The organism is Legionella nautarum, assembly GCF_001467895.1.
In the GTDB taxonomy this organism is placed as follows: domain Bacteria; phylum Pseudomonadota; class Gammaproteobacteria; order Legionellales; family Legionellaceae; genus Tatlockia; species Tatlockia nautarum.
In genome coordinates this window covers 27,200-84,870 of record NZ_LNYO01000022.1, presented here as the reverse complement: position 1 = coordinate 84,870, position 57,671 = coordinate 27,200, and the positions used below count along the sequence as shown (strand labels likewise).

Below are 57,671 nucleotides of genomic sequence, written 5' to 3'. Positions count from 1 at the left end.
GCGTTATAACAAGGTTCCCTTAGGCGACGTTTGGATTCATCCTGGGCTTAAAACGGAGCAAGAGGGGTCTGAATTTGTTCCTTTTCATAAGTTATCTCAGTGGTTAACCTATTCTTTGATTGAGCCTTTAGAGCAATTGGGTATAAAAGTAATGGATCTAGACGATTTAACCGGATTACCAGAATATCGCAACGGTGGCCTACTGATTGATTTGGGCGTCCTCCAGGCGAAAGATGAACAAATTTTTCACCAGTTACAAGCACCGGATTCGGAAATGATTGTCGAATGGCGTGCACTAACTGTAGCTCTGCTTGATGAGTTGGCTGAGGCGATTCGTCGGCGCTTGCAAATGACCGCTGTTGATCTACCTCTTGCTAAAATTTTGCAAGGCGGAACCTGGGAGGCAGGGCGTCGGATTGCCAAACAAAAACGCAAAGATGGCAGTCCACCAATTCAAATCATTAGCGATGGTACTGTTTTTTAAAAATGGGATTGAAAGTGTTGGTTCTTGGCCTAACACTAATTCAAGACTAAACTCTAAGCTTTATCAAGGAATCAAGATGAATGAGAAGCAAGTTATTGAAATTAAACACCCGCTTGTTCAACATAAGCTAACCATATTAAGGAAAAAAGAAACAAGCACCGTAAAATTCCGTACTCTTGTTCATGAAATAAGCATGTTATTGGCTTATGAGATTACGCGTGATCTTGAAATCAAATATGAAGAAATCGAGACCCCTTTAATTAGCATGCAAGCACCTGTTTTAAAAGGAAAAAAACTGGTTTTTGTCTCTATTCTGAGAGCTGGCAACGGTATTTTAGATGGTATGTTGCAACTAATCCCCTCAGCGCGAGTAGGGCATATTGGTTTATACCGTGATCCTAAAACCTTAGGGTCTATCGAATACTATTCAAAATTACCTGAAAATATGGAAGATCGCGATGTGATCGTTGTCGACCCCATGTTAGCAACGGGTAACAGTGCCATTGCTGCAGTAAAAGAAGTGAAAGAGACTAATCCAAAATCAATCAAATTTCTCTGTCTTTTGGCAGCTCCCGAAGGCTTGATAGCTTTTCATGAGGAACATCCGGACGTGATTGTCTATACTGCGGCTGTCGATGAGAAGATCAATGATAAAGGTTACATCATACCTGGTTTGGGGGATGCGGGTGATCGTCTTTATGGCACAAAATTACATAATTGAATGGTGATGAGGGGGATGGCTCAGAAAAGGCTTCGAGACGGTGCTTCGCACCTCCTCAGCCCGAACGGGTTAAACATCTATCTCCGGGGTTAAATTCAATCCATCTACGGGTTAAACATCTATCTCTGGGGTTAAATTCAATCCATCTACGGGTTAAACATCTATCTCCGGGGTTAACCTCAATCCATTTACGGGTTGGACTCATCTATCTCCGGGATAAGCTCAATCCATTTACGAACTGTAGGTTGGGCCGTGGTCTAACAAAAAAACCAGAGAATGCATCAGAGCGCGAACGGGGCAGCATTATTCCGTTCGGCCTGAGGAAGCGCGCAGCGCTGTCTCGAAGGCTTTCCCCCCTAAACTAAGAAATATAAGTCATATTAAACATAATGCCATTGGTATAAAGATGACGAAGCGATGGCCCTCGACTACCTATCGATTGTCCAACGGCAGTTCCTAACTGGCTTTGACCCCAATCAGCAAATTGATAGCCGATGCCGATTTGCCAGTTGTTCATCACATGACGTTGTATACCTATCCCAAGAGAATAGGTAAATGAATTTTTTGAATAAGCGTAAAAATTATTATTAGGCAAGGCTTCAGTGATAAGTGGAGAATTTGCAAATTCATTCGCATTGTTGAAACCAATACCGGCTGATCCACTAATCCAAGGTGTTACCCATAAATGCATGTCTGCCAGTATTTTGGCTTTTAAAGTGACTTGTGAGTGTCTTAATTGATAATGATAAAAATGGTTAGCAAATTCAGGATCAGCATCATCCCAAATGAGTCCTTCGAGTCTAGTGTAGCTTGCCAAAGCTGCAGCGATACCAAATTGGGCTTGCAAGATATTATAGAGGGGGCGCTGTATTCCAAGGAAAATTTCACCTTCTACTATGGAATGGTTTCCTCGACGTGCAGTGTAGGTTTTTTCGATTTCAGGAGCAAGTAAGAGGGTTTGAGTTTCGCCATTATGGGTCCAGTGGGGACCAACACTTAAATCGACAATTGGGGACCACGAGCGTGCTGGCTTAGCCTCTCCGACTGTACCTCCGAATGCGATTGAAGAGAAGAGGCTTAAAGCCATTACAAAACCCTTTTTATTCATGTTATCCCTCTGTGCAAAATATGTCGTTTGTGTCCAGCAAACCCTATATACTAATACAAATTTTGCTAGTAATCATGAGGGAAGCGATGAACAGAATTATCGGCTATTTTAAGCAATTTCGCTTTCATATTGCTAGTAGAAAGTAGGGCACAGAAGGATAAAGTCTACCGCAGAAATTTGCAGTCTAAATTTACTACAATGGCATCGAGTAAATTATTTATTTAAAAATCGAATCTGATTTTTTGCCTAAACTTAGCTAAGCTATAAAAATAGAACCCCTTAATCATTAAATAAGATGAAAAAGAAAATAAACACGATTAGGAAAGAAACTGTTTATAAAGGTTATTTACAACTTTATAAATTCGAATTAGAAATCCCAAGTTTTAGTACTAAGAGAGCTTCCCTCCCTTCCAAGAAACGTGAGGTGGTCCAATCTCGTGATTCTATTTTAGTCCTTATTTATGCGCCTATGGTGGATAGCCTTGTGATGTGCCAGGAGTTTCGGCCAGGTGTTTTTTTTAATGCCGGTCAGGATGATCCTTTTATTCTCGAATGTGTATCAGGAACAATCGATGAAGGTAAAAAACCTGAAGAAACGGCCAAAAAAGAGGTTTTTGAAGAAGCTGGCCTTACCATTGATGCTGTCAAACTGATTGCTTGTATCTATAAAAGTCCTGGATTGATGACTGAAAAAACTTATATTTATTATGCAGAGGTCGACGGGGTTCCAGAAAGTGGCTTACATGGTGTAGACGATGAGGAAATCATGACTCACATTATTCCTCGCAAAAAAGTATTTCAATTATTGGACGGGCTAAAAATCATGGATGGGGCAACGTTAGTTGCTTTAAATTGGTTTAGGGCGGTGAGAGGGGAATGAGAGAGGGGATTTTCGATTCCCAATTCTCCGCAAAAATCATAGCAACTGTCCTTTCAAGACAGTTGCTATGATTTTATAGCTATTTTTCAAGCGGATAACCCGCATCTATCCATCCTTGAGATCCTGTACTTAGAGAATAAACATGCGTATATCCCATTTTTTGTAAGCTATCTGCTACTAATGCACAGCGGAAACCGCCACTGCAGTACACTACAATGGGTGTGTGAAACTCGGGGACTTCTTTTTCGATATCCCGTTCGATGACGCCTTTTCCTAGATGAATTGCTGTAGGAATGTGTCCGGCAGGCCACTCATTGTCTTCACGTACATCAATGAGACGAAAAACCTCATGATGCTTTATTTTTTCGTTGAGCATGTCGGGCGTTATTTCTTTAATACGTTTTTTAGCATCAGTAACTAGCGCTAAAAATTGGGGTGAATGTTGTTTCATAAGCTGTACTCCGGGTTAGATATACCCAAGATACTGCAAATTGCTATTTATAGTCCATCGTTTAGCTTCAAAAAATTAATGCTGATCAAAATATTCTGAAGGAACCCCATAAATCGAACAGGCTAAGCGCTTGTTGGATTTTTTCTCCCATTCAGGCTTATCAAGTACCTCGATCGCATTTTTATAGCCTGTTTCGAGACGATAATTAATTGCCGAACGAATAAAATTAAAATCTTTAAAGGAATGCGAAAAAGGAGTGCCGTGATAAATAATATGCACCACGCTGAATCGTTTTTCATGACCCAATGCAAGCAATTTTTGAATTTCTGGATCCGCTTTGGCTTTGGGTGTGAGATGTTGCCCTAAAAAATTAATCGCAGCTTGTAAATTTTGTCGGCTCGTATACACATTGGTTAGGCGACGGGAATGACTTCCATAGCGAATGTCCTTTTGCCGTTCTTCTAGTTCATCCATGGTTTCTGGTAAACGTCCTTGTAAACTAAAGCAGTCGACAACGAAACAAAGTGTATCCTCTTCTGGCAAAGCATCAAGAACAGTCACTAAAGGAGTATTGGCGTAAATACCGCCATCCCAGAAATAATCTTCACCAATTTTGACGGCTGGAAGTCCGGGTGGCAGTGCGCCACTGGCCATTACATGCTCAGGAGTTATTTCCATATTTTGGTTGTTAAAAAATACCATCTCGCCGTTGACGACATTCACAGCGCCCAAGCAGAGAGTCACTTTTTTAGCATTAATCCGATCAAAATCAATTAATTGCTCCAGTGTCCTTCGGAGTTCTGAAGTATCGTAATAGCTTAATTGATCCGGCGTATTTTTCGAAAAAATGCTGGGTGGAAAAGGACGTGGTTTAAAAAAGCCTTCAAGTCCAAAGAATAATGAATACAAAGCACCCATGCGATTATGGAGGTGATGAATAGGGGCAAAAATATCATGATCGACGAAATCGCACCAGATTTTAGGCGCAATGGTATCCCAAAAATCAGCCAACTTCTCCAGTTGTTTGTTACGCGAATTTCCAGCGATGATAGCGCTATTGATTGACCCGATTGAAACACCGGCAAGGAAGTTAGGATTATAACCTCGCTCATGAATAGCGCGAAAAGCACCCACTTGGTAGGCTCCTAGTGCTCCTCCTCCCTGAAACACGCAGGCAATTCGTTGGTAGGTTTGCTTTCCTGAGGTAGCTTTATCGGGTTTGTTAATGAGGCCAAGTGCTTTTTTTTGATGCTTATGTGTCTTGGCCGTTTTGGTATCTTTTGCCATGGTAACTTTCCCTTCATCATCAATACCCTATTTTACAAGTATATACCTACTAATAAATTTTAGTAAAAATTTACCCATCTCTTTGGCTAATAAAGAGATTATTGCCGCAGAATTAGGAATGATGCTAAGGAAGGCTAATCGCCTTTAAATCAATGAGTGCTTGAGTAAGCGGAAGTAAAGGAAGACCTAGGATGGTACTTTCAGAGCCTTGAATTTCTTTAAACAACCATTTTGCCGGGCCTTCATAATTATAAGCGCCACAACTTTGGTAGGGTTGTGCAAGCTGTAAATAAGCTTCAATGGTTTCATCGCTGAGTTCATGCATCGTTAACCTAGCGATATCATGATGCTGCCACAGGATGACATTATTTTTAGCAATACAGCTTGCGGCGATTTGCTGATGAGTTTTACCACTGAGTAAGCGCAGATGTTTAACTGCGTTCTCATGGCTTAAAGGCTTATCTAAATAGTGATCACCAATCACACAGAGTTGATCGGCAGCAATCACAAAATGCTCAGGATAATGTTTACTCAGGGTTAGGGCTTTAGCAGCGGCCAGTAAAGCGGCCATGTCAATTAACGAACCGGAGGTTTTAAAATTCTGTTTAATGCTGTCCTCATCACAATGGGAGGGAATGACTTCAAAATGAAGGCCCAGAGAACTTAAGAGCTTAGAGCGGGCCAGTGATGCCGAAGCTAAAATAAGAGGTCGTTGATTGATAAAATTAGACATAAGCAGCGACCGTAGCCATTAAACCAAAACCAATAATAACAAAACTAAAGTCACCCAAGTTACAGCAGCGCTCAACCATCACGCAGCGCTCTAGGCCATGTAAAGTACCTAAATAAAGGAAAGTTCCGGCCGAAGCAGCAATCAGGATGGGATCAAAAAGAGAGTGGGTTTCTACGCCATGACCAAAATACCAACCGATGAAAATGCCAAGTGGCGTCATTAGGCTAAAACTAAAGAAAAACCACATCGAGTTTGAGAGTGATAAGGCGCTTTTATTTAATTGTACAGCGATAGCAAAACTTTCAGCCCATTTATGGGTGATAATCGCTAAAAATAACATAATAATCATGGAGTTGCTGTGGTTTAAACCTAGCGCTGCTCCTAACATAATAGAATGAATGGATAACATCGCCCAAGCAAGAATCGCAAAGCTAGGGTGTGCGGCATGGTGATGGTGATAAAGCTCTTTTCCTAAATGCTCAAACCATAAAAAGAATAAAAATACCGCACCAGTAATAATAAAGGCTAGGGGATAGCGGTAACCCATTTCCATAAATAAAGCGTTCGATTCAGGAAGCATATGCAACAGTGCTGCACCCAAAAAGACGCCAGTTGCCAGGGTTTCACCAACGGGAAAATCAATGTGTTTATCATCTTTAACTCGTTTTCTGAAGGGATACCAGCCAGCGAGTAAGATAACCAAAAAAGTCACAATGGCAAAAATTAATTTTAAACAGCCCGCGGTCATATGCGTTATCCTCTATGAAGCTTGCACGACATTGATAGGTTGTCGATTAAGAAAACGAATAATATTTTCACAAACTGTATTTAGCAAGCGTTTTCTTGCAGTCAGAGACGCCCAAGCCATATGCGGGGTGATGGTACAATTTTTTAACTGGAGTAGTGAATTGTCTGCTGCAGGTGGTTCTAGGCAGAGCACGTCAAGATAAGCCGCTGCAATTTTTTGCTGTTGCAAGGCTTCTGCTAGCGCAATTTCATCAACCAAACCACCGCGACTTGTATTAATTAAAATACTGGTCGGTTTCATTTGTTGCAGTGTGGTACTATTAATTATTCTCTGTGTTGCCTGATTGAGAGGGCAGTGTAAACTTAGAACATCTGCTTGTTGCAACAATTCGGTTAAGGAAACGGAGCGAACCTGCGAATCCTGAATGCCACCGGGTTTATGGGCAATCACTTGCATTCCTAAAGCGGCGGCAATCAAGGCTACTTTTTGGGCGACGCGTCCAAAGCCAAGTAAGCCCAGAGTTAAGTCAGTTAATTCCGTAATTGAATTAAGCCAATAGGAAAAATAAGGCTGTGCTTGCCATTCGTTTCGTTTAACTGATTGATTATGCAGTTCAACCTGGTTGGTATGGTTAAGCAACAGGGCAATGACATGCTGCGCGACACTGTTAGTGCCATAGCAGGGTACATTCGTGACAATAAGGTCTCGTTTGGCAGCGGCAAGGAGATCAATATTATCTGTACCTGTTGCGGTGACGCCAATGTATCTCAGATCAGGTAATTGAGCAAAATGGCTGTCATTTAATTTGACTTTATTCACCAAAATAATCTCGGCTGCCTGTGCTCGTTCAATAATTTCTTCGTCAGAAACGGTTTGCTCAAAAAGAGCAACCTCTCCTAATTGGTATAAATTATCTAGGTTAAGGTGATCATTAATCAAGGGCTTAGCATCGAGAACAGCGATCTTAGGTGGTTTCATGAACAATGATCTCTTGCGGGCATATTAAACGCACTTGTTGAATATCATTATACGACTGTAGATCATGGGTGACCCGCTCACGTAGAGCCTGCCATTGTTTAAAGCCCTTGGCACATTCAAGGTCGATAATCATTTTGCCATCGAGATAATGGAGTGTCCAAGTTTGCAGTTCAGGGAAATCGTTTTTCCAGGCTGATAATAGTCCTTCTTGCAGGGTTGTCCGATTTTGCAAATGCAGAGAAGGGCAGTTGAGTTCGTCATCTTCTGGATCAACATGTACGGTGACATCTTTCACTGCATCCAGTTGTTCCACCAAGGCTTTATCAACATGTTGTGCAATATAATGGCCTTCTGATACAGAAATGTAGGGGTTAACTAAGATATGCACATCAATATAAATATCACCACCCATCAAGCGGCTACGTAATTGGTGGATTTTTTCTACGCCATCAACAGATTGAATGATTTGCATGATTTTTTCCAACATCTGCAACTCAACCCCGCTATCGACTAATTCCTTTACGCTATTCCATCCATAGCTCATACCCATTTTAATGATCATAAATCCGACAATCACTGCAGCAATGGCATCCAGGTAGGAAAACCCCAAAATACTTCCTAATAAACCGATTGCCACGACAATAGAGGAGGCAGCGTCAGAACGATGATGCCAAGCGTTAGCGATAATTAAAGACGATTGAATGCGTTTACCAATCTGATGGGTATAATGAAATAAGCCTTCATTGGCAACAATTGAAACTAAGGCGATAGGGAAGGCAAACCAGCCTGGTTTTTCGACCGCGTTATGGATGAGTTCATCGAGCGAATCCCATGCAATGCCAGCACCTGCAAGAATAAGCAATACGGCTAAAAGCAGGGTAGCGGCTGTTTCGATACGTTGATGGCCATAGGGGTGAGATTCATCTGCATCTTGGCTACCATATTTGGAAGCAAAAACGACCATGAGGTCGGTGAGTAAATCAGAAAAAGAATGTACGCCATCGGCAAGCAAAGCATGCGAGTGAAAGAAAACCCCACCCACTGCCTTGATAATGCCTAAAGAGGCAGTAATGGCCGCTCCGATAAGAGTGGTTTTTTTTGCCTGTTGGTAACGCTCCTTTTGTGTCATTCTCCTTCCTTTGCTAATTGCAGAGTAATGTGGAATTCGCCATTCATCTCTTTTGATTCGATGACCTGATGGCCGTTGATACGGCACCAACAGGGTAAATCATGTTGGGCGCCGGGATCCGTTGCAATAACCGTTAGAGTATCACCAGGTTGCAAAGTTTTGCTCATGTTTTGTGTTTTAATGACCGGCATGGGGCATAGTAAGCGCCGAGCATTTATTTCGTAATGTGCCATCCTAATCTCACAAATACCAATCAGCTTGAATCTCGTCAGCACGCATTGGCTGTATGTTTAAGGTTTTCGATTCACCATTTGGGTAATGTAAATCGACTTTAATTTCTGCTTCTTCGCGTCCGGAGCAAAATCGTCCAGCAATTCGCGCGCAAGTCAGCAAATCCTCGTCATCGGGTTGGCCTTCAATTAATATCATTGGCCCACGATGCTCAATGACTTGCATGTGAATAAATTGCTTGCGATAACCAGTTAAAAAATTACTTTCCGCCTCGTCACGGGCAATAATCATTTTGTAATGGGGCATAAGCCGTAAATGTCTTCCCGCTTTTAAAAGAATAATATCTTCCATTTCATAATCGCGCGAACCGCGATGAGCCCACATATCGCTCAGGCGACGAGTATAATTTTCATCGGTCAATACGCAGCAACCCCCTGCAGGCTGTGCATATTCTTCAATATCCATGGAGGCTGCAAGCTGCAATTGAGGCTTACGATTTCGCCCTTTGAAGTCATGCAAGGCTTCACGATTCACCCAACCCTCGCGCTCAGGCAAAGTAGGGGGTAAGAGTTTGGCACATAAAGGACGCAATAGGCGATCTTCAGCGCCAGATTCATGAGCGATAACTGGCATGGTCGCAGATCGTTGTGATTTAGCTCGCTGACCAATCACTTCACCGGTAATTATAAAATCAAATTCATGCTCCAGCATCCATTGATAGGCTTGCTGAACCATAAAAATTTTACAATCTAAACAAGGGTTTGCATTTTTTCCATAACCATATTTGGGATTCAGCAATACCTCTTTGTAAGGTTCAACAATATCAATGATATGAAGCTTCACGCCCAGTTGTTCTGCAACCCACAGCGCATCATTGCGTAGAGGTTTTGCATTTTTGCGATTGCGAATAGCCGAAGTATGACCAGAATGGCAAAAACCAGTATAAAAGTTGATTCCCTCAACATGGATCCCTTGTTCTTGAATTACTTTTACAGCAAGCATAGAGTCGAGTCCGCCAGAAATTAGCGCCACGGCCTTAGGTTTGAATGACATGGAATGACCTGATAACAAAATGACCAGTATTCTACCCTAATGAGGGGGAGGGATCTATAGTTCTTATCTGGTTAAAAATAGAACTGGCAACTTCTCGGGCAAATCGGCTCAGGGCTTTATTTTCAAGGTCTCTTACACCCTGTGCACAGGATTATCCACAGATTTTGTGGATAAATGAATTTTAAATTAAGGTGCGCAAAAATGAGAAAATCTATAGCCAGTATGGCTTAGATAAATAGTCAAGGGGGTGGGCTGTTATTTTTACAAGTTTGGGAAAAAAACTTATCCACAGGTTGGTCGTTGAATAGCATGGAGAATTAGCACAGCTATATTAGCTAAAGAAAAAATGAAAAAACAGTCTTGACTGGAGTTTTTTAATATATTTATTTCGTTAATGGCACTTGACTTGAAAAAACTAGGGTGTGTTGATAATTCATTCCTGGGGCCCCTCAGCCCAAACGGATTCTATGCCGGACAAGTCGCAGACGTGGTTGGATTGGAGATTGTCACACCCTAACCTTGAAGGAATTGTTCAAATTCACCAAGCCAGCGTTTAGCGATAGTGTGAGCTAAATCGGGATCTCGTAAGACCAAATCTTTAGCAAGAGTGGCTACTGCAGGAAGAAGCTGCTGGTCGCGTTGTAGATTGGCAATTTTAAATTGACGATAGCCAGTTTGTTTTGTGCCTAAGATTTCACCCGAGCCTCTTAATTGGAGATCCTTTTCGGCAATGACGAAGCCATCGGTGGTCGCGCGCATGGCTCGCAAACGTTCTGCGCCCAATTGTGAGAGGGGAGCTTGATAGAGTAAAAGGCAATGGGATTGTGCGCTACCTCGTCCTACTCTGCCGCGTAATTGGTGGAGTTGTGATAAGCCCAAACGCTCAGCGTTCTCGATGATCATCAAACTTGCATTGGGGACATCGACTCCCACCTCAATCACGGTGGTGGCGACAAGTAAATCAATTTCACCTTGTTTAAACGCAGCCATCGTGGCTTCTTTTTCGGAGGTTTTCATGCGTCCATGAACCAAACCCACACGTACTTCAGGCAATTGTTCTTGTAAACTGCTGGCGGTGGCTGTGGCTGCCATGCATTGTAATTTTTCTGATTCTTCAATCAAGGTGCAGACCCAATAGGCTTGACGTCCACCCGCTATTGCTGCTTGCAGTCGGCCAATAATCGGCTCTCTTTTGGCTTGATTCACCACCGCAGTAGTGACTGCTGTGCGACCCGGCGGTAATTCATCGATAATCGATAAATCCAGATGGGCAAATTGAGTCATGGCCAAGGTTCGCGGGATGGGCGTTGCTGTCATGAGCAATTGATGAGGGGTTAGTTCATCTTGCTGACCCTTTTGTTGCAGAAGCAAACGTTGTTCAACGCCAAAACGATGTTGCTCATCGATAATCACCAACCCAAGTTTGGCAAAAGACACTTCTTCTTGAAAGAGCGCATGAGTACCGATAAGTAACTGGCATTCATGATTTGCAAGTTGCGCTAAAGTTTCTCTTCGTTCACTGACCTTCATTTTGCCAGTGAGCCTTCGACAATTTAGGCCGAGTGGAGTTAGCCATTTTTGTAGATTGGTTGCATGCTGTTCACTGAGTAATTCAGTGGGAGCCATGAAGGCAACTTGATAGCCATTAGCAATGGCTTGTAAAGCAGCTATAGCAGCGACTACTGTTTTCCCCGAGCCGACATCCCCCTGTACTAGACGCAGCATAGGCTTAGCTTGAGCTAAGTCTGCCGCAATTTCATCATTCACACGCTGTTGGGCAGCAGTTAAGTCAAAAGCTAATTGTCCCAGAAAGCGCTTATATAGAACGGTATTAACAGGAATACTCGGAGCAAAGCGATGGCTGCGATGCAGTCTGGCAAATTGCATACTTAAGCGCTGTCCTAATAATTCATCAAATGCGAGTCTTTGCAAAGCAGGATGAGAGCCTTCTTCTAAAGCCTGCAGAGAAATGTCTGGCGGCGGATTGTGTAGTAATTCCAAAGCAGCGGCTAGTGGCTGAAAATGGTATTTGCTTAAAAGCTCCTCATCCATCCATTCTAACTGGTTCAACTGTTCGCGATAGCTGGTTAAAGCTATTTTGACTAATTGTCGCAAACGAGTTTGGGTTAAGCCTTGCGTTGTCGGGTAGATGGGGGTGAGTGTTTCATCGACAACAAAGTCCTCTTCGCTTGCAAGGAGTTGATATTCAGGATGGATCATTTCTAGGGTATTGGCAAATTCGCGGACTTCACCAAAAGCTCTTATCAACTTGCTTTCATTTAAGGCTTTAATTTGTTGTTTATTGAAATGAAAAAAGCGTAATTTTAATACCGCAGTTTTATCTTCTATATAACAATAAAGCATCATGCGTTTACCGTATTTAATTTCGGTTTTACACACTTTGCCAGCAACGACGCTCCAATCATTGGGTCGTAAATCACAAATAGGCGTTATTCTTGTTCTGTCTTGATAACGAAAAGGAAGATGAAACAGCAGATCAGCAACGGTATTTATCCCGCATTTGCTGAGTTTGGCGCTAAGCGTTGGGCCTACGCCGGAGAGCGTTTCACATGATTGTTGGAGCACGGCATACTTTATTAAGAATAAAAAAACTGATAATAGCAGGAAAATAAGTTAGAGTTGATGTGCTAGAGATAAAAATTCAGGAGCGACGGCATGAATAATCGTACCATCATCTTCACAGCAGGTTTAATTTTGGTATGGATTATTGGTTATTTACTTATTATTGGCCGGAATATCTTAATTCCCCTCGTTATTGCCATTTTTATTTGGCATTTACTCAATACCGCAAGAGAGGGTGTACAGCGAATCCATTTTAGGGGAGTTCGTCCTCCTTATTGGTTGAGTATGGTGTTGGCTCTCTTAATTTTTGCGATATTGATTAAAATTTTAGTCAATATTATTAGCAATAATGTCCACGAAGTCATAGCTGCGGCGCCGCGTTATCAGGACCATTTAAATAAAATTCTTAGCCTGGTTGATCAACGGTTTCATGTTAAAGCCTTGATGACTATGGATCAGTTTATGAAAAACCTTAGCGTGCAGGGTATTTTAGTGAATATCTATGCTGTTTTTAGTACTATCATGAGCTCGGCTGTATTAATCACGCTTTATGTCGCATTTTTATTCGTTGAACAACATTTTATTAGTCAAAAATTGAATGCTCTTTTTCCACAAAAAGAACATCGTTCTTTAGTGAATAACATCATTATCCATATCGTTAATGATACGCAAATCTATCTAGGTTTAAAAACCTTATTAAGCCTCATTACCGCAACAATGAGCTGGATTATTATGCGCTTAGTCGGCTTGGATTTTGCCGAATTTTGGGCCTTATTAATCTTTTTTCTTGATTTCATTCCTAACATTGGTGCCATTATTGCTACGGCTTTTCCCGCAGTGCTCGCTTTAGTTCAGTTCGAGAGTTGGTGGCCATTTATCATCATTACTTCGGGACTTGTCATCATTCAATTTATCGTTGGTAATATCATCGAACCACGCTTTCTTGGCAAATCCTTAAATTTAAGCCCGCTCGTCATTCTTTTAGCTTTAGCATTATGGGGTGCGGTTTGGGGTATTTTAGGCATGTTTCTTTCGGTGCCTATTACTGTAATGATGATGATTATTTTTGCCCATTTTGAACCAACCAGACCTTTGGCGATTATGTTGTCACAAGATGGGCAAATCAAAAAAGCGTATGAAGCAGTCTAGGAGCGTCAGATGTTTATTTTTAAAAAATTGAAAAAATTTTATCAAGCCTCTGCTGAAAATAGGCGGCAACTCCATTTGCTGCTGGCTTTTTTAATTATTCCCATTATTGGAATGAGTTTGCTATATATTTATGTAAATCTATTTTGGTTATAAAGAGTTCTCATGGCCCAATCCAATCATTTGATTAATGAACCCAGTCCTTATTTGCAGCAGCATGCCCATAATCCCGTCGATTGGTATCCCTGGGGTAAAGACGCGTTGGCTAAGGCAGAGCAAGAGAATAAACCGATTTTATTGTCGATAGGCTATGCTGCTTGTCATTGGTGCCATGTGATGGCCCATGAATCCTTTGAAGATGAAGAAACGGCTGCGTTAATGAATAAGTTATTCGTTAACATCAAAGTGGATAAAGAAGAGCGTCCAGATTTAGATAAAATCTATCAAACTGCGCATTATTTTCTGAGCCAGCAAAGTGGTGGTTGGCCCTTAACAATTTTTTTGTCGCCGGATCTGACTCCTTTTTTTAGCGGCACTTATTTTCCTCGAGAAGAACATCATCAACTGCCTTCTTTTAAACGGATTTTGCGACTTATTGCTGAGCTTTATCAAAATAAAGCGCCTGAAATTAAGGAGCAAAACCAAGAGTTAAGAAAAATCTTACAACAGCAGCAACAAGCGTTTCCTGAGGCTGTTTTAAATGAAAAACCACTGTATCTGGCCTTAACTCAGTTACAACAAAACTATGATGAAAATTATGGGGGTTTTGGTACTGCGCCAAAATTTCCTCAAGCCAGTAAATTGGAATATTTATTGCGCAATAAATTGCCGATGGCTTTAGCTACCTTAATGCATATGGCTAAAGGTGGAATTTATGATCAGCTAGCCGGTGGTTTTTACCGTTATTCTGTTGATCAACAATGGAATATCCCGCATTTTGAAAAAATGCTTTACGATAATGGCCAATTGTTAACACTTTATGTGCTCGCTGGCCAACAATTTCAAGAACCTTATTTTTACGAAATTGCTCAAGAAACAGCGCTCTGGATTTTAGAGCAATTACAGGCGTCCGAAGGTGGATATTTCTCAAGTTTTGATGCCGATTCGGAGGGTGAAGAAGGTAAATTTTATCGTTGGACTCCCAAAGAAGTTCGCGACTTATTAACTCCAGAAGAATATGAACTAATAAGACTTTATTTTGCCTTAGATCAAAATCCAAATTTTGAAAATCATTGGCATTTTTATGTGGCTCGTTCTTTAAAGGAAACGGCGCAACTATTAAAGTTAAATCCAACGGTAGCGAAGTCTAGTTTATTAACCGCAAAAAAAAAGCTATTAAACGCAAGAAATCAGCGTAGACCTCCTTTTCGTGATGAAAAAATTTTAACCTCCTGGAATGGGCTAACGATCAAAGGCTTATTGTTAGCAGGAGCCGTTTTGAAGGAGGAACGCTTTACAGTTTCAGCGCAGAAAGCACTGCAATTCATCCAAGAAAAACTTTGGAAAAAGGATTATTTATTAGCAAGTTATAAAGACTCTAAGGCTTATCTTTCTGCTTATTTAGATGATTATGCTTTTTTACTGGATGCCTTGCTGACCTCACTACAACTGTCTTGGGATAGTAAGCAATTGCAGTTTGCTATCGCTATTGCAGAGCGAATTTTAGCTTCGTTTGAAGATGAACATTCGGGGGGATTCTTTTTTACCCCAGAAAATCATGAAAGTTTACTCTATCGACCTAAAACGATGATGGATGATGCTATTCCAGCGGGTAATGCTGTTATTGTCCGCACTTTCTTAATTTTGGGCCACCTACTGGGCGAGCCTCGTTATTTAGTTGCGGCTGAAAAAACCTTGCAAGCGGCTTGGCCATTTCTCATGCAATATCCTGCAGAACATTGTTCTTTGTTATTAGGATTAAAAGAATACCTTAATCCTTCGCAAATTATTGTGCTTCGTGGTGATAAAAAGGAAATTAATTCTTGGCAGGCTGAGACTCAAACCCTCAATAATTATGTGTTTGCCATTCCTGCGGATGCTTCCAATCTCCCTAAATCGCTCGCCCTAAAAAAAGCAAAGGGAAAAAGCTGCGCTTATGTTTGTCAAGGTTTGCACTGTGAAGCGGTGGTGATAGAGAAAAAACAGCTTAAATCGTTAATTAAAGAATGAGTTGTTGCAAAAAAATGAATTCCAGCGCCCTGTGCTAAACTTTGAGGAAATGAGCTGAAAGGATTAATGCCAGTGAGAACCATATTAATTACTGGGGCAAGTCGTGGTTTGGGGCTGGAGTTTGCCAGACAATTAAGTGCTCTGGGAGAAAACGTTATTGCCACTTGTCGTCATCCTGCGGGGGCGACTGTTCTCCAAGAATTAGCTGAGAAGCGAAGTAATTTGTCGATTATTACTCTCGATGTCAGCGATGAGCAAAGTATCGCCCGACTAGTTGAGTTGCTCGGCGATAGGCCCATTGATTGGCTCATCAATAACGCCGGTATTACGGGTACACAAGGCGTCACCATCGGCAACATCGACCGAGAAAATTTTTTGACTGTCATGAATGTTAATTGCTTAGGGGCCCTTAAAGTCAGTGAAGCCTTACTACCTCATCTTCTTAAAAGCGAGGATAAATTAATTGTTAATGTAACTTCTCAGTTAGGCACTATTTCTGATAGCCAATGGGGTCGTGCTTACGCTTATCGTGCAAGTAAAGCCGCTTTGAATTGTGTGATGCGCGCTTTTGCAATCGATGTCGCAGGGTTAGGGGTTAATGTTTTACTTCTTCATCCTGGTTGGGTACAAACCGAACTAGGAGGTCCTCGGGCTACTCTTGATGCGCCTACGAGTGTAACTGCTATGTTAAAAGTCATTGAGGCTAAGAAAACGGATAGCCATGCTGAGGTGATGTATAGTTATGAGGGGAAAACGATTGATTGGTAAAGGAAATTCCTAAGTCGACGCTTAAGTGGGGCTAAGGTTCAATCTACATTCTATACTTAGATCATTGCATTTAAACAAGGAACGTTTTATGACTCATTATCGTAATCTCAGTCTCAATGACCACCAAATATTTTACCGGGAAGCTGGCGATCCTAATCATCCGACCCTGCTATTACTTCACGGTTTCCCTAGCTCTTCCCATATGTTTCGTAATTTGATCCCGCTGCTTAAAGATCATTTCCATCTTGTAGCGCCAGATCTCCCAGGCTTTGGTTTCACTAAAATGTCGGAGAAAGCCGAGTTTCTTTATACTTTCGATAATCTCGCAAAAATGATTGAAGATTTTACTGATGCATTAAAGCTAAACTCCTATTATATGTATGTTTTTGACTACGGAGCGCCGGTTGGTTTTCGCTTAGCGATGTCAAGGCCAGAGAAGGTTCTCGGCATTATTTCACAAAATGGTAATGCTTATGAGGAAGGGTTAAGTAAAGAAGGTTGGGATCCCATTCAAAAATATTGGCGGGAACCAAGCGGTGCTAATCGCAAAGCCTTGCGTAAATTACTCAGCCTTGAGGTAACCAAATGGCAATATACTCATGGCGTAGTTGACGAAACTAAGATTGCCCCGGAAACTTACACGCTTGACGCCGCTTTAATGGCAAGGGCTGGGAATGATGACATTCAATTAGATCTCTTTCTTGATTATGCAAACAATGTTGCAATTTATCCGCAATTTCACGCCTATTTTGCTAAAGAACAACCACCTTTTTTGGCAATTTGGGGTAAGAATGATCCCTTTTTTCTGCCAGTCGGGGCAGAAGCGTTTCGGCGAGATCTACCCACAGCTGAAATTTGTTTCTTAAACACAGGTCATTTCGCACTTGAAACGCATGCCGAAGAGATTGCCGAGCGCATTTTAATTTTCAAGGAAAGTTAAGTTTTAACTAGGTCGTTTGACGCTTTCAATAAGCTCAATTATTTCATGAAAATTAAAAAAATCGCTCAAAGCAAAAGTGAATTTATGTTTAAGGATTTCACCGAAGATAAGAAAATGTTTTTCGAAAAAAATTGACTCAATATAATTCACTATATTTTTTTTAAAAATAGATTGCGGTTTTTTATTTTTCTTAAAATGATCGAGACAAATAATATTTTCATTTCTGCTTTCTTGCTCTGCAGGGTTTATTTCCTTATTAATTAAATTGTTATAAAGAATTTCGAGCTTTTTAATGGCAGTGTCATCGATTTTCAAATATTGAACCAGAGTTTTTAGAAAACATAACTCTTTGTATCCCTTCGATTGCTTGTAAATATATTCTTGAGACCAGTTGGTATTGAGATGAGAAGAAACTGCATCTAAAACAAGACCCACAGACCATTCCGATGATTGACGTTTAGCTTGGTTTTCATTGCGCCATACTATTTCTAGACCTTTAGCGAAGGCCGAAGTGAGGTCCTTAATTAAATTTTTTTCGTCCGCTTGGTATAAATAATGAGGATAGTGTTGCTTGGCATGGGTTAGCCAGTCATTGAATAGCAGTTTTGCAGTCACTCTTATTTTAAAGATTAGAGTCGATTCAAGAACCGCTTTAAAATAAATTGAATTGATATCTATGATACTTTTTTCCATGGTGTTACTGACAGGCGCCGCGCAGATCAATGTCCCAAACATCCACAACAATCCCGTTGCTGACTATGAAAAATTGATTATACAAGTTAATGGTTGGGTCGCAATGTGGAACAATTAACTCAAGGACTTCTTTATTGGTGGGTAAAGGTCCAGCAGTCACTGAACTAATCTTTCCGTGCTCATCCCCAAAACCACCCCAATCATAGCTAAGATTTGTGTGGCTAATGATTTTTGGTTTATTGTACTGGTCGACATAGATTGCTTTAGTTCCGGCATCGACAGTGACATGTTCACTGCGATTACTTGAAATGACGGTGGTAATTAAAGTCATTGCAGGTTGAAAATGGTTAAAGCTCTGCGCCTGTTCTTTCGAGCCAATGAGGGCATATTCCACATCCATGACGGTATAAGAACCGGGTTGAATCTCGGTCACATTGGTCACTTCGACATCGATGTCATAAGTACCTGTCCCTGTACCAGTAAGAATTTCACAGGGAAGATTGTTGCGGCGAAAGTCGTCTACAAGATCACTTGCCAGTTGCATGATTTTTAATGAACATTCTTTGCGTTCTTGATAAGAGTTTATATGTTGTAAATTGCCTGCATAACATTGAATACCGCGAAGATTTAGCCAGGGTGAACGCATAATTTGTTTGCCGAATTCTACAGCCAATTGCGGTTTAACTCCGGTGCGCCCGATCCCTGAATCCAAGTCGACCAGCACATTGATTTTTTGCTTGATAGAGGCTGCTGCCTCATTGAGTTCTGCTAAATTTTGTTCATTATCGACAACAATAATTGTATCAGGTGCTTTTAGGATGGATTTTAAGAGTCGAGCAATTTTGTACTGGCTAACCACTGGAGAGGTAATTAATATACCCCGCAATCCTTTTGCAATCAGCACTTCCGCTTCGGCAACTTTGGCAACACTGAGGCCAATAGCTCCGTACTCAAGCTGTAATTGGGCCAACTGACTACATTTATGCGTTTTACAATGGGGTCTGATATTCACTTGATGATGAATTGCATGTTGCTGCATGAGCTGCAAATTATAAAAAAGTTTTTCGCGATCGATGACTAAGCAGGGGGTATCTAATTCAGATTTGGCTAATCCGATAAATTGATTGGTCATGTTGGCTAACTGGAGGCGATTTTCCTAGAGGATAGCAAAGAAATGGCTTTAAAAGAATAAAAAATCTCCGAGACTTGTCTACATTGTTGCAGATCTGCCTACTGCTTTATATCGCCAAGTAGTCTACACGCTACTAAAGTTTGTGTATCAAAAAAATTATAATGCTAATTTAATATCTACATCGAATTTTTTTTTATCTTATTGGGTAATTTATGATAATATGCAAAATTTAAAGAAAGAGTAAATTCCGATGTATATTGAAAGTTTAAGAATTTTGTCCCAATTTCCAATTGAAAATATTTGGATGCTCGCAGTAGATGGTAAGTTCTATGAGAAAGAAGGGCCTTTAGGATTTGAAAATCGTGAAAAAGGAAGCGTTCAAGCCGTCCTAAATGCTTTGCTAGAAAGTCTTCAAAAATTAGGTGAACCGCTTTCTGTAGCTGATATACAAAGGATTCATACACGCTGCATGACCGATGTGCCTTCACGAAATCCTTGTACTCCGGGTCAATTCAGAACAAATAACGTCGCTTTTGAAGTTCTTTCCAATTGGTGTACTCCTAAAGGCTTAGAAGATTTACTTCGTAATAAACCAAATACCGCTCAATTAATCCCTTCAGAATTAGCCTTTGTGAATGATGGATACGTCCCCCTATCCTCGGTTAAAGATAAGGCGAATTTGAAATTAGCATTTGATCCCGACAAGGCTTTAGCGAAAAATTGCAGTGAAAGTGATCTTCAAAGCTTGCATGCAAAATTGGCTCAAGGAGATGCCAGACTGGTATATCAACCTCCAGAGGCATCTAAACTTGAACAGCAATTAGCAATAATATTGCGCATTTATAATTCTAATATTAATCAAGCGAACACAGACGATGAAAAAATTCTGTTGATTGCGGAACTGATCCAACGCTGCACACGCCTTCATCCTTTCCGTGATGGAAATAATAGGACCTTCGTAAATTGTCTTGCCAACCGATTGTTGATAGAAAATGGTCTTTGTCCGGTTTTACTTTTTGAGCCTAATATATTTGAATTCCATACCCCAACAGAACTGGTTAGTGTCTTAAAAGATGCTCAACAACAATTTATGAGTAGAATCCAAGCCCCAGAAACCCCCATTTTTAATTATGATAATAGTAAAATTGGATTAATAGAGGACGGAAAATTCGTCTCCATGGGAAGGGACTTTAAACAGAGGTTTAGCGCCCTAATCTATAAACTTGCTCAGCAGCAATACAGCAAAAAAAATTATCTTTTGGCTAGTGAATATTTTCAGATTAATTATGAGTTAGAAAAGCAAATTAACGACAAAAGTACTAATTCAGGGATCTCCTTATTTAGCCTTGCGTTATCATTAAAGCAGTTAGGTCAGTTACAATTGGCAAGAACTCATTTTAGCAACACAGTAGGGCTATTTAATAGCTTACACAAACAAAAAGCCTTAATAAATAAGGCAGAAAAACATATTAAAGAAATTGACGTCATGTTATCTAGCTTAGAAGAGAAGAATACTGAGACTGCTCAAGCAAATTAAGCTTTAAGGCTTCCTTTCAAAACCTATTCTGGATTAAATTTTGTCAGTTTATTCAGGAGAATCATTCCATGAATCTGGAGTTTAAATGACGCCATATTCATGGAGAGGTAACTCTGTAAAAAATAATGTCGGATACGGTAAATAGAACCTGTTCCTAGTAGTACGCTTCTGTTACCAACCTAAATGTTTCAAGGTTTATAGGATAGGCTGGCTTGCTCTTCTTGTTCGAACAAAATATCGATAAGGAGTACCGAATTCAACTGCCATTAGTTGTATTCAGGGGCATAAAATTCAAACTTATCAGTTGGCTGAAATTCCTCTGTTTGAGTTGATGAGGTATTACTCAATATACCTTGTAAAACAGGGACCGAAGGTAATATTCTGTTTTGTAATTCTCGTCGCGCTAAGTTAAGGTTTGCGGATGCTACGTGACTTAAGTTCAATGAACTGTAGCAATAAGCGGTTTCATCATCTTCTGGTACGCCATTTAGTGGATGAAAAAAGACATTAAATGTTTTACCGAATTTTGATATCACATAATTTTCATCATTTACTCGTCCAATATACACGCCAACATGTGTCCATTGTTTGTCTTTATTCTTATAAGCGATAATATCACCGGGTTTTAAATTTTCTTCTGAGATGATTTGAGCATTTTGCTCTAAGTAGATGGCGACGCGATCATTGATTCGATTACTGTAATTACAAAAATAATTATCTGGTTTATTTCCGAGAAAACTATAAGCAAAGCTCAGACAATGTAGGTCAGAAATGCTCTCAGGGCTCTTCTGGAAAGAGTCGCTCGCTTCAAAAAGGGATAATGGTCTGAGTTGGGCAGCTATCCAAATAGGAAGGGATTTGTTGGTTAATACTGTTCGTTTAAATGATTGAAATACGCTGTTAAACCAAACTTTATCCATCGCTTGTTTGGAAAAATGAGTAAATAACACAATAAAAAACTGCTCGCTAGTTACCTCTGCGCCTCTGCTCTTATTAATCTCATAAGTTTCAACTAAACACATTAAGAGTCTTATCTTATTTTTTACGATCATCATTAAATTTCACAGCCGTTAATTAATGATCAATATTTTAACTCAGAGGACTATATTAAATCAATTTTATCAGTTACAAAGAAAATTCTTACCCAATTTCTAGCTCTGCTCAATGCCAACCACAGTGGCCTCATTACTTTTGTTCTCTCAGGAAGTAAAGTGAAAGCGGGATGAAAATTTACATTACCTCAGAATTAGTCGCTTTAGATGACATAACATACCTTTCATCATTGGCTATAAACTAATTAATTCTATGCTTAATAAGGAAGTTCAAAAAGATAGAAATGACATGCTCAAATTTATATTTCTAATTAAGAGCCTGTATTTCTACCATAGCATAACTTGTGATTCCCAGGCGACTTGCCGCTGCATAAGAAAGATCGATAATTCGCGTATTATAAAAGGGCCCACGATCATTAATACGAACTACCACTGTTCGTCCATTTTTTACATTCTTAACTCGTAGCCGGGTATTAAATGGAAGCGTAGGATGTGCAGCCGTCATAGAATACATATTGTATTGCTCTCCATTAGAGGTCTTATGATGATGGAAGCGTTTACTATAAAACGAAGCTAGCCCTCGTGCTTTATACCCTTTTGCAGACTTAAGAGGTGTATATACCTTCCCCTTCACTTTATAAGAAGCTATTTCATGTCCTAGGGGCTTTGTTTTCATACAGGCGGTTAAACTAAATAACAAGGCTGTAATAACAACATATTGCATAGTTTTAATGACCAATCGCATACTTATCCTTAGATATCAAATGAGCCTGAAAACATAGCATATTGATCAAAGTTTGGCGACAGATTGGCTTTTTCATTGATAGGTTCCTTTTAAGCCGCTGGATAAAAAAACGTGGCTTCGTGTTTGTTATAGTACAGGTTAGTAATACAAGAATTCGGTATTGCTTGAAATTGTTTAATGATTGCTATATCCACCTCTCCCTGAAATTTTATAGTGAAAATCAATTGCTTTGCTTTTCCCGAAGCAATCCATTTCTTAATAAGTTCATAGGCCCTAGCAGGGTAACAAATGACATCCGATAAAACCCAATCATAGCTTTCGTCTAAATGAGCGGGATCTAAAGCAAATGCGCTCTGCTGCAAAAAATGAACACGGGGAAGCTTTGCAATTTTAGGAGCTAGCTCGGCTTTATCAACGGCGGTGACCTTAGCTCCTAAAGATTGTGCCACATAGGTCCAACCGCCCGGGGAGGCGCCTAAATCCAGTACCGTTTCATCGCTCTTAGGTTGTTTTCCCAATAGCGTTAAGGCTTCCCACAGCTTTAAATAAGCGCGATTGGGTGGGTTTATTTTATCTTCAATAAAATAGCATTTTCCTTGCGGCCATTTTTTTCTGCGTTTTGCGCTATAAACAAGGGTATTTTTATCAAGAAGGCTGAAGCTACCTATCGTTGGGATGTCTTCTTGAAGAGGAAAATGACGTTCTAAACTGCTGTAGCTGCGTAATTGTTCTTCGATTAAGCGCGAGCGTCTTATTTGACTAATCGGGTGCAGGTACCAAAATTTTCCAGCTTGGCGTAGGATTTTTACTGCCTCAGAAATGGATTGAAAGCTGACAATTTGCGGTTCCAACCAAGTATCAAGGGCGAAGCAGGGTTCTGTTTTTTTGACGGAGGAAAAAACGAGATCTTCGCGAATATCAGAAAATTCTCCTAGCTCTTCGCAGAGTGCGGAGAGAAATTCGGGTTTTACAACGTAAATAGCGGCGATTTTTTGCATTTATGACCTGTAAAATTAAATCGAAGTGACTTTTTCACTGAACTCTGTTATGTAAATCTATATAAAATATTATCAGGGAAATTTTTAGTAGTGACTCAATATAAAACAATTAAATCCTATGCTTTTCCTCTAATTTTGATTTCTTCTATTGTCTTAGGTGGCTTAGTGGGTCATATATTAGGGCCAAATACTCAATATTTAAAACCTTTTGGTGAAATCTTTCTCAATTTGATTTTTACAGCCATTGTGCCACTCATTTTTTTCTCTGTCTCTTCGGCAATTGCGCGCACAGGATCTTTGGGTAAATTAGGGAAGATCATTTTATCCATGACAGCAGTTTTTTTATTTACCGGAATAGTCGCCGCTGTGTATGCCCTTTTTATCGTGAAACTGTTTCCGCCAGGGCAGGGCGTTTTTTTGCATTTAACTATACCTGAAACCTTTTCACCTCCTAGTTTATCAAGTCAAATTGTAGGCATTGTTTCCGTTCCTGATTTTATTAATTTGTTGTCACACAAAAATATGTTGGCTTTAATCGTATTTTCATTACTAGTTGGCCTAGCAGCAGCAACAGCCAATGATAAAGGGAAAAAATTTATTGGTTTTTTACAAGCCGGTGAAGAAGTTTTTATGCGTGTTTTCTCGCTCATTATGTATTACGCACCCATTGGTTTTTTTGCTTATTTTGCAGTTTTAGTGAGTGAACTTGGTCCTCAATTAATGGAAAGCTACCTACGTATCGCTTGCATTTATTATGTTTCTTCCTTGCTTTATTTTATTGCGGCCTTTAGTTTTTATGCCTACCTGGCAGGTAAAATCGAAGGTATAAAATTATTTTGGAAAAATTTATTTTTGCCGATGGTTACCTCGGTTGCAACTTGCAGTGGTGCAGCCAGCATACCCGCTAATTTATTAGCAACCAAGAAAATGCGTGTTTCTCCGGAAATTGTGGAAACTGTGGTTCCGCTTGGCGCGATTATTCATAAAGATGGCTCGGTGATTGGAGGGATGTTTAAGATCGCGTTTTTATTCGGAATTTTTCATTTAGATTTTAGTGGCAGCTCGGTTTTACTAATTGCTTTGGGTGTTTCTTTGCTGGTGGGCACTGTCATGGGCGCCATTCCTAGTGGAGGTATGCTCGGTGAGTTATTAATTTTGACGGTCTATGGGTTTCCGCCTTCCGTTTTGATTGCCATCGCTGCGATTAGTATCATTATTGATCCACTGGCTACTATGCTCAATGTGACGGGTGATTGTGTAGCGGGTATGATGACTGCTCGTTTAGTTGACGGTAAAAAATGGTTGGACCGTGAATAAAGTAGCTTAGCTTTTTTGTATCGAAGTGGGGAGAGTTTGGCGATTAGCATAAAAACTAAAGGTACTCACCGAACCAGTAACCGCAAATAAAATCGGTACAAGGAAATTAAAATTGATGCCGGTGAATTCTGCGGTAAGGACGATGGCGGTAATTGGCATTTTCTGGGCTGCTGCAAGAAAGGCGGATGCGCCAACTACAGCAAAGGCGCCCGAATGAGTCCCAGGCCAGATAACTGACCAAAGCCCGCCGAGAACTATCGCCATTAATACGCCATTCGCCAGTGACGGTGTCAGTAATCCACCCTGTGCCCCTGCCTGCAAACTGCTCCACACAATAATCACTCTAAGAATGAACAATCTTAGGGCGAGCTCCAGACCCAAATTATCAGTAAACCCAAGTTGAATGGGGCCTTTTCCATTGCCTAATAACTGAGGGAAATAGACAGCTAAGATCCCAATAATAATGAAATTCAGAATACATAAAATTAAAACCCGTCCGTCACGAGGAGCAATTTTGCGTGCTGCAGCAGTAATTTGATGAAACCAATAGGCTGCTATACCAAAGAGAGGACCTACAATAATTGACCAGGTTATTAAAGAAAGGCTCAATGGGTAATTCGGTACATGGTATTGCGGTTCATTGCCCAAACCAATCCAGGAAATGGCTGTAGCGATGGAAGAGGTGCAAAGCGCAGGGATTACTGCCGACCAGCTAAGTGTAGATAGCAACACTTCAAGCGTAAAGACGGTGCCCCCTAAAGGAACATTATAAACCGCGGCCAATCCAGCACCGGCTCCACAAGCCACCATGATTTGTGATTCTCTAACAGTTAAACCGGTTTTGTCTGCCAGCCAGCAGGCAAATGCTGCACCAATTTCTCGTGGCGCTACTTCTCGTCCCAGCGGTGAACCAAGGGCAACAGTAATAATTTGCAGCAGGGCGTTGAGAGTTGTTGTTAACATCGGCATCATTGGCTTGTCTGATTTAATCGCCCGAGCAATACTGACTAAAGGTTTACCGTAGCGGTAAATCGCCCACCATCCAAAACCGGCAAGAAAACCACAGAAACTAAGAACTAAAATTCGTCTCTCTCCGGATGCAGCAGAGACCCCTTCTAGAAAGTTTTCTGGGTGCTGTAAAGTATGAGTGTAACCATAAGCAACATGTTGAATATAGTGCAGCAGTAACGCTAAAAACATTCCAGCCAGCCCAGAGACAACCCCTATACAGAGAGTGACAAAAATAAGGATGGGTAAAGAAGTTTTACATTTTTGTTGTGAGTTGGATTGTTTCACAGCGAATCTTTTGCTCCACTGAGATTAGTTAATTTAAAGTACTTTAATGTAGCCTAGGGGGTCAAGCCTTGCTGTTCGTTATTAAGTGATTAAGAAGCAAAAAAGCAAGGCTTGACTCATTTAATTCGATATTCCCACGTCCCTCGACTTGTTCGCGGGATCCAGAGATCTCGCTATGAAAAAAGATCGCCTGAATACCGCTGACAAGCCACGGTACATAGGCAGGAAGACTAGAATTTGCAACAATGCCGGGTAAGCCGCGCGAATCGCTTGAGATTCATCCTCTATGCCTTATGAGCAGAGGAATTAGAATTTGAGTTCTCATCAGAAGGTTTTACCTCGTCATACAAAACCGGATCCGGAAGGAAAAAAGTAAATACGACTAAAATAAGCAACGCTATGACTATCCAGCCCATTAAAAAAAAGCAATCATCGAGAGCTAAAGCAGTGGCTTGTCGTTGTAGATAAAAATTTAACTGGGCTAAAGCTTGTTTTCCTTGGATATTGAAAAATTTTGCCCGTTCAAAAAATTGCGTCGTATTTTGCGAAAAAGCAGTTAAACTGCTCCCCAAACGTTCATGATAAAAGACTTGTCGACGATGCCATAAAATGAGAAATAAGGAAACCCCTATTCCACTGCCAAATAGTCTTGCTGTATGGAATAGACAAATCGCTTCGGGAATTTTTTTTGGGTGAACGGTTTGAGTGCATAAACGAAAAAGAGGAGCTAAAAACACAGCCAATCCTACACCAGTGAGAATGCGCGAAAAGGCAATGCGATTAAAATTGATTTCTGCATTAAAATAAGTGGTGTAAAAGCTAGAAATAGCAAGAAAAGCCAAAGCGACTGTAAGAGGTAAGCGTGGATCATAACGCATGTAATTTATCAAGATTGGTATCCAGGCTCCGAATGCCATTGTTCCCATGATTAAGGCAATCCAATTGGGAGTATAGTTAACGTAAAGTTTCAGCCATAATCCTAGTAAAATGACCATGCCAAAATAAATTGAAAAAAGTAGGAATAAGTTCACTATGGCCAGCGAAAAATAGAAGTTTTTAAACAACTTAATATCAATAATGGGGTGCGTTGCTGACCAACTTCGCAGTATAAAAAAGACAAAACTAATGCTGCCTGCAATGGTTAGAAAGGTAATGAGAGAAGAGCGGAACCAATCTAATTCTTGACCGGTTGTTAGCACAGTACCGAAAAAAACAATGGCGATGGAATAAAATAAATAACCAACCACATCAAGATGGAGTTTTTCTGGTCGCTTATTATCAGATTTGCGATATCGGTAGCCTACACAAATAATTAAAAAAAGACAGAGAGGAATATTGGAATAGAAAAGAAGGCGCCAATTATGATAGTAAGCTATCCAGCCTCCATAAGAAGCAGCAAGCACAGGCGCTAAGGAAAAACTAACTAATAAAACTGACAAAACAAAGGCCTTATTTTTTTTTGGTGCTAGAAGAGGAATCAGTGTGTAAGTAATCAAAATAAATAACGGTCCAGATGCTACACCTTCTAAAAACCGGAATAAAACGAAATTAAAATAATCGGTTGCTATCGCACATTGCCATGAAAAAAAACACATGAAAGTTAAGCAGACTACAAAAAGTTGGAGGGCGCTTAAGCCTGAATGATCTGGTTTTCCAAGAGGAATGCCAATTATATTACCAATACAAAAAAAACTAACCGCATAAGAAGTAAGATAAGAACTACCGCCCAAATCACTGACGATGTAAAGACCTGCCATGATGGGTAAAGTAAGATTAAATACGACCGCAGTTAGTGCTAAAACTAAAAGGTAAAGGACCATTTTTTCTTGTTCCTAACGCGTGCGTATTTTGCATTCTTGCATAGTCATTTTTTGCTTAGTCATTTTATGTTTATTATTTTTTTTCCTAGGGTTATTTTGCTGAGGCTTTTTTTTCTTAATGCCATTTTTCTGCGTCTCTTCAGGGGAGCTATTATTGTTAACTCCTTTTTGCCGCAGGTTAATATCTGAGATAGTAAGCGGATTTCTGGCAAATTCTTGTAAATTGGGATCGAGGTTATTTTTAATAATACTTTCTATAAGCTCTTTATCTCCTAACTCTTCCAATTGAAAAATATCAGTGGAATAACGGGGTGAATTGTTGAAGGTGGTTGGTACTAAGAGTCCACCTTGATCAGTGAGATCAACAGTGACTTCAAGCGATAAGCCCAGGCGCAACGGATGTTTCTTTAACTCCTGGGGATCTAAGGCGATACGTACAGGTAAGCGTTGGACAATTTTAATCCAGTTTCCTGAGAGGTTTTCAGGCGGCAGTAACGAAAAAACGTTACCAGCACCGCCGGGTAAACCGACAATTTTTCCATGAAAAACAACATCTCGACCATAGAGATCGGAAGTAAAGGTTGCTCTTTGGCCAATGCGCATTTTTTTAAGTTGGGTTTCTTTAAAATTGGCATTGACCCAGATTTGATCCAGAGGAATGATGGACATCAGTGGTTCATTGGGTGAAACCCACATTCCCACTTGAATGGTGCGCTGGGCAACTAGCCCTTCCACCGGCGCATAGATTCTACAGCGGTAAAGTTGCACCCAGGCATCGCGGACGCTTTGAGCGGCAGCTTGTACCCAGGGATGTTCAGTGACGGAAGTCCCTTGTACAAAAGCCAGCATTTTTTGATAATTATTTTTAGTTCTTTTTAATGCCGCTTCGCTGGCTCTTAAATCGTCGACTGCATGTTGATAATCTTCTAAAGAAACTCCTCTCGCACCAATGACATCATAGCGATGTTTGAAATTTTGTTGAGCTTTTAACAGTTCAGCTTCTTTCACTTCGATTTCGGCAGCCAGAATAAAAACATCGTGAAAGGCTTGAGAGACTTCCCGAACTGTTTGCGCCAGTTTCTTTTTTGCTTTTTCCAAAGCAATAATTGAATCTGTTTCATTGAGGGAAACAACGAGTTGTCCTTTTTTTACCAAAAAACTATCATCAGTATATACACCGGTGACAAAGCCCTTACGCAAGGATTTGACATAGACTTGGTTGCCTTGCACGTAAGCGTCGTTGGTAAACGCTTGAAATCGCCAAACAAATAACCAATATAAAAAAAAGAACAGCAAAAGACAGACGACTAGGATGGCGAATAAGAAAGAGGCTGAGTGTTTTTTCTTCATATTTTCTTCACCAGAGGAACCTCTGTTTGGCAGTAGCCCCCTCCTAATGCCTTAATTAATTTAATTGAGGCTAAGTATTGGTTGTAAAGCAAATTGACATTGGCCAGTTTATTTTCAATAACTGCTTCCTGATAATAATACATATCGAAGTCGCTATCTAAGCCTTTTTGTTGCCTCAATTTAGTCAAGTTATAACGCCGTTCAGAATAATTAACAATCTCTGTCTGTTCCTTTTTCTGTTTATACACATCTTGGGCAAACGCTAATACGTCAAGAACTTCTTGAGTGCTGCGTAATAACAAATTGTTATAAGCGAAGATGGCCGCATCAAATTTTGCTTTGGTTGCATTGATGTTAGCAGCAATGGCCCCCGCTGTAAAAATTGGCAAATGGATAGCCGGTTTAATGCCTGTTTTACCGCTAGAACTATATAAAAGCTTAGTCCAGCGAGTCGATTCCAAACCAATAAAGCCAGTAATATTAACATCAGGATAAAATTCAGCCATTGCTGCGCCTGTTTCATAGGCTAGGGCTTTGGCGTGCCAAATTTGTGCCATTAAATCAGGTCTACGGGCAATCAGGTCGACTGATAGAGTTTTAGGAATAATCAGCGCTCGGGGTAAGGCCGGTAGTGTGCAATCAAGTTGCAGCGGGGTATCAGGATTTCGTCCCGCCAAAGTATTGATCAGATGTTTAGTGACAACGAGTTCTGTATCAATACTTGAAAGAAATTGTCTGGCTTGGAAAAAATTTTCTTCTGCTGAAAAGCTTGGTAAATCTGAAGTAAGACCTTTTGCAAATACTAAATTTTGCAGCCGCAGAAGTCGCTGACGCACTGTAAATAATTGCTGGTATAACTGTTTTCTTAGTAAATTTGTCCTGTAAGCGATGTAGGCTTGAGCCATTGACGTTGTGGTAATTAACGCCACTTGGGCTGCTTCTGCTTGAGCAGCTAAGGCTTCACCAATTGCAGCACAGAAGAGATTACGATTTTTGTGCCAAAAATCGAATTCATAAGTAAAAGATAAAGTGAGATCAATCAGTGTGGCATTGCGATGAAGTTTGGGATTAAACGCTCGATACAAACCATTTTTACTTAAGTATTGCCTAGTCATACTTGCATCAAAAAATACAAGTGGGAACAGGAGAGAGCGGGTGACCATCGCTTCCTGTTTTGCTACGGTAATGCGACTTCTAATTTCGAGAAGAGAAGGGTTATTGGCTAAGGCTTCTTCGATTAATTTATTTAATTCGGGTGAGTTAAAAATTAACCACCATCTTTTGTCTGGCCAATTGCCCTGCGAAAAGGTATTTGTTTCTGCTAAAAGTCGTTTAACTGCTCGTTCCATATTCGGTGTTGCTTGCAGATTTTTAAGCTGGGCTTGTGGAGGCAGCGAAACATTACAAGATATTAATATGCATGTACCTAAGCAAATAAATATCCTGATCATGAGCCGCATAAGTAATTCCTTGATTATCAAGACAAAAGGCGTTTATAACACAGTATTCACAACAATATACTATAAGAGAGTAGCTCTAGGGATTACAACTGATAATTAAAAATGTAGGTTGGGATTTGGTTAGCTCAAGCTTTGAGAGGGTTTCAGAAAATGATTTTGTTGGGTCAAGTCCCGTAGTAGTCAGACTAATCTGTATCTAGTTTAATTCGAGCTCTTGGCTAATAATCTAGCGTTCGCACTGAGTCCTTCGAGCCTCAGGATGTGCGGAGTCGTTAGGCCGTCTCGAAGCCTTGCAAACCCTGATGTGAGACTTCGAGACGGCGTAAACGCCTCCTCAGTCTGAACGGGGTCAGATAAAATAAAGAAAAATCTCCTTCATCCGACTCGGTTCGCACTCAGATAAAATAGAGAAAAATCTCCTTCATCTGACTCGGTTCGCACTCAGATAAAATAGAGAAAAACCTCCTTAATCTAACTCCGTTCGCACTGAGGAAGCGCGCAGCGCTGTCTCGAAGTGTCGCGAAAAGCCTCTCCCTTCGAGAACCTCAGGACAGGCCTTCGAGAAACTCAAGCTTTCGATACGCACGCCATGCGTGCTCCTCAACTGAACGGGATAAGATTAATATAATTCCTTCGATCCACATTTCATGGGGATACCGAACGGACCCAGGTAAATCTTCTTAGCCTAACGGCTATGGGGCAAAGCCCAACCTCTTTACTCTTCGATTTTTACATCAATCTTTTTTTCTAGCGCGGCCTTCTTCTTAGGAATTGATATTTCAAGAACACCTTGTTTGTATTTAGCGCTTATTTTTGCGTCATCTGCCGTTTGAGGTAAGCTGAAGCGGCGGTAAAATTGGCCTTGAGAGCGCTCAATACGAGAATAATCTTCTCTTTTTTCAGTTTTTTCAAAACTACGTGAACCGTGAATCGTTAAAATATCATGTTCCAAAGAAATATGGATATCTTCTTTTTTAACCCCCGGAATGTCAGCAATCACCAAGAAGCGATCCTTTTCTTCTTTAATGTCAACTGCGGGAGCCCAGTTTCCTGTATCAACGAAAGAGGAATCATCCAGTTGACCCCTAAAAAAATTCTCCAACATTTTTCCAAAATCTTTTTGGAGGGGAAAATACTCACGTCTTATCGAACTCATCAGTTTCTCCTTATTGATTAATTGTCTTTAATAATAAGATGGTGATGTTGAAATTAAATTTCAAGTATTTATCGCAAAAAAAGACTTCCAGTTTAGGTCTAAAATTATAATCGGATTACAAATAATAAGGATTTGCAGATGATTACAAGGCTCCTTAAGTTGGGGATGCTCATTTTCTTGGTGAACCTACAGACAATGGCTTTGGCAAATTTACCGGGGGATCCTTATCAATTTGATATGAAAACTTGTGTAGAGCAAAATATAAAAAATTGCATGAATGGCGTTTGTATTCCATCCACGCCTACAGATTGTCCAACACAATGCAGAGTTAATGCTGTCAATAAATGCAAGGCTATGTCGCAACAAGAGAAGTTATAGGAAGTTTGATTTGTTGGCAAGGTGCTTATTTTCCTGTTGATTAGTTCATCATAAAAAGGTAAAAATGATATATTATGAATCTTTTTGCATAAGAACAAACCATGCCTACTTATGAAGGAAAAGAACTAAGAAAAACCAAGGATAAGGAAGCTGGTAAAAATCATGATGCGATGGATGGTTTTTACCGCAATGAGAGTGGTGAAGAGTTTTTTATTAAAAAACCTAATGATATTAAAGAGCTATTTACTGAATTACTCGCGGGTAGATTAATAGAGGAATTCAAAACAAGAGGCTTGATTGATAAAATCTACCATGATTCACTAATTTGCGCTGACTTAATTCAATTTGAAGATAAGACTTATGGTCTAATCCAGCCAAAAGTTTCCTTCACTGAGCTACATAAAATTATCAGAACGTCTTATTGGAGTGGTTCCGATCGTGATCCACTCTTCGAAATGTTTTTTGGCCCCAGCCGTTATTATCTTTTAATGACCCAGACTGGAGGACAGTATTTTGGGCTGGCTACCGCGTTGATGATTTCATTTTTTTTAGGTGATAACAGTGTTCATAGCGGTAATATGGTCTGTTTAGATCTTGCATCGATTGAAGAAATCATTTTTACCCAATTTGCCCGTATTGATTGGGGGGCGGCGTTTCGTTATTTTGGCCATAAGAATAACCTTACCGATTTGCTGCATCCGGTTGAGTATCAAGGATGGTTTAATCCAAAAGGATATACAAAAGGGTATTTCCTCAATTACAAACTCATACCAGGTTTATTTTCAGCCATTGCTGAGCAGGCAAAACTATTTGATAGCCGATTAAATAAAGCCTTGCTTAGCGATATTGTAACCGCAGTATTTGAAAAAATTCCTGCTGATCTCATTGATGACAAAATAAGAAAAGAGCTTGCCGAATATTTATGTATAGACTCATTCAATACCGTCAATTTTGCTGAGCAGAATTATCAGCAATTTGTTGAAGATTTTGTTGATCTTTTAAGTACAAGGCTAAAAAAAATTACAGAATTGCAAGAAATTTACCCAATTAATGATTCTCAACTTTTATTTAGTGAAAAGGCTCCAATTCTTCTTCAATTGCAAGCTAATGCTGCAATAAATTTCCCTGAACAGTTGAGAGTTTGGCAAGGAATTTTGGCTGCAGCCAATGAAAAAAGCAGTTTTAATTTTAATACGATTGAATTTTCCATTTTGACCCAACAATTTAATGACTTTGTTAACCACTTAGCCAGTCAAGTTGAGGGCTCAGAGTCCCAGCAAACTGATGAAGAACAAGAAGCCTCCGCTGTTATTTTGCGGCGAATATTCATTTTAAAAGCCGATGCAACTCCCTGCAGCGCTTCTGATGGCGAATCTTCTAAGGATTTCATTAATAAATCCAAGGAGTTAAAGAAAATCGCCTCCATTCTTGCTCTAGGTTTTGATATAGTTGTCACTCTTCGGGTAATAAAGGAAATACAAAATGCAAAACCCTGGGATCTCAATAAAGTTTCTGCCATTCATTTTCTTTTTGATGCCCTAAAAGAACGTATTAATAGTTTTCACGTCGAGTTCTGCAAATACGAAGAGATTTTTTTGTCGGCGCAAACTCATTCTATAGCGGATAAAGTAAACCGTAAAACAAAGGGTAGCAGTTTTTTCTTTAATCCCTTAGTCGATGACAAGCTAGGATCAGTATCGACCCACAGTACTCATTATGGTACTTGAGCAGTCTCAAGATATACTATGCTTATTAGGAGTTATTAGTTTGATATATCACGGGAATTAATAATGAAAAAAAAATATGGTGTGTTGCTTTTTATCATTTTAGCCTGTTTGAACTTAGAGGCTTTCGCAGCTAGTCTATCTTTGAATAGTCCGGCATTTAGTGCAAATGGTTCGATACCTCGGCACTATACTTGTAAAGGCGCAGATGTTTCACCTCCGTTGTTTTGGCAATTTCCTCCCCCGAATACCCGGTCTTTTGTGTTAATTGTCGATGATCCAGATGCGCCATCAGGCGATTGGATTCATTGGCTCGTCTTTAATATCCCCGCTAATACTTCGTTACTCTCTGAAGCAGCAACCCCGCCAGCAGGAGCTGTGGTTGGAAAAAATAGTTGGGGAGAAAGGAGCTACCGTGGGCCTTGCCCACCCAGTGGAACACATCATTATTTTTTCAGGCTTTATGCGCTTAATACTAAGCTCAATTTGAGTTCTAAGGCAGATAAGTACGAAGTATTAAAAGCAATGAAACATCATGTTATTGAGACAAGCGAGTTAAGTGGAATCTATTCGAAAGAATAGGACCTTTTAGCTCTTGCCTTTCTGCTTCGGTGCTCAAAAATCAAGCCATTTTAGCTCAAACTAGCGAAAGGTAAATAGGTCTCTGTTAATTAATAATCCTTGTTTTACTAGCCATCCTCTGTCTTTACCTGACATAATTTATGCTCTGAATGAGATTTAAATGGCCATCGTGTTTGTTTGTTGATCTTTAGTCGGCTAAAATATAGCTAGATATTTCATGAATTGCATAGAGGTAAAAAAGTTAAATAATGGCAAAAGAGAAAACTGAAGATGGAGCTAAACAATCCCAGACCGAGGTTACTGTGATTGGCGCCGGAGCAGCAGGGATTGGTGCAGCACTTTCCCTAGCGAAGCGTGGTTACAACGTTAAATTAATTGAAAAATTTACGCTAGGATCTGGTTCAAGTGGAAGAAATCCCGGACGAATGGGACATGGGTTCCATTATGTCGATGTGGAAACGGCCCTTATGTATTTAAGAGCGAGTATCCAAGTACAACGTGAACACCCCGATTATTTAATCGGTGGAAAAAACTTAGCTCCCAATCATCCTTTAATGCACGGACGTTATTTTATTACCATAGATTCAGACGCATCTCCTGAGGAAATTCTTAAAACCTATGCTGCTATCCAAAAAGAATATGAAAGGCTTGTTGCGGAAGATCCGGCAAATGAAGTATTTGGACCACCGGATAGGTTTTTTCGCATCCTGGAACCTCATGAATATGAAAAAAATGTCAACATGGAAAAAGTGGCTCTAGGTGTCGAAACAGCAGAGCGATTATTTGATTGGCAGCGTTTTGCAATCGATATAAAAGAGAAAATGCTAGCACATCCGAATATCAGCCTATACGAAAACACTGAGGTAGTAGGGATTGAGCAGGGTGTACTAGGTGAGTCTCGTTTCATTATACGAACCAAAACGACCGATGTGACAGGCATTAGTGAAAGTTTCAAAACCGATTATATTGTTAATTCTACCTGGCAAGACATCGAAAAATTAAACAACCAGCTTGGTTTAAGAATGGTCCCTGGCTCACGTACCAACCGGTTGAAATGCTTATTAGTGGTTAAGTTGCCTGATTCATTAAAAGAAGTGAACTCCATGTTTTTTTGCATGGGGCAACATGGTATGTTTTCAAATTTAGGAAATGGCTATGGAATGATAACTTATGCAAAAGTGACAAACATGGGCGTTTTTGATGGTCTTGAAGTCGATAAAGAAACTCAGCGTCTATTAAATGGCGGAGCGACGAATTTGGAAAAAAAACTCGTTGCTGAGGAAATGTTAGTCGGTATTGCTGAATATATTCCTGACATGATTAAAGCAAAAATTGTTGATGTTAAATATGGGATTGTACAAACTTCGGGTATATTATCATTAGATGATTTAAATAATCCCCACAGCAGCTTTCATAAACGAAATTACTATGGGGTGCGAGAAGAACAAATTGGCGTTGTTTCCAATCCAGCCATAAAATTATTTTATTTTGTCAAAAATGGTGAATTAACAGCTGATTTTATAGATGCACAAACAGAAACTACTGAACTGATAAAAAGATATATGCATTCTATTGCAGAAGAGGCTAAAAAAAATAAGCTCCCTTTTAGTCCTGACATAGAAAAAGCGATTCTTTCTTATCTTGAACGCTATACCTCCTCTACACTGCAAACTGCTTTAGAAACAAGAGAAGTCGATCAAGCTATTGTTGAAACCATGGGAGTAAAATCTTCTTTTAATGATCAGTTAAAAAAGTATTTCTTTTCTGAGAAAATGAAGGCATCCTATTTTAAAGAAAGTGAAGCTAAGGCAGAAAGCTCACAAAATGCTCCTCAATTTAAACCTTGATTAGCTCAGGGTAATTAAAAAGGATAATATTCACCAACTGATTTGCTAAAAGTGAGCCCTAAAGTGAAAGAAGACGCTTATTGGAATGAGCGAAAATTTTTACGTGATCTGGTAGACCAATTACCTGCTGCAGTTTTTTGGAAAAATACAGCCTCCGTTTTTCTTGGCTGCAATAAATTTTTTGCTAATTTAGCGGGCATGTCTTCCCCACAGGATATTATTGGTAAAACCGATTACGATCTCCCCTGGGGCGAAACTCAGGGAGATACTTATAGAGAAGATGACCTGGCTGTTTTACAAAGCAAGCAACCCAAATTGGGCATCGAAGAACCACAAAAATTAGCGGATGGTCGGGAAATTATTTTGTTAACAAGTAAAATTCCTCTGTTTGCAAAAAATGGTAAAGTCGTTGGAATATTAGGTATCTATCACGACATTACTGAGCGAAAAAAGATAGAGATTTCCTTAGAAAAATCCAAAGATAAAGCTGAAATAGCGAATCATGCTAAAACTGAATTTATTGCTAATATGAGCCATGATATTAGAACACCTCTAAGTGGTATTATCGGGATGTCAAAATTGCTTGAAGAGGGAGCGCAAACAACAGAGGAAAAACAATACGCTCGTTGGGTGAATGAAAGCGGTCAACAATTGTTGAGTTTACTGAATGGTGTTTTAGACGTGGTTTCCGCAGAAAATGTCACCGAAGCTGATGTCCATAAAGATATTTTTAATATACGCCAAAGCATAGAAGACATTGTCCATCTTGAACTACCCATGCTGAAGATAAAAAAACTGGATTTTAACAGTCAAATTGATGAAAGAATACCTGAGTTTCTCGTTGGTGATCGCATTAAATTACATCGAATTTTGTTAAATATTTTGGGAAATGCGATTAAATTTACCGAAAAAGGGTCTGTGAGCATTGAATTAAAAAAATTAGGCGAAGAAAAGGGGATGAGTCGTATTGAATTTCGTATTATTGATACCGGAATTGGCATTCCTGAAAATTTGCAAAACAAGGTTTTTGATCGATTTTATCGAATTAGTCCTTCTTATAAAAATGAACTCCAGGGACATGGCGTCGGTTTACATATCGCTCAACGATATGTAGAGCTCTTGGGGGGCGAGCTGCAACTTAGCTCTACTGTTGGTGGAGGGACAACTTTCTTATTTAGCTTAGCGTTTACTGTTCCAGACAAGGAAACGGTTTCTAATCTAGATAACGTTCGAACTGAAGATCTGGCAGAGACGAGTTCTTTAGATGCTACTAAAAAATTACCTCATATTTTATTGGTAGAAGATAATCTTATTGCTTTAAGGATTGCTGAGACACTCACAAAACAAGCGGGCTATTCTTATTCCTCAGCACCTGATGGTGAGTTTGCTTTGCAGCTTATCAAATCAATGGATTTTGATTTAGTTATTACTGACTTAGGTTTGCCGGGTATTTCAGGGAGTGAATTGACCCAATTTATTCGTGAGTGGGAAGCCTCTCTGCACAAAAAACCAGTGCCTATTGTGGGTTTGACTGCCCACTCGTTGGGAGAAACAGAACGGCAATGTTTAGATGCTGGTATGAATAAACTAATCATGAAGCCTCTTTATTTACATACCTTACAAAAGCTCATCAACGAATTTATAAAAAGGGATGAGCAGGCTAAGGATCAAAATAAGGGGAAATTGGGTCTTGATTTACCCGATAATGAGGAGCAATTATTTAGCCTGGATGACTACCCTATACTTGATATCGACAAGGGTATTAAAAGTCTAGGTAGTAAGGAAATTTTGAAAGATTTAATAGCCCTCATGTGTACTGAAGCAATACCGGAAGATCTGCTGAGTATACAAAACGCTTACCAAGAGAAAAATTGGGAACAAATTGAAAATTTGGCCCATAAAATGAAAAGCGGGGCAATCTATTGTGGCACCGTTAAAATGCAATATGCTTGTCAATTTCTTGAGCGATATCGTAAAGCGGGACATTTTATTTTGTTGGAAGAACTGTACCAACAACTCATCAGCACTGTAGAAAAAACAAAAATTTATTTAGAGCATTGGCTATCTAAGCAAAAAAATTAATCCCAGACTAAAAATTTCTCAATCAGTGAATCTGTGGAAGATCTTCCTTTTTTAGCAAGTTTTGGAGCGTTTTCCTCGAACGATTTTAAGGCATCCCCTAAGCTCACAAAGCTGTAACCATTTTGTTTATAAAGATTAATAAGATCAGGTAAAACATAGGCATTTAAGAGATTGGCATGGATTAACAAAATTTGTGCTTGCTCTGGTTTATGGGCTAGGCGATTGTGTTCCTCAGCTTTTAAAGTCTGTTGCCAGATAAAATTAAGGTAGCAAGGCTTTAAAACAGCGAGAAAATTACGACGCTCGTTTTGCTGTACACCTAATAATAGTTGATTAAAAACAAAATCGCGGCTGTCAATAGTAATCGGGGCGACCTGATAGTTTTTGGTGGCAAGATAATCAAGAACTTTAGATTTTTTCGCTCCGTCACTCATTGCCAAGTAGGGATAACGAAAATACTTAGGTTCGGTAAGAACTGGCGCTAAGATTTTATCCGCGGCTTCAATTTCATGAATGTAGGCGTCGCTATTTACTCTATTCAAATTAGTATGCGAAAGCGTATGATTGCCTAATCCAAAACCTGCTTCACGAAATTTATGCAGAGTTTGCCAATTGTTTGCAGCAACTTGGCCGGCAATCACAAAGCCTGTTGCAGGAACTTCGTTTGTTTTAATGGCGTTGATAATCATATCCAGATGAAAATTTTTACTTTCTCCGACGAAAGGTAGATCATCGATGGTAATTGCAATTTCTCGTTTTTGCGCAAAACTGTTATTGATAAAAAGAAAAAAGAATAGCAGTAAAAAATAGTTCTTAAGCAAAATAGTTCTCATTAGCAGTTAGTTAGATAAAGGGATTCGCTTTAAGTGTAAGAATCTAATCGCGGCAGATGATAGCATAAAGAAAACCAGAGTTCTCTAAAGCAATACTTTAGCTCTTGCTGTTAACCTAAGAATAATAACGAATCAGCTATTTTTACCGCCGACTTTTGGACAATCTATACTTGTTAATATTAATCAAAATATCGGGTTGTTGTGTTATTTGAATTCGCCTTTCAATGTGCTAATAATCAAGTTATACGATAGCAATGTGCTGCAAGGGCGAGCTTTTTGAAAAGAAGAACAACAGTTGTAGAGTGAGTCATAAAGGAATTGTTTACCTTATTGTGAATTAGTTCTGTGTAACAGTTCAACGGGGAATAATTATGGTGAATTCTGGTGATACAGCTTGGGTGTTAATTTCTACTGCCCTGGTTCTTCTTATGACCCCCGGCGTTGCCTTCTTCTATTCGGGGTTGGTGTCTAACCGCAGTGCTGTTAATACGATTAGCATGTGCTTTATCTGCTGCGCAGTTATCCCTATTTTATGGGTCCTCATTGGTTTTAGTTTGGTGTTTTCGCCGGGAAACCATTTCATTGGTAGTTTCCATTGGGCCGGTTTAACAGGCTTAGAGAAGGCGACTCACGATACAATTCCTACTTATGCCTTTATAGCGTTTCAAATGATGTTTGCTGTTATTGCGCCCGCGCTTATTGCTGGGGCGATTGTTGGTCGTGCAAAATTTAAACCTTTTGTTATCTTCATTGCCCTCTGGAGTCTTTTTGTCTATGTGCCAGTTGCTCATTGGGTTTGGGGACCTGACGGTTGGATTGCGGCCTTGGGAGCAATCGATTTTGCCGGTGGTACCGTTGTGCATATTAACGCTGGCTTTGCAGCACTAACCGCTGCAATAGTCCTAGGCCCCCGCTTGCCGGCTCATAAAGATTCTTCCGATTTTCTAAGCGGTGAGGTACCTCATAATATTCCTTTTGTTATCTTAGGTGCTTCCTTACTGTGGTTTGGTTGGTATGGCTTTAATGCGGGTTCGGCCCTAGCTGCCAACGAAATAGCTTGTCTCGCCTTTGTCACTACGACACTTGCTGCCTCAGCCTCGATCTTTACCTGGACCTTGTTAAATTGGATACGTGGTGTGCCTGCCTCAGCAGTAGGAACCGCGACCTCTGCTGTGGTTGGTTTGGTGTCTATTACTCCGGCAGCAGGCTATGTTACACCAATGAGCTCTTTATTAATCGGTATGATCGGGGCAATAATTTGCTATTTCTTCGTTGTCCATCGTTTAAAAATTCTACGAAAAATTGACGATACGCTCGATGTCTTCATTTGTCACGGGATAGCAGGAGTTACTGGCGCACTAATGACAGGTATTTTGGCAACTAAGGCAGTCAATAAGACGGGAGCTGATGGCTTAATTTACGGAAATTTCCACCTCTTTCTTATGCAACTAGTTGCCGTCATTGCCGTCATTGCGACAAGCACAATTGGCGCGGCAGTTATTTTGTATCTCTTAAAAAGATTTATGGAAATACGGCCTAAGCCTGAAGAGGAGCAACTGGGCATGGATCTTATTGAGCATGCAGAGTCTGCTTATAAATGAAGAAAATCCTTGGGAGAGAGGGCTGGCTCGCAAGAGAATTTTGTTTATAGTCACTGAAACTATGCGAGATGTAGTCTATAAATTACTAAAGGCATAGCTTATACAGGCAAATTCGAAATTAAGATTTGAACCCGAGCTAAGGAAATGGTTCCAACCTTTTGCAAGAAATGTTTATAGAGGCAGGGTACTGCAGCATGGTTAGCATAGAAAAAGACAATTGTGGCTGTGGTTTTATTGCAGACGTGAATGGTAGAGTTTCACATCGTGTAATAAAACAAGCGCTTACTGCTTTACAGCGACTTATTCATCGCGGTGCGGTAGCAGAGGACGGGTTATCAGCAGACGGTTGCGGTGTGCTTCTACAAATGCCAAGGTCTTTTTTCAGAGACTATGCTCAACAAAATAACTTGCCTCTGCATACTCTTTTTGCTGTTGGCATGTGTTTTCTCAATCCTAAAAAGAAGCGAAGGAATAAGCAAGTTGTCACTGAAGCCTTAAGTGAGCAAGGTTTTTCCGTTGTAGCCTGGCGCGATCTAGCTATCGATAGCAGTATTTGTGGTGAACATGCTTATAAAAGCCTGCCTAAAATTGCTCAAGTGCTGGTTAATATTCCTGATAATAGTGAGGTAGGCGAGGTTGAAGCGAGGCTGCTACTTGCTCGCCATCGGGCGTCAACCTCATTGCTGGATGACCCCCATTTTTATATTTGCTCGCTTTCAACACAGGTTATTATTTATAAAGCGCTCGTTTTACCAAAGAATTTAGCCATTTTTTATAAAGATTTGGCCAATACCAAACTCAAATCTGCCTTTTGCATTTTTCATCAGCGCTTTTCTACCAACACCTTGTCTGCTTGGCGTTTGGCTCAACCCTTCCGATTTTTGGCGCACAATGGCGAAATTAATACCATTCAAGGCAATCGTCATGCAGCCCTTGCACGAGACAAATTACTCACTAGCAAACTCTTTCCCTATCTAGATTCGGTTAGACCGATTGTTGATGTTAAGGTTTCTGATTCAGCTAGCTTAGATAACATATTGGAATTTTTGATAAGAGGCGGCATGAATTTGTTTCAGGCAATTCGTTTGCTCATACCACCTGCCTGGCAAAAGTTGAAACAGCTTAGTCCTGAACGCCGAGCTTATTTTAGTTATTATTCCTTGCAAATGGAGCCTTGGGATGGACCGGCTAGTGTTGTGTTTAGCGATGGTCAGATTGTTTGTTGTGCCCTCGATAGGAATGGTTTTCGCCCCGCCCGTTATTTACAAACCAAGGATGGTTTGGTCATTGCTTGCTCGGAAGTAGGGGTTATTGATTTAGACGAAGAAACAATTGGTTACAAGGGCAAACTTGGCCCAGGAGAGCTTATCGCCGTTGATACCAAGACGCATCAAGTTTTGACCACAGAATTGATCGATAGTCAGTTGAGCGCAAGAAGACCCTACCCTGTTTGGTTGCATCGCCATGCCCATTATGTGCCTTGTGAGACGCATTTAAATTTTAACAAGGAAGATTTTGATAGTGAAGCGCTGACTTTTTATCGCAAACTCTATGACCTAAGTGATGAGGAAAGTAATGAGGTCTTGGTTGTTATGGCTGAAACAGGCAAGGAGGCAACGTCCTCAATGGGGGATGATACGCCAATCGCAGTCCTTTCAACACAACCTAGAGTCTTGTTTGACTATTTCCGGCAAAAGTTTGCTCAAGTTACCAATCCGCCCATGGACTCTTTACGTGAATCCATGTTTATGTCTCTCGAGACAACCCTTGGCAGACGCTACAATCTTTTTGACGAGAGTGAGCATCATACCAAGCGAGTCATTCTTAGCTCCCCTGTTTTATCATCAAGCGATCTAGACCATCTAAAAAACCTGTCTAATCCCGATTATCGTTTGGAGACCTTGCCTTTAGCTCATTCAACGGGCCAGAGCTTAGCCAGGGCGATTACTAGCCTTTGCAACAAGGCAGTCAGCGCCGTCAAGAATGGTGCCGTTATTTTGTTGCTAAGCGATAAAATTATTAAGCGGCACGACATCCCCATTCATCCTCTTCTCGCCGTTGGTGCAATTTATCATCGACTCATTGAAGAGGGGTTACGCTACGATTGTGATCTACTGGTTGAATCAGGATGGGTACGCGATTCGCATCATTTTGCTGTCTTGTTAACTTATGGTGCAGCTGCTATTTATCCCTATCTTGCCTATGCCCTCATCCAACAAAGCAAGATCGAAAAGGGTTTGGTTAATTATGTCAAAGCGATTGAAAATGGTATCCTAAAAATTTGCGCTAAAATGGGTGTTTCTACGATTAGCAGTTATCGTGGTGCTCAGCTTTGCGACATCATTGGTTTAAGTCAAGAGGTAGTCAACCGTTGCTTCAGTCAAAGTTCATCCACCCTAAATTTGCTCGATTTCACCGATCTAGACAGTTTAGCAAGAACGCATTTTGATAATGCCCATAATCCTTATAGTGCACCGCGACATGGTGGCTTATTAAAATATTTGCCAGCAGGCGAATATCACGACTTTAATCCAGATGTGGTGATGACTCTTCTTGAGGCAGCGAAGAAAGGCGAACGCCAGCTTTATCAGCAGTTTTCAAGCTTGCTGCAAAATCGTCCCTTAAGCACCGTCCGTGACTTATTGGATTTCAAGTCCCCCAAACCTCCCCTAGCCCTTACTGAGGTTGAACCCATCGCTACCATTTACCCCCGTTTTGAAACCGCGGCAATGTCGCTAGGTGCCTTATCTCCGGAAGCACATGAGGCCTTAGCTGTTGCAATGAACACCCTCGGCGGTCGCTCTAACTCTGGTGAAGGAGGGGAGGCAAGTTATCGCCATAAGACCCTGATGAGTTCAAAAATAAAACAGATTGCGTCGGGACGTTTTGGTGTTACGGCTGAATATTTATCTAATGCTGAAGTGATTCAAATCAAAATAGCGCAGGGTGCTAAGCCAGGCGAAGGAGGACAGTTACCAGGCAATAAGGTCAATGCCACGATTGCTCATCTGCGTCATTGTAGTGAAGGTATCACGCTTATTTCACCGCCGCCACACCATGATATTTACTCCATTGAAGATTTAGGCCAATTAATCTTTGATCTCAAAGAGGTCAATCCCGAAGCGCTAATTTCGGTCAAATTAGTTGCAGGCTCAGGAATAGGCACTATCGCGGCAGGCGTTGCCAAAGCCTATGCAGATATCATTACCGTTTCTGGCTATGATGGGGGCACGGGGGCGAGCCCAATCACCTCAATCAAATATACGGGGTTACCTTGGGAGCTAGGCTTGCAGGAAACTCATCAGCTCTTGTTAGACAACCATCTGCGTCATCGAGTCATTCTCCAAGTTGATGGTGGTCTAAAAACAGGACAAGATGTGGTGAAAGCAGCCATGCTAGGTGCTGAATGTTTTGGTTTTGGTACGGCTCCGATGGTGGCTTTAGGCTGTAAATATCTAAGAATTTGCCATCTGAATAATTGCGTTACGGGGATAGCCACGCAGGATGATTTTTTAAGGCAATATCACTATCAAGGCAACGCACAGCGGGTTATTAACTATTTCACCTGGCTTGCAGAAGAAGTAAGAGAAATTTTAGCCTCTTTAGGTTTTGCAAACTTGGATGAGGTCATTGGCCGTAACGATTTATTGCAGAAAAAAGAGCTAGGCGATCCCTTGCTCGCTAAGCTTGATTTGTCTTCCATACTGGCTAAAACAGCCTCTTCCTACCCTTGCAATTGGTTGGCAACGCCGAAAAAAAATCACCCAATAGATAGAGGAGAACTTGCCCAAAGGATTCAAAAGACTATCGAGCCTTTGTTACAAACAGGGCAGCCCATCAAACTGCATTTTCCCATTTCTAATAAGGATCGTGCGGTGGGAGCTAAGCTTTCTGGTTATCTTGCCAAACACCATGGTCTAAAAGGACTAGAAAATGATGCCATTCAATTGTTCTTTACTGGTAGTGCCGGGCAAAGTTTTGGTGCTTGGAATTGCCAGGGCTTAACTTTGGATTTGACTGGTGAGGCGAATGATTATGTTGGCAAAGGCATGAACGGTGGCAAACTCGTGCTTAGGCCATCAGAAAACAGAGGTTACCCCTCTAAGGAAGCAACTATCGCGGGGAACACCTGCCTTTATGGTGCGACTGGCGGCTATTGCTACATGGCCGGATTGGTTGGCGAACGTTTTGCTGTACGTAATTCAGGCGCTATTGCGGTGGTTGAAGGGGCTGGTGCGCATTGCTGTGAATATATGACTGGTGGCGTTGTAGTGGTTCTAGGGGAAGTGAGTGTGAATTTTGGCGCAGGTATGACAGGGGGAGTCGCCTTCGTTTTAGACTTAAATAATAGTTTTGCGACAAACTGTAATACCGAATTAATTAGTTTACATCGCCTATCTGAAGCAAATTTATCGCGCTTTAGCGAGTATCTTAAACAGATTTTGCAACGCTATGTCGAAGCAACTAGAAGTGCTTGGGGGCAACATCTTTATGATTCTTTCAATGATTACCTGCCCTTATTCTGGCTTATTAAGCCTTCGGCGATTAACTGGGATGATGTTTTAGATAATGAAAGAAATTAAACCCGTAGAATTTAAATTTTTGTTAGATAAAAGGCAGGAACCTGAGAAATTAAGTTCTGAAGAGCGCGTGCGCCATTTTGCCTCTATTTATCTGTCTTATTCGCAAAAACAAGCGCAAACTCAGGCCGGTCGTTGCATTAACTGTGGCAATCCTTATTGCGAATGGAAGTGTCCTGTACATAATTTTATTCCGCAGTGGTTGCAGCTAGTTGCTCAGGGCAAATTGGAAGAGGCGGCGGATTTGGCTCACCAAACCAATCCTTTACCTGAGATTTGCGGACGTATCTGCCCGCAGGAACGCTTATGTGAAGGAGCTTGTACACTGAATGATGGTTTGGGGGCGGTAACGATCGGTGCTATCGAGCAATTTATTGCAGATACTGCCCTGGAAAAGGGCTGGCTTCCCGATATGAGTAAAGTTAAACCCTTAGGCAAGCGGGTCGCCATCGTTGGGGCCGGCCCCGCGGGTCTTGCCTGCGCGCACAGTTTGGTTAAAGAGGGTGTGGAGGTTTGCGTCTTTGATAAATACCCCGAAATTGGCGGCTTACTGACCTTTGGTATTCCAGAATTTAAGTTAGAGAAAAGAATCATCAAGCGCCGCAAACAAGTGTTAGAGGCTATGGGGATCAGGTTTTGTTTGAATACGGAGATTGGTCGCGATCATTCTGTTGAGGACTTGCTTAGTCAATATGATTGTCTTTTTTTAGGCTTAGGCGCTGATCTTGGGAAAAAAGCTAATATTAGCGGTGAATTATTACCAGGAGTTCATGCAGCCTTACCCTTTTTGGTGCGTAATATCTATAACTTCTTGGGGCTGCCTGGTTATGAACCGCTGAATATGCAGAATAAGCGCGTGGTCATTCTCGGAGCAGGTGATACGGCAATGGATTGTAATCGCACGGCACTGCGTCTAGGAGCCGCCTCGGTTACCTGTGTTTACCGCCAAGAAATGCACAATATGCCGGGTTCAAAAAAGGAAATAAAAAATGCAATTGAAGAAGGGGTACATTTTAGCTGGCAGAAACAAGCTGTGGAATTAGTGGGAAAGCGACAGGTTGAAGCTATCAAATTACTAAACACGATTAAAGATGGGCAGGGGCTCTATTCCTTCGCCGAAGGAGGTGAGCATCTTATGCCTGCTGATGAGGTAATAATTGCCTATGGTTTTGATGCTAATCCACCTCACTGGTTAACAGAGCAGCTCGCAGTGAATTTAACAGAAAAAGGGCTGGTGCAAACTAATGAACAAAAGCCCTATGCCTTTCAGACCTCTAATCCCCGCGTTTTCGCTGGCGGCGATATGGTTCTTGGTGCTGATTTAGTCGTCAGAGCGGTCGCGCAGGGCTGTGCAGCAGCGCAGGGTATCCTGCGCTATTTGCGAAGCGCGGGCAAGAGGTCGAAAGGTTAGTCGCCCTAAAAAATTATCAGACGATAAAGAGGCTTATCGCGAAGCCGCCGAGAGCCTGAAAAATTCAACTTTCAGCCGAGCTGTTTATCAATCTTCCACGAAAATTGACATGGTTTCTCATGCAAAAAACATCAATTTATTTTGCACACCTAACGCAGGTTAGCTCTCTCTAACTTTCATTATTTGTCCTGCTTAAATCAAAATAATATTAGCTCTTTAAGAGCGAGATGTTGGTAAAAACTTGCGAGATATTTTTCGTATTTGTCAGATACCATGAATGCTTATCCCAAGAATGGATAAAAATTAATCAATGCGTTTTAAATATGTTATACTAAAGAAAATTTGGCGTTTGATTTTTCTCTCGGACGATTTGAGAGATAGCCAGCTCGAGGTTATTCGATGTTGCCATAGAGGTTGGGGTATTATGAACGACTTAATGACTTCACAGATTTACGCTAGTGCTTTTTCAAAAACAGGTGATTTCCTTTACCTTCTTGATAAAAATGGATTTCTTGTCGATTGCAACCATAAATTATTACGTTTTTTAGGGTTTTCCCGTATTGAAGACAAGAGTATCGGTGCAATTTATGAAATGATGCGCAAGCAGGGATTATGGACTTCCGAACAAATCCAAAAATTTCAGCAGCAAGATATCGAGGTCATGTTGTCCGGCAGAGCGAGAGTCGAAGAGCAAGCGATAATTAATAATAATGGCTCTGTTCTTTATTTTGAAATTTCGCGGCTTCCTTTAGCGGATCAATCCGGTAATGCGCTGGGTTTGTTGGTTTCCTTACGTGATTTGACGAAGCAAAAACAATTAAATACCCAGTTAAGAAATATAAAATCACAGCTTCGTTACAGTAATCCACTTGCTGTCAGCTCTCCTATGGATAGCGAAATAGCCCCACAATTCAATGCGCTAAAAATATTACTTATTGAAGATAATTTAGTGGCGCAAAAAGCTGAAAAAACGGTTCTAATGAGCTGTAAATGCTTAACTGATGTGGTAGCAACACCAAGCCAAGCCGATGAGCTTTTTAAACCAGGTAAATATGATCTTGTTTTGATGGATCTCACTTTGGAAGAGGGTGATGGCTATCAATTGACTGCTTCACTACGAAAAAGAGAGCAGGGGAGCAATTATAGAGTCCCTATTATTGCCTTGACTGGTCATGATCCAACAGTAGTCGGCTTTAATTGTGAAGATGCAGAAATGGATGGCATACTTCGCAAACCTTTAACAGTTGAACAAGCCAAACAACTGATACAGCGTTTTATTCGCCATGTTGATGTGGATGTGAAAGGATTAAGGGAATTCAAGCAATAAGCGTTTTGGAAGACCTTGCAATTTTATCCTGAAACAGTATTCTAAAAAGTGATTGGGCCGTTAGCTCAGTTGGTAGAGCAGGAGGCTCTTAACCTCTGTGTCATAGGTTCGAGACCTATACGGCCCACCATTAAAAAAAATAGGCGATGTTGATCGTAAAAATCCATGTATTGACCCTATATTCTCAAACTTCTGGCACGTATTTCTTCTAAATTTAACTCTTCATTTAAAAGATGAAAAACTTCATCACGAATTTGACCGGTTTTGCGCATATTTAAGAGGGTCTGCCTTTCACTAGTTATAGCTGCCAAGGTTAATTTTTTTAAAGTTTGATAATCTTTATTGATAGTTGAGCAAGGGGATTCATCAAGTTGGGTTTTTATAACTGAGAGTCGACGCAGAATTGGTTTTTTAAATTCCAAAAGGACTTCCTCAGAAATTGGTTCATTTTGGGTTAATTCAACAATTGCATCTAATGCGGATTTAAGAGTGCTTACGCGCGCTTGTGCTTCTTCTCGCATGCGTATCTGTGGATCTTCTATTAATTGAAATCTTTTGATAAAGGTTGGTAAAGTGAGAGCTGGAATTATTAAGGTGGCCACAACGACTACATAAATAATAAAAATCAATAAATGCCGATGTGGAAATGGTATTCCTGGAGCTAATTGAATAGGAATGGCTAATGCTGCGGCTAATGAAAGGACTCCTCTCATACCTGACCAGCCTACCACAAATATCAATTGCCAGCTTGGCATAGGATCTTTTTTCTCGATGGATGGAATTAATTTACGGCTTAAATAAGCTGATGAATAAACCCAAACTATACGAATTGCTATGATAATCAAGACGACTATAACACTATACAAGACTACACTTAAGAGAGAGTATGATAATGCTTGGCTAACCCACGGCAATTCAACCCCAATTAAAATAAATACAAAACAATTTATAATGAATAAGAAGATGCTCCAACTAGCTCTGGTCTGGTACATCATTTGTGAGGAAGCGTATTTTGGAAGAACCCTACCAACAAAAACACCACAAACTACCGTAGAGATGACTCCTGAAAAACCAAATCGATCGGCTATCAGATAGCTTGCGAATGCAGTAATAAATGTGAAAGTAGTTTCAGCTAAGGCATTATTTATGTATTGGATTAAACGAATGGCTATAAAACCAATAACTAATCCTGTAATGATCCCGCCAATAAGGATAGTGAAAAAGTTCATGGCCACGTCAGTTATGGAAAAAGTACCTGTCACAATTGCTGCTAAACTAAAACGGAACAACAGTAAAGCGGTTGCATCATTAATTAAACTCTCACCCTCTATTATCGAAAGTAAGCGTCTCTGAGAGTTTAATTTTTTTATAATTGCTACGGTTGCGGAAGCATCAGTTGGGGATACAATAGCGCCTAGTAAAAAACATTCTGCCCAGGACAATTCTGGAAAAATATATCTCACTATCGGCGCTACAGCAGCTGTAGTAAAGATAACTAGACCAAAAGCGTGCAGGGTAATTGGTCTTAAGTTAAATTTAAAATCTTGCCAAGAAACAAAATAAGCAGCTGAAAACAAGATCGGGGGCAGGAAAAGTTTAAACACGATCTCTGGATTTATTTGAAAATGTGGGAGCCAAGGTATAAAGCTGATAATGGCGCTCACTGCAACTAGAAAAATTTCTAATGGCAAGTGAAATCGGTTGGCAATTGGCAAAGAAAGAACTGCCAGGAATAAGAGGAAAATAGTAGGCTCAAAAAAATCCATGTGTGTAAGTCCGTCTATAGTCAGTATCTAGCATAACCATAAAAAGGATCATTGTATATTGCAGGGCTAAGTGGAGTAGCCCGCTTTTATGAACAGTATGAGCTTGATTTTTAGTGAATGATTTATTCAACAAAGCCCAGTTCAACTAAAATACAAGGTCCTTTAGCAATCACATTTACATGATTTCTCACACAATTATCGATTGCAGTTTCGCTTTCTGCGCCGGGTTGGATCCAAATATTTTTGATGCCTTTTTTTATTGCTTGTTCAACCACTTTTTCAGTGATTATAGGAGGGGTTATAATCGAAATACTAGCGACTGTTTCAGGTAAATCGGCAATATTATTTATGCAGGCTAAACCTTCAATAAACCCTTCTGTGGGATTGACAGGATAAACTGTTTTGTAATGTTGCAAATAACAGCGTAGTACTTTATTACCAAATTTTTCTCTGTTTGTTGATGCACCAATAACCGCATACGCACTGGAAGTAAAAAAACGTTCAATTTGATCCGACATACATCATCCAAGCTGGTCTTAACGCAGGTGAGTGAGCTTCACCTTCAATTTAAAGTGTAGTCCTTTTTGCAATGGATTCCTTAGCTTTTTTATTTTCCGCCAGTTTTTTTAAGGTTAACAAGTTAACTCATTGATAATAAACATAATGTTTTTTATAAGTGCACTGGGGTTAAAAAATGGTCATTCATTATATTATAATGATTAATAGGTGCATAGGGATGTCGTGAGGTTAAAAGAGGTAAAAAAGCAGTTAGAACAGCTAATAATGATTCTATATTTCTTGGATTATTCTAAAAAATAATTCACTAAAACGACATAACTAATTCACAATTATTAAGTTTATCTTAAGTATTAAGAGATAAAATTATAAAATGAAAATGCCACATTTGGAGCTTTCTGGATGGCTTATTGCAAAAAGTTTATTGATGGAATTAATCTGATTAATTTTTCTGGTGAATCTGCCGAATTAATTCGTAAAATTTTAATTCATCACGCGATTAAAGAATTAAGAAATAAATCTGAAAAAATTAAAGAAGATTTGAAGGAATTCCCACCTTCAACCTCCGAGAATAAATCGGCCGATGAACAACTAATAATTTTAAAGAAAAAACAAGAAGCTCAATTAAGGAACCTTGATGAACAATTAGGTCTTATTACTGCTCTTGGTGTTGATTTTGATTTGGAGGAAGAGCTCAAAATTGATAGTGATAAATTTATCTCTAATTTTGCTGTTTACTTCCGTAATCTCCAACATCTATCGGATACTTTATCCGATGCTCCATCTGACATTAAAAATTTACAAACTCGATTGTATATCGAAGTGCTTTTTAAACTTGATCAAGCAGAACAAGAATCTCAGTTGCAAACTCCATTTCTTAATCTTGATGAAATGATAAAAAAGGCGATGAGTTTCTATGAGACCACGAAGGATGAACAGCTCCGTAAACAAAGCCATAAACTTGTGCAAATGGCTATCTATGAATTAGTACGACGCGAATGTGAAAAAATAACGGCCTCAAGCAGTGAAAATAAATACTCGCAATATCAAGGTTTTCTAAATGTGTTAACTGCGCAAATACCGGAGGTTGGTAAATCAGCGGTACTGGATAATATCAGTGATTATAGAGGTGCAGCAGGAAAATCAATTTCTGATCTGTTAGCTGAGGTTGAAAAAAAATTAAAAATATCACAATCAGAAGATTGGGATAAAGATGAGAAAGTTAACGCGTTCATTGAGAAAAAATATCTTTTTAATAAATTAAGATTTGGCCAAGAAGATCGCCGAGAATACGCGGAAAAAGTACAGAAAAATGCAGAGATAGATTTATTTTGGGCAAGAGGTGAAATCAGAGATATTGAGCTGTTTACAGAAAGCACTTTAGTTAATCGTGTATTTGCTAATTTAGCTGAAATAAGATACCTAAAAGATGATGAGAAATTTAAACTTCTCCCTAAAGCATCTAAGTATGAAATTGAATACAAATCTGAAAATAGTGCTCAAATAATTAAGAAACCCCAAGAAGATAGCAGTAAAAAAATTAAAAAACCTCAAGCAAAAGCTAAATCTCAGGTAGAAGATTCAAGGAAAGTAGCAGCTAAAAAATTGGCTAAAGCAGTGGCGGAGGATACTTTAAAAAAACAAAAATTAGAAGTGACCTTTGAAGCGATAAAAAAAGAGAGAAAGGATAAAAAACTGTTTGCAAAAGGTGATAAAGCAGATCCGTTTAAAAAAGGCTCAAAAGGGATTCCAAGTGATAAGGATAAGGCTGTTTCAACAATCCGCCGTTATTTGGACCAGCACTTTGCACAGCCTGTAGTAGATATTTCAGAGAGAGAAATAACAGTCAGTGTCTTTAGTTTTAAAAAGTCGTCACAAACTATTGCTGAGTCACTGCTGAATAATATTATGCCCGCCGGTTTTGGCCTCGGTGCTTATTCGATGGTTCTCGCTGCAGATTGTAGTGACATTGCTTGTCATACTTTTACTGGAAAAACGCTTTTAGATATCGAAAAGCAGGTTATTTCTTTATTTCATCCATACAAAGATAAAGCTAAGGAATACCTAGCCAATTATTCTGAGATCAAACAAGAAACTGAAAGGCAGAAACAAGCAATCGTTGAGGAATTAGAGTTAACTAATTCTAGACAAATCCAATTATTAGCAAAATTATTAGAATTAAACCTAAGCTATACACACCTTGAGCCGAAAATTGTTTTTCCCGAACCACTAAAACAAGCTTTTTCTGAAATATCCCAAAAAAATTACGCCGCTGCTTTAAATATTCCAGGGTTGAATACAGCAGTAATTGATGTTTTTTCACAAATAAAACCGCTTACCGGTTTTGTAAAAGTCAAGAACGAAGTTGAAGCTAAGGTAGTCACTAAAATTAGCCAATTAGAGCTAAACAATAATGATCAAATATTATTGTGTAAGTTAGTAGAATTAAGGTTTTTTTATACGCAAGCTAAATCTAAAAAAGGTTTTTCGAAACAAATAATAAAGGCTTTTGAGACTGAAAATCTTCAAAAAGCGTTTAGCTATGTTGCTGCGGGTGAATACTCTTCTGCTTTAAAGATTTTTGAATTGGAAACTGAGGTTGATAACTGCTATATGCAAATTGCCTCTCTCAAAGAAAAAGATGCGCCTAAATACACTAATTCTATCGTTACTAAAGCAACAACGCTTTCTTTATCTGAAAAACAACGAAAAGAAAAAATAGCAGCGTTAGAGGCTATTTTTACTTCGGAAGACGCCCCAGCAGTCAAAATCAAAGGCATAACCAAGATTTTCTATAAAGAATATCTTGAAATGGCTGAAACACTTAAACTTTCCAAAGAAGAGCATAAGAGAATAAAGGACGATCTTAAGCTTATGGCTCAAGAGCTCGTTAATCTGATGGAGCGTACTAGCAGAGGTGAGCCGGCCTTAAAAGATGAGGAACAAGCTGCTTATTTTTCAGCCATTAAACAAATTGCAAAACAGATTGCCCCTTTAAAGTTAGAAGAGGTTCAATTTAAAATACCTTATACCTCTCAATCACCTCTGACGATCAAGGTTCTACATAATTCAGACGAAATCGAGGTAGTCATTGATTTAGAAAATGTGACGTTACCCTATTCTCTTACCAAACCACCTGGAAAAGAAGAGTTTATACTTTCTTATGGCGGCAGCCGTGGAGTGGTAGCTCCCTTTGAAGGGTTTGATAGTGCTTATAGCGCTGGAACTAAGAAAAAACGCTTGTTCACTCATCTTCGCCTGCTGGGTGTAGGGCAATATGCAGCTGTTAAGGAAGTTGAAGATCTCTTGACTGGTCTAAATAAGGCTATGAAGAAAGGTTTTATTGCCACCAGCGAAAAACCTACCTTTGAAGAATCCAGCTTTCTCAATCCGCGAACCAGACCCCTTGCTTCAAGAAATGATTCGCATTATCTGGTTGAATATCATGTACTGGAAAATCTGTTGCAAGCAGAAAAACAAGATCGCTTGGCTGAAACTGAAAAGCCGCGATCTTGGCTAGTTACCGATAAACTTAGACCCAAAGGGGCTCTCTATTCAGAAGAAGGGAAACCTGTTCAATATCGTACGCTAACAGCTCGGGCAAAAGGGGAAAGCTTTGCAGAAGCTATCGTCAATAAAAAATTAAACAACTACACTAAAAACAACATTCGTTACCATAATCCTTTAGCGCGCCCTGGGGAGGGATTGGCTGATTTAAGGGAGATGCTTGCCCTATCGCAGGCTGTATTAGATGAGTCAATGCGATTGGAAAGTATAAATTTTACGCATAATGACATCAAACCAGAGAACTTTCTCTTCAAAAGAAATGCAGATGGTAGTTATCAAGTTAAATATATTGACTGGGCGACTGGTGGATTTTCCCGCGATTATAAAGGTGAGAAAAAGACCGCTCCTGAAGTCTTTGCGGAAGTGTTTGGGGATTTACAGTGCAGGGGCAATGATGAAAAATGTACTGATGAATCCGGACGTTTTGTTGCGATTGATGATAAAGGCCAGATTAAGTTTGGTATTAATCCCCTATTAGAAATTTTACATGGGGAGCGTAATGGTACCCTTCCTTTTATTAGCCCAAGAGTCCTAGGAACTGCTAGAGAACTTCGATCGATTAAAGGAAGAGATTCAGAATACAATACTTCTTTAAATGCCGGTGAAACCTACATGGATGATTGGGCTTTAACGGCAATGACCTTTGGTATTTGTAATCGCCAAGCCTATTTTGCTTTAGTGAAAGGACGTGCAGTCAACGATTACATCGTTCCTGGTATTTTAGAGACTGATGATCAACAACCTCAGGGGCTAAAAGTAGCTAGTATTAAAGACTTTAATCAATTTTTCGCCTGCGATGATGATACTGCGAGTGATGAAAATCTAAGTAATCAGGCGTTTTATACTAATCCAAATGCAGTCATGTATATTCCCTCGAATCAGAGAGAGGGAGAGCCTATGCATTTGTATCGCCGATTAATAGCGTTGCGAGAACAGTTAAAGAAAGAAATGAAGGAGGCCAGTAGTCCCGAAGGAGAATTGGTTAAGAACATTGAGGGAATTCTCTTCACCGTCCATGAGGCAGTTGCTAGCGGTAATGGTCTCAAAAAAAATCAGCTAAAAGAGCAGTTCAGTTTAGCGCAACGATGCTTACTAGATTACGAAAGATTAAAGGATGAGTCCTATCAAAAATCTCAACAAGATATCGATGTTCTCAATCGATTGATTAATGAGTATGAGAAAGGAGCTGCCATTTCTTTTTATGATCTATTAGTCCGACCCACATCTGAAAGCAAGAGTTTTTTGGAAATATTATGCACTGCTCCCAACAGCGATAAACAGAAAAAAGCAGCCGTTGAAATCTTAAGCAAAGTCATCGATAGAAGCGATTTTACTGATTGTTTTTTGAAAGAAGGGGCTCCGGGAAGCGCTTTATTAAAAGAAGCTATAGCAGGCAAACAAGATGAAATTCTCATTGCTTTATTATCTAAGGTTACTGAAGCGAATCCCTTGTTTATTGAATATGTCGAGCAAAATGCGCTATTGCATTACGCTGCTGAGCAAGGACTTAATTCAGTATTTACCAAACTCATTGACGCTCTAAAAAATGCCGGTGCATCTGAAGACAGAATATTTGAATTATTACTCAACGAATATGGACCTGGAGCAGGTCGTAAAAAGGGTGCTCCCTATATTAAGTGGGCGACCAATTGCATAGATATTGCTATACGTAATGATAATTGGCCCCAATTAGAAGCGATGTTAAAGATAATGCCAGCCGACGTGGAAGAGAAAGCGATCCACCGCGCGCTCCACCTGTGTGCCGTATTAGGAAATAAAACATTTTTTGATCAAATTGTTAATCGATACAATGAAACAAATCCAGCTAAAAAATTAGGTACTAAAGAAATAATTGGAATGCAATTTCCGCCAGATGATCTATCCCCCTATCATCTCTTTTTACGGGATGAGACGACTTCTTATGTCATTGATGAATTAACTGAGGAACCTCAACTTGCTAAAGAATTTCTCGCTATTTCAGCAGAATTGCTTAGTCCAATCCCTACGACAATTGCAGCAGAGAATGGCAATTTTTCAGCGGTTACCAAATTAATTGAGCTGGCTAGACCGCTTAATTTATTCAATACGGAATGGGTGCAATTTTTTACTCAAAGCGATGAACAGGGAAAAACTGTACTCAATTATATTTTAGAAAAAGGGCAGCTTAAGTATCTGAAAGACTATATTGCAACGATTAAAGAAATATGTCCCCAAGACAGCGCGACCATTTTAGTTCATTTACTGAGTAACCCAGATCCTGTTAATCCACTAAAAAATTATTTGGATACTAAAACCGATCCCGCACAGCAATTTAAGACTGTTAAGCGGTTGTTGAATGCCATTTGTGATAATTACAAAAACGCTACCGAAGAACAGGAGCGTGCAAGAATAGTCGCGCTCCTAGTCAATCGAAATTGGTTTATTCTTCAAGCTGAAAGCCCAATCTATCAGGTTCAACTGCGTGATTTACTCCAAAATTCAGCCCTATCCTTCTCGTCTAAGAAATTTCTTTTCGAGAAACTAAAAGATGCCGCCCCAAGCGATTCCGCTGCACAACAATTTTATGAGAAATTACTCGGTGAAGTTTATTTACAAGCGCAAGAAGAAGCGATAGAGACGATTCGCGTCGATTTTTCACAAGTAATGGTAGACCTGGCAAAACAAACAAGCGATGTGAGCGCGCTGATCAGGGCGTTGCTTGATGATCATAGGCATGAAGATCGGATTAAAGAACATGAAAAAGCGAAAGAAGCCCTTGAGAAAGAATTAAGTCTTCTAAAAGAAGACAACTACAGGTTTAACGAGCAGCAAGAGCTGTTAGAAAACCGAGTTCGGGAAGCGGAAGAAAAGTTAATTAAGGCAAAAGAAAAGCATGGCTCTGAACTTAATCAATTACACAAAGAATTGGATGAGAAGAAAAAAGAACTTGTCGCTGAGCAAGGCGAAAAGGGTGGGTTAACAGAGTTTGTTAAGCAGTTAGAAGAGCAGCTGGAAGAAACGAAAGCCTCGGGTGAGAAAGAGATCGAAAAACTCACAGCGAAGTATGAAGCAGCGTTATCTGGGCAACAAGAGTCATTGAAAAAACAAACGGAGGATTCAGCAGCCACCTTAGCTGCAGCGGTAGAAAAGCATGGCTCTGAACTCAATCAATTACACAAAGAATTGGATGAGAAGAAAAAAGAACTTGTCGCTGAGCAAGGCGAAAAGAGTGAATTAACGAAGGAAGTTAAGCAGTTAGAACAGCAGCTGCAAGAAACGAAAGCCTCGGGTGAGAAAGAGATCGAAAAACTCACAGCGAAGTATGAAGCGGCGTTATCTGAGCAACAAGAGTCATTGAAAAAACAAACTGAGGATTCAGCAGCCACCTTAGCTGCAGCGGTAGAAAAGCATGGCTCTGAACTCAATCAATTACACAAAGAATTGGATGAGAAGAAAAAAGAACTTGTCGCTGAGCAAGGCGAAAAGGGTGGGTTAACAGAGTTTGTTAAGCAG

42 protein-coding genes and 1 tRNA gene (1 of these 43 cut by a window edge) are annotated in these 57,671 nt (G+C 40.1%); 20 read left to right on the top strand and 23 right to left on the bottom strand.

Features of this window, described 5'->3' with window-relative positions; all coding sequences use genetic code 11:
• Positions 1-484 carry the final stretch of a URC4/urg3 family protein gene (locus Lnau_RS11120; RefSeq protein ID WP_058505219.1) on the top strand. 737 nt of this gene lie to the left of the window's left edge, so only the last 484 of its 1,221 coding nucleotides appear in the window; the start codon falls outside the window, past its left edge; it ends in the stop codon at positions 482-484.
• Positions 485-560: 76 nt separating this feature from the next.
• The gene (gene upp, locus Lnau_RS11115) at positions 561-1,205 is read left to right on the top strand and encodes a uracil phosphoribosyltransferase (protein WP_058505244.1); all 645 of its coding nucleotides are present in this window, start codon (positions 561-563) and stop codon (positions 1,203-1,205) included.
• Positions 1,206-1,566: 361 nt separating this feature from the next.
• On the opposite strand, the gene Lnau_RS11110 is transcribed toward upp, so the two are convergent.
• A complete protein-coding gene (locus tag Lnau_RS11110; RefSeq protein WP_133134898.1) occupies positions 1,567-2,292 on the bottom strand; it encodes an outer membrane protein in 726 nt (241 codons plus the stop codon).
• A gap of 316 nt (positions 2,293-2,608) precedes the next feature.
• Between Lnau_RS11110 and Lnau_RS11105 the strand changes: the two genes are divergently transcribed.
• Positions 2,609-3,193 (top strand): NUDIX domain-containing protein, encoded by a 585-nt coding sequence (locus Lnau_RS11105; protein ID WP_058505217.1) that lies wholly within the window; start codon positions 2,609-2,611, stop codon positions 3,191-3,193.
• A 79-nt stretch (positions 3,194-3,272) separates the two neighbouring features.
• Here Lnau_RS11105 and Lnau_RS11100 read toward each other — a convergent pair whose 3' ends face one another.
• From Lnau_RS11100 to recG, 9 genes are all read right to left on the bottom strand, one after another.
• Positions 3,273-3,644, bottom strand: a complete 372-nt coding sequence (locus Lnau_RS11100) for a rhodanese-like domain-containing protein (RefSeq protein WP_058505216.1) — start codon at positions 3,642-3,644, stop codon at positions 3,273-3,275.
• A gap of 75 nt (positions 3,645-3,719) precedes the next feature.
• Complete coding sequence (locus Lnau_RS11095) at positions 3,720-4,931, bottom strand: patatin-like phospholipase family protein (protein ID WP_083503829.1); 1,212 nt, start codon at positions 4,929-4,931, stop codon at positions 3,720-3,722.
• Positions 4,932-5,055: 124 nt separating this feature from the next.
• On the bottom strand, positions 5,056-5,664 hold the full coding sequence (locus tag Lnau_RS11090) for a Maf family protein (protein ID WP_058505215.1): 609 nt from the start codon (positions 5,662-5,664) through the stop codon (positions 5,056-5,058).
• Positions 5,657-6,412 carry a ZIP family metal transporter gene (locus Lnau_RS11085; protein WP_058505214.1) on the bottom strand — a complete coding sequence of 252 codons (756 nt, stop codon included), beginning with the start codon at positions 6,410-6,412 and terminating at the stop codon, positions 5,657-5,659. The genes Lnau_RS11090 and Lnau_RS11085 overlap by 8 nt, the downstream gene beginning before the upstream one ends.
• A 12-nt stretch (positions 6,413-6,424) precedes the next feature.
• A complete protein-coding gene (locus tag Lnau_RS11080; RefSeq protein WP_058505213.1) occupies positions 6,425-7,390 on the bottom strand; it encodes a D-2-hydroxyacid dehydrogenase in 966 nt (321 codons plus the stop codon).
• Positions 7,377-8,519, bottom strand: a complete 1,143-nt coding sequence (locus tag Lnau_RS11075; RefSeq protein ID WP_058505212.1) for a cation diffusion facilitator family transporter — start codon at positions 8,517-8,519, stop codon at positions 7,377-7,379. Before Lnau_RS11075 ends, Lnau_RS11080 begins: the two co-directional genes overlap by 14 nt.
• Positions 8,516-8,752, bottom strand: coding sequence for a sulfurtransferase TusA family protein (locus Lnau_RS11070; RefSeq protein ID WP_058505211.1), 237 nt, complete (start codon positions 8,750-8,752; stop codon positions 8,516-8,518). The genes Lnau_RS11075 and Lnau_RS11070 overlap by 4 nt, the downstream gene beginning before the upstream one ends.
• A gap of 7 nt (positions 8,753-8,759) precedes the next feature.
• Complete coding sequence (locus Lnau_RS11065; RefSeq protein ID WP_058505210.1) at positions 8,760-9,803, bottom strand: tRNA (5-methylaminomethyl-2-thiouridylate)-methyltransferase; 1,044 nt, start codon at positions 9,801-9,803, stop codon at positions 8,760-8,762.
• 513 nt (positions 9,804-10,316) lie between these two features.
• Positions 10,317-12,389: an ATP-dependent DNA helicase RecG gene (recG, locus tag Lnau_RS11060; RefSeq protein ID WP_058505209.1), complete on the bottom strand. Its 2,073-nt coding sequence runs from the start codon at positions 12,387-12,389 to the stop codon at positions 10,317-10,319.
• Positions 12,390-12,479: 90 nt separating this feature from the next.
• Between recG and Lnau_RS11055 the strand changes: the two genes are divergently transcribed.
• The 4 genes from Lnau_RS11055 to Lnau_RS11040 all read left to right on the top strand — a co-directional run bounded on the left by Lnau_RS11055 (position 12,480) and on the right by Lnau_RS11040 (position 17,409).
• The gene (locus tag Lnau_RS11055; RefSeq protein WP_058505208.1) at positions 12,480-13,535 is read left to right on the top strand and encodes an AI-2E family transporter; all 1,056 of its coding nucleotides are present in this window, start codon (positions 12,480-12,482) and stop codon (positions 13,533-13,535) included.
• Between the two features lie 162 nt (positions 13,536-13,697).
• A complete protein-coding gene (locus Lnau_RS11050) occupies positions 13,698-15,701 on the top strand; it encodes a thioredoxin domain-containing protein (RefSeq protein WP_058505207.1) in 2,004 nt (667 codons plus the stop codon).
• 72 nt (positions 15,702-15,773) lie between these two features.
• On the top strand, positions 15,774-16,469 hold the full coding sequence (locus Lnau_RS11045) for an SDR family oxidoreductase (protein ID WP_162263196.1): 696 nt from the start codon (positions 15,774-15,776) through the stop codon (positions 16,467-16,469).
• Positions 16,470-16,557: 88 nt separating this feature from the next.
• A complete protein-coding gene (locus tag Lnau_RS11040) occupies positions 16,558-17,409 on the top strand; it encodes an alpha/beta fold hydrolase (protein ID WP_058505205.1) in 852 nt (283 codons plus the stop codon).
• Between the two features lie 3 nt (positions 17,410-17,412).
• On the opposite strand, the gene Lnau_RS11035 is transcribed toward Lnau_RS11040, so the two are convergent.
• Both Lnau_RS11035 and Lnau_RS11030 read right to left on the bottom strand, forming a co-directional pair.
• Positions 17,413-18,144, bottom strand: coding sequence for a hypothetical protein (locus Lnau_RS11035; RefSeq protein ID WP_133134899.1), 732 nt, complete (start codon positions 18,142-18,144; stop codon positions 17,413-17,415).
• A complete protein-coding gene (locus Lnau_RS11030) occupies positions 18,107-19,234 on the bottom strand; it encodes a DSD1 family PLP-dependent enzyme (RefSeq protein WP_058505203.1) in 1,128 nt (375 codons plus the stop codon). The genes Lnau_RS11035 and Lnau_RS11030 overlap by 38 nt, the downstream gene beginning before the upstream one ends.
• A gap of 250 nt (positions 19,235-19,484) precedes the next feature.
• Between Lnau_RS11030 and Lnau_RS11025 the strand changes: the two genes are divergently transcribed.
• Positions 19,485-20,771: a Fic family protein gene (locus tag Lnau_RS11025; protein WP_058505202.1), complete on the top strand. Its 1,287-nt coding sequence runs from the start codon at positions 19,485-19,487 to the stop codon at positions 20,769-20,771.
• 266 nt (positions 20,772-21,037) lie between these two features.
• Here the strand turns inward: Lnau_RS11025 and Lnau_RS11020 are convergent, their stop codons facing one another.
• The 3 genes from Lnau_RS11020 to Lnau_RS11010 form a co-directional block, all read right to left on the bottom strand.
• On the bottom strand, positions 21,038-21,826 hold the full coding sequence (locus tag Lnau_RS11020) for an NlpC/P60 family protein (RefSeq protein ID WP_133134900.1): 789 nt from the start codon (positions 21,824-21,826) through the stop codon (positions 21,038-21,040).
• A gap of 304 nt (positions 21,827-22,130) precedes the next feature.
• Entirely contained in the window at positions 22,131-22,568 is a 438-nt protein-coding gene (locus Lnau_RS11015) for a septal ring lytic transglycosylase RlpA family protein (protein WP_058505200.1), read from the bottom strand.
• 89 nt (positions 22,569-22,657) lie between these two features.
• Positions 22,658-23,566, bottom strand: coding sequence for an SAM-dependent methyltransferase (locus tag Lnau_RS11010; RefSeq protein WP_058505199.1), 909 nt, complete (start codon positions 23,564-23,566; stop codon positions 22,658-22,660).
• 90 nt (positions 23,567-23,656) lie between these two features.
• Between Lnau_RS11010 and Lnau_RS11005 the strand changes: the two genes are divergently transcribed.
• Positions 23,657-24,883 (top strand): dicarboxylate/amino acid:cation symporter, encoded by a 1,227-nt coding sequence (locus Lnau_RS11005; protein ID WP_058505198.1) that lies wholly within the window; start codon positions 23,657-23,659, stop codon positions 24,881-24,883.
• A 6-nt stretch (positions 24,884-24,889) separates the two neighbouring features.
• Here Lnau_RS11005 and Lnau_RS11000 read toward each other — a convergent pair whose 3' ends face one another.
• The 5 genes from Lnau_RS11000 to Lnau_RS10980 all read right to left on the bottom strand — a co-directional run bounded on the left by Lnau_RS11000 (position 24,890) and on the right by Lnau_RS10980 (position 31,965).
• Positions 24,890-26,179 carry a chloride channel protein gene (locus Lnau_RS11000; RefSeq protein WP_058505197.1) on the bottom strand — a complete coding sequence of 430 codons (1,290 nt, stop codon included), beginning with the start codon at positions 26,177-26,179 and terminating at the stop codon, positions 24,890-24,892.
• 284 nt (positions 26,180-26,463) lie between these two features.
• Positions 26,464-27,999, bottom strand: coding sequence for an MFS transporter (locus Lnau_RS10995; RefSeq protein ID WP_058505196.1), 1,536 nt, complete (start codon positions 27,997-27,999; stop codon positions 26,464-26,466).
• Between the two features lie 12 nt (positions 28,000-28,011).
• Positions 28,012-29,349 (bottom strand): HlyD/EmrA/EmrK family protein, encoded by a 1,338-nt coding sequence (locus tag Lnau_RS10990; RefSeq protein ID WP_083503828.1) that lies wholly within the window; start codon positions 29,347-29,349, stop codon positions 28,012-28,014.
• Positions 29,346-30,800 carry an efflux transporter outer membrane subunit gene (locus Lnau_RS10985; RefSeq protein ID WP_274520278.1) on the bottom strand — a complete coding sequence of 485 codons (1,455 nt, stop codon included), beginning with the start codon at positions 30,798-30,800 and terminating at the stop codon, positions 29,346-29,348. Before Lnau_RS10985 ends, Lnau_RS10990 begins: the two co-directional genes overlap by 4 nt.
• 724 nt (positions 30,801-31,524) lie before the next feature.
• A complete protein-coding gene (locus tag Lnau_RS10980) occupies positions 31,525-31,965 on the bottom strand; it encodes an Hsp20/alpha crystallin family protein (RefSeq protein WP_058505194.1) in 441 nt (146 codons plus the stop codon).
• Between the two features lie 138 nt (positions 31,966-32,103).
• Here Lnau_RS10980 and Lnau_RS10975 point away from each other — a divergent pair, with 138 nt between their 5' ends.
• From Lnau_RS10975 to Lnau_RS10955, 5 genes are all read left to right on the top strand, one after another.
• Positions 32,104-32,343 (top strand): hypothetical protein, encoded by a 240-nt coding sequence (locus Lnau_RS10975; RefSeq protein ID WP_058505193.1) that lies wholly within the window; start codon positions 32,104-32,106, stop codon positions 32,341-32,343.
• Between the two features lie 101 nt (positions 32,344-32,444).
• Entirely contained in the window at positions 32,445-34,070 is a 1,626-nt protein-coding gene (locus Lnau_RS10970) for a hypothetical protein (protein WP_058505192.1), read from the top strand.
• A 63-nt stretch (positions 34,071-34,133) separates the two neighbouring features.
• Positions 34,134-34,649 (top strand): YbhB/YbcL family Raf kinase inhibitor-like protein, encoded by a 516-nt coding sequence (locus Lnau_RS10965; protein ID WP_058505191.1) that lies wholly within the window; start codon positions 34,134-34,136, stop codon positions 34,647-34,649.
• A 248-nt stretch (positions 34,650-34,897) separates the two neighbouring features.
• The gene (locus Lnau_RS10960; RefSeq protein ID WP_058505190.1) at positions 34,898-36,496 is read left to right on the top strand and encodes an FAD-dependent oxidoreductase; all 1,599 of its coding nucleotides are present in this window, start codon (positions 34,898-34,900) and stop codon (positions 36,494-36,496) included.
• Positions 36,497-36,559: 63 nt separating this feature from the next.
• Complete coding sequence (locus Lnau_RS10955) at positions 36,560-38,578, top strand: PAS domain-containing hybrid sensor histidine kinase/response regulator (RefSeq protein WP_162263195.1); 2,019 nt, start codon at positions 36,560-36,562, stop codon at positions 38,576-38,578.
• Here Lnau_RS10955 and Lnau_RS10950 read toward each other — a convergent pair.
• Complete coding sequence (locus Lnau_RS10950) at positions 38,575-39,411, bottom strand: polysaccharide deacetylase family protein (RefSeq protein ID WP_058505188.1); 837 nt, start codon at positions 39,409-39,411, stop codon at positions 38,575-38,577. The genes Lnau_RS10955 and Lnau_RS10950 overlap by 4 nt on opposite strands.
• Before the next feature lie 371 nt (positions 39,412-39,782).
• Here Lnau_RS10950 and Lnau_RS10945 point away from each other — a divergent pair, with 371 nt between their 5' ends.
• The 5 genes from Lnau_RS10945 (at position 39,783) to Lnau_RS10925 (ending at position 48,460) form a co-directional block, all read left to right on the top strand.
• Entirely contained in the window at positions 39,783-41,012 is a 1,230-nt protein-coding gene (locus tag Lnau_RS10945) for an ammonium transporter (protein WP_238585968.1), read from the top strand.
• A 194-nt stretch (positions 41,013-41,206) separates the two neighbouring features.
• Positions 41,207-45,595 carry a glutamate synthase large subunit gene (gene gltB, locus Lnau_RS10940; protein ID WP_202972581.1) on the top strand — a complete coding sequence of 1,463 codons (4,389 nt, stop codon included), beginning with the start codon at positions 41,207-41,209 and terminating at the stop codon, positions 45,593-45,595.
• Complete coding sequence (locus Lnau_RS10935) at positions 45,582-47,003, top strand: FAD-dependent oxidoreductase (protein ID WP_058505186.1); 1,422 nt, start codon at positions 45,582-45,584, stop codon at positions 47,001-47,003. Before gltB ends, Lnau_RS10935 begins: the two co-directional genes overlap by 14 nt.
• 424 nt (positions 47,004-47,427) lie before the next feature.
• Entirely contained in the window at positions 47,428-48,330 is a 903-nt protein-coding gene (locus tag Lnau_RS10930) for a response regulator (protein WP_058505241.1), read from the top strand.
• Positions 48,331-48,384: 54 nt separating this feature from the next.
• Positions 48,385-48,460: transfer RNA gene (locus tag Lnau_RS10925), tRNA-Lys, on the top strand.
• Between the two features lie 46 nt (positions 48,461-48,506).
• Here Lnau_RS10925 and Lnau_RS10920 read toward each other — a convergent pair.
• A complete protein-coding gene (locus tag Lnau_RS10920) occupies positions 48,507-50,096 on the bottom strand; it encodes a Na+/H+ antiporter (protein WP_058505185.1) in 1,590 nt (529 codons plus the stop codon).
• A 122-nt stretch (positions 50,097-50,218) separates the two neighbouring features.
• Positions 50,219-50,614: a CoA-binding protein gene (locus Lnau_RS10915; RefSeq protein WP_058505184.1), complete on the bottom strand. Its 396-nt coding sequence runs from the start codon at positions 50,612-50,614 to the stop codon at positions 50,219-50,221.
• 400 nt (positions 50,615-51,014) lie between these two features.
• On the opposite strand from Lnau_RS10915, the gene Lnau_RS10910 reads away from it, so the two are divergent.
• A partial coding sequence (locus Lnau_RS10910) for a protein kinase family protein (protein ID WP_193786811.1) occupies positions 51,015-57,671 on the top strand: 6,657 nt, incomplete at its 3' end.

What these genes read in the sequence shown, in the direction of transcription:
- upp (WP_058505244.1), top strand. Translation starts at nt 561, where the DNA reads ATGAATGAGAAGCAAGTTATTGAAATTAAACACCCGCTTGTTCAACAT.
- Lnau_RS11110 (WP_133134898.1), bottom strand. Translation starts at nt 2,292, where the DNA reads ATGGCTTTAAGCCTCTTCTCTTCAATCGCATTCGGAGGTACAGTCGGA.
- Lnau_RS11105 (WP_058505217.1), top strand. Translation starts at nt 2,609, where the DNA reads ATGAAAAAGAAAATAAACACGATTAGGAAAGAAACTGTTTATAAAGGT.
- Lnau_RS11100 (WP_058505216.1), bottom strand. Translation starts at nt 3,644, where the DNA reads ATGAAACAACATTCACCCCAATTTTTAGCGCTAGTTACTGATGCTAAA.
- Lnau_RS11095 (WP_083503829.1), bottom strand. Translation starts at nt 4,931, where the DNA reads ATGGCAAAAGATACCAAAACGGCCAAGACACATAAGCATCAAAAAAAA.
- Lnau_RS11090 (WP_058505215.1), bottom strand. Translation starts at nt 5,664, where the DNA reads ATGTCTAATTTTATCAATCAACGACCTCTTATTTTAGCTTCGGCATCA.
- Lnau_RS11085 (WP_058505214.1), bottom strand. Translation starts at nt 6,412, where the DNA reads ATGACCGCGGGCTGTTTAAAATTAATTTTTGCCATTGTGACTTTTTTG.
- Lnau_RS11080 (WP_058505213.1), bottom strand. Translation starts at nt 7,390, where the DNA reads ATGAAACCACCTAAGATCGCTGTTCTCGATGCTAAGCCCTTGATTAAT.
- Lnau_RS11075 (WP_058505212.1), bottom strand. Translation starts at nt 8,519, where the DNA reads ATGACACAAAAGGAGCGTTACCAACAGGCAAAAAAAACCACTCTTATC.
- Lnau_RS11070 (WP_058505211.1), bottom strand. Translation starts at nt 8,752, where the DNA reads ATGGCACATTACGAAATAAATGCTCGGCGCTTACTATGCCCCATGCCG.
- Lnau_RS11065 (WP_058505210.1), bottom strand. Translation starts at nt 9,803, where the DNA reads ATGTCATTCAAACCTAAGGCCGTGGCGCTAATTTCTGGCGGACTCGAC.
- Lnau_RS11055 (WP_058505208.1), top strand. Translation starts at nt 12,480, where the DNA reads ATGAATAATCGTACCATCATCTTCACAGCAGGTTTAATTTTGGTATGG.
- Lnau_RS11050 (WP_058505207.1), top strand. Translation starts at nt 13,698, where the DNA reads ATGGCCCAATCCAATCATTTGATTAATGAACCCAGTCCTTATTTGCAG.
- Lnau_RS11040 (WP_058505205.1), top strand. Translation starts at nt 16,558, where the DNA reads ATGACTCATTATCGTAATCTCAGTCTCAATGACCACCAAATATTTTAC.
- Lnau_RS11035 (WP_133134899.1), bottom strand. Translation starts at nt 18,144, where the DNA reads ATGTTTGGGACATTGATCTGCGCGGCGCCTGTCAGTAACACCATGGAA.
- Lnau_RS11030 (WP_058505203.1), bottom strand. Translation starts at nt 19,234, where the DNA reads ATGACCAATCAATTTATCGGATTAGCCAAATCTGAATTAGATACCCCC.
- Lnau_RS11025 (WP_058505202.1), top strand. Translation starts at nt 19,485, where the DNA reads ATGTATATTGAAAGTTTAAGAATTTTGTCCCAATTTCCAATTGAAAAT.
- Lnau_RS11020 (WP_133134900.1), bottom strand. Translation starts at nt 21,826, where the DNA reads ATGATGATCGTAAAAAATAAGATAAGACTCTTAATGTGTTTAGTTGAA.
- Lnau_RS11015 (WP_058505200.1), bottom strand. Translation starts at nt 22,568, where the DNA reads ATGCGATTGGTCATTAAAACTATGCAATATGTTGTTATTACAGCCTTG.
- Lnau_RS11010 (WP_058505199.1), bottom strand. Translation starts at nt 23,566, where the DNA reads ATGCAAAAAATCGCCGCTATTTACGTTGTAAAACCCGAATTTCTCTCC.
- Lnau_RS10995 (WP_058505196.1), bottom strand. Translation starts at nt 27,999, where the DNA reads ATGGTCCTTTACCTTTTAGTTTTAGCACTAACTGCGGTCGTATTTAAT.
- Lnau_RS10990 (WP_083503828.1), bottom strand. Translation starts at nt 29,349, where the DNA reads ATGAAGAAAAAACACTCAGCCTCTTTCTTATTCGCCATCCTAGTCGTC.
- Lnau_RS10985 (WP_274520278.1), bottom strand. Translation starts at nt 30,800, where the DNA reads ATGATCAGGATATTTATTTGCTTAGGTACATGCATATTAATATCTTGT.
- Lnau_RS10980 (WP_058505194.1), bottom strand. Translation starts at nt 31,965, where the DNA reads ATGAGTTCGATAAGACGTGAGTATTTTCCCCTCCAAAAAGATTTTGGA.
- Lnau_RS10975 (WP_058505193.1), top strand. Translation starts at nt 32,104, where the DNA reads ATGATTACAAGGCTCCTTAAGTTGGGGATGCTCATTTTCTTGGTGAAC.
- Lnau_RS10970 (WP_058505192.1), top strand. Translation starts at nt 32,445, where the DNA reads ATGCCTACTTATGAAGGAAAAGAACTAAGAAAAACCAAGGATAAGGAA.
- Lnau_RS10965 (WP_058505191.1), top strand. Translation starts at nt 34,134, where the DNA reads ATGAAAAAAAAATATGGTGTGTTGCTTTTTATCATTTTAGCCTGTTTG.
- Lnau_RS10960 (WP_058505190.1), top strand. Translation starts at nt 34,898, where the DNA reads ATGGCAAAAGAGAAAACTGAAGATGGAGCTAAACAATCCCAGACCGAG.
- Lnau_RS10950 (WP_058505188.1), bottom strand. Translation starts at nt 39,411, where the DNA reads ATGAGAACTATTTTGCTTAAGAACTATTTTTTACTGCTATTCTTTTTT.
- Lnau_RS10945 (WP_238585968.1), top strand. Translation starts at nt 39,783, where the DNA reads ATGGTGAATTCTGGTGATACAGCTTGGGTGTTAATTTCTACTGCCCTG.
- gltB (WP_202972581.1), top strand. Translation starts at nt 41,207, where the DNA reads ATGGTTAGCATAGAAAAAGACAATTGTGGCTGTGGTTTTATTGCAGAC.
- Lnau_RS10935 (WP_058505186.1), top strand. Translation starts at nt 45,582, where the DNA reads ATGAAAGAAATTAAACCCGTAGAATTTAAATTTTTGTTAGATAAAAGG.
- Lnau_RS10930 (WP_058505241.1), top strand. Translation starts at nt 47,428, where the DNA reads ATGAACGACTTAATGACTTCACAGATTTACGCTAGTGCTTTTTCAAAA.
- Lnau_RS10920 (WP_058505185.1), bottom strand. Translation starts at nt 50,096, where the DNA reads ATGGATTTTTTTGAGCCTACTATTTTCCTCTTATTCCTGGCAGTTCTT.
- Lnau_RS10915 (WP_058505184.1), bottom strand. Translation starts at nt 50,614, where the DNA reads ATGTCGGATCAAATTGAACGTTTTTTTACTTCCAGTGCGTATGCGGTT.